The organism is Ensifer sp. LC11, from assembly GCF_001695835.1.
Lineage (GTDB): Bacteria > Pseudomonadota > Alphaproteobacteria > Rhizobiales > Rhizobiaceae > Ensifer.
The window spans coordinates 1-55,101 of sequence record NZ_MBSO01000024.1 but is presented as its reverse complement, the minus strand read 5'-3'; the positions used below and the strand labels follow the sequence as shown (position 1 = coordinate 55,101).

59 protein-coding genes and 2 tRNA genes (1 of these 61 only partly in view) are annotated in these 55,101 nt (G+C 61.3%); 33 read left to right on the top strand and 28 right to left on the bottom strand.

Features of this window, described 5'->3' with window-relative positions; all coding sequences use genetic code 11:
• From BBX50_RS18435 to BBX50_RS18405, 7 genes are all read right to left on the bottom strand, one after another.
• A protein-coding gene (locus BBX50_RS18435; RefSeq protein WP_065776793.1) for an RluA family pseudouridine synthase crosses the window boundary here: on the bottom strand, positions 1-455 show its 5' end (the start). Its footprint begins 538 nt before the window's first position; only the first 455 of its 993 coding nucleotides appear in the window; its start codon is at positions 453-455; its stop codon lies off the left edge, out of view.
• Between the two features lie 214 nt (positions 456-669).
• Positions 670-1,047, bottom strand: coding sequence for a fluoride efflux transporter CrcB (gene crcB, locus BBX50_RS18430; protein WP_065776792.1), 378 nt, complete (start codon positions 1,045-1,047; stop codon positions 670-672).
• Between the two features lie 24 nt (positions 1,048-1,071).
• Complete coding sequence (fghA, locus tag BBX50_RS18425) at positions 1,072-1,905, bottom strand: S-formylglutathione hydrolase (protein ID WP_065776791.1); 834 nt, start codon at positions 1,903-1,905, stop codon at positions 1,072-1,074.
• Positions 1,906-1,929: 24 nt separating this feature from the next.
• Positions 1,930-2,580 carry a DUF1345 domain-containing protein gene (locus tag BBX50_RS18420; protein WP_065776790.1) on the bottom strand — a complete coding sequence of 217 codons (651 nt, stop codon included), beginning with the start codon at positions 2,578-2,580 and terminating at the stop codon, positions 1,930-1,932.
• 43 nt (positions 2,581-2,623) lie between these two features.
• Positions 2,624-3,064, bottom strand: coding sequence for a YaiI/YqxD family protein (locus BBX50_RS18415; RefSeq protein WP_065776814.1), 441 nt, complete (start codon positions 3,062-3,064; stop codon positions 2,624-2,626).
• Between the two features lie 257 nt (positions 3,065-3,321).
• Positions 3,322-4,449 (bottom strand): S-(hydroxymethyl)glutathione dehydrogenase/class III alcohol dehydrogenase, encoded by a 1,128-nt coding sequence (locus tag BBX50_RS18410; protein ID WP_065776789.1) that lies wholly within the window; start codon positions 4,447-4,449, stop codon positions 3,322-3,324.
• Between the two features lie 72 nt (positions 4,450-4,521).
• Positions 4,522-4,920 (bottom strand): helix-turn-helix domain-containing protein, encoded by a 399-nt coding sequence (locus BBX50_RS18405; RefSeq protein WP_065776788.1) that lies wholly within the window; start codon positions 4,918-4,920, stop codon positions 4,522-4,524.
• Positions 4,921-5,166: 246 nt separating this feature from the next.
• Between BBX50_RS18405 and BBX50_RS18400 the strand changes: the two genes are divergently transcribed.
• A complete protein-coding gene (locus tag BBX50_RS18400; RefSeq protein WP_065776787.1) occupies positions 5,167-6,105 on the top strand; it encodes a DMT family transporter in 939 nt (312 codons plus the stop codon).
• Between the two features lie 6 nt (positions 6,106-6,111).
• Here the strand turns inward: BBX50_RS18400 and lipB are convergent, their stop codons facing one another.
• Positions 6,112-6,831, bottom strand: a complete 720-nt coding sequence (gene lipB / locus BBX50_RS18395) for a lipoyl(octanoyl) transferase LipB (protein WP_065776786.1) — start codon at positions 6,829-6,831, stop codon at positions 6,112-6,114.
• Between the two features lie 195 nt (positions 6,832-7,026).
• On the opposite strand from lipB, the gene BBX50_RS18390 reads away from it, so the two are divergent.
• From BBX50_RS18390 to BBX50_RS18380, 3 genes are all read left to right on the top strand, one after another.
• Positions 7,027-7,111 (top strand) — tRNA-Leu (locus BBX50_RS18390).
• Positions 7,112-7,555: 444 nt separating this feature from the next.
• Positions 7,556-7,640: transfer RNA gene (locus tag BBX50_RS18385), tRNA-Leu, on the top strand.
• Positions 7,641-7,968: 328 nt separating this feature from the next.
• Positions 7,969-9,147: a serine hydrolase domain-containing protein gene (locus BBX50_RS18380; RefSeq protein ID WP_065776785.1), complete on the top strand. Its 1,179-nt coding sequence runs from the start codon at positions 7,969-7,971 to the stop codon at positions 9,145-9,147.
• An 82-nt stretch (positions 9,148-9,229) separates the two neighbouring features.
• Here the strand turns inward: BBX50_RS18380 and BBX50_RS18375 are convergent, their stop codons facing one another.
• A complete protein-coding gene (locus BBX50_RS18375; RefSeq protein WP_065776784.1) occupies positions 9,230-9,499 on the bottom strand; it encodes a hypothetical protein in 270 nt (89 codons plus the stop codon).
• Between the two features lie 53 nt (positions 9,500-9,552).
• Positions 9,553-10,062, bottom strand: coding sequence for a peptide deformylase (locus BBX50_RS18370; RefSeq protein WP_065776783.1), 510 nt, complete (start codon positions 10,060-10,062; stop codon positions 9,553-9,555).
• A 319-nt stretch (positions 10,063-10,381) separates the two neighbouring features.
• Between BBX50_RS18370 and mgtE the strand changes: the two genes are divergently transcribed.
• Positions 10,382-11,803 carry a magnesium transporter gene (gene mgtE, locus BBX50_RS18365; RefSeq protein ID WP_065776782.1) on the top strand — a complete coding sequence of 474 codons (1,422 nt, stop codon included), beginning with the start codon at positions 10,382-10,384 and terminating at the stop codon, positions 11,801-11,803.
• Positions 11,804-11,875: 72 nt separating this feature from the next.
• On the top strand, positions 11,876-12,262 hold the full coding sequence (locus BBX50_RS18360) for a MerR family DNA-binding transcriptional regulator (RefSeq protein ID WP_139108459.1): 387 nt from the start codon (positions 11,876-11,878) through the stop codon (positions 12,260-12,262).
• A gap of 80 nt (positions 12,263-12,342) precedes the next feature.
• Here BBX50_RS18360 and BBX50_RS18355 read toward each other — a convergent pair whose 3' ends face one another.
• From BBX50_RS18355 to BBX50_RS18345, 3 genes are all read right to left on the bottom strand, one after another.
• Positions 12,343-12,816, bottom strand: coding sequence for an isoprenylcysteine carboxylmethyltransferase family protein (locus tag BBX50_RS18355; protein WP_065776780.1), 474 nt, complete (start codon positions 12,814-12,816; stop codon positions 12,343-12,345).
• Positions 12,817-12,819: 3 nt separating this feature from the next.
• Positions 12,820-13,722 (bottom strand): DUF1624 domain-containing protein, encoded by a 903-nt coding sequence (locus BBX50_RS18350; protein ID WP_244513196.1) that lies wholly within the window; start codon positions 13,720-13,722, stop codon positions 12,820-12,822.
• A gap of 235 nt (positions 13,723-13,957) precedes the next feature.
• Positions 13,958-14,650, bottom strand: coding sequence for a DUF599 domain-containing protein (locus tag BBX50_RS18345; protein ID WP_065776778.1), 693 nt, complete (start codon positions 14,648-14,650; stop codon positions 13,958-13,960).
• 752 nt (positions 14,651-15,402) lie between these two features.
• On the opposite strand from BBX50_RS18345, the gene BBX50_RS18340 reads away from it, so the two are divergent.
• Together BBX50_RS18340 and BBX50_RS18335 are read left to right on the top strand one after the other, a co-directional pair.
• Entirely contained in the window at positions 15,403-16,803 is a 1,401-nt protein-coding gene (locus BBX50_RS18340; protein WP_065776777.1) for an L-serine ammonia-lyase, read from the top strand.
• A gap of 76 nt (positions 16,804-16,879) precedes the next feature.
• Positions 16,880-17,317, top strand: a complete 438-nt coding sequence (locus BBX50_RS18335) for a DUF1489 family protein (protein WP_065776776.1) — start codon at positions 16,880-16,882, stop codon at positions 17,315-17,317.
• Positions 17,318-17,508: 191 nt separating this feature from the next.
• On the opposite strand, the gene BBX50_RS18330 is transcribed toward BBX50_RS18335, so the two are convergent.
• The 6 genes from BBX50_RS18330 to BBX50_RS30295 all read right to left on the bottom strand — a co-directional run bounded on the left by BBX50_RS18330 (position 17,509) and on the right by BBX50_RS30295 (position 23,257).
• Positions 17,509-17,778 carry a hypothetical protein gene (locus BBX50_RS18330; RefSeq protein ID WP_065776775.1) on the bottom strand — a complete coding sequence of 90 codons (270 nt, stop codon included), beginning with the start codon at positions 17,776-17,778 and terminating at the stop codon, positions 17,509-17,511.
• A gap of 78 nt (positions 17,779-17,856) precedes the next feature.
• On the bottom strand, positions 17,857-19,389 hold the full coding sequence (locus BBX50_RS18325) for an SPOR domain-containing protein (RefSeq protein WP_065776774.1): 1,533 nt from the start codon (positions 19,387-19,389) through the stop codon (positions 17,857-17,859).
• 183 nt (positions 19,390-19,572) lie between these two features.
• Positions 19,573-20,307, bottom strand: coding sequence for a hypothetical protein (locus BBX50_RS18320; RefSeq protein WP_065776773.1), 735 nt, complete (start codon positions 20,305-20,307; stop codon positions 19,573-19,575).
• Positions 20,308-20,596: 289 nt separating this feature from the next.
• Positions 20,597-21,205 (bottom strand): transglutaminase-like cysteine peptidase, encoded by a 609-nt coding sequence (locus BBX50_RS18315; RefSeq protein WP_065776772.1) that lies wholly within the window; start codon positions 21,203-21,205, stop codon positions 20,597-20,599.
• A 704-nt stretch (positions 21,206-21,909) separates the two neighbouring features.
• Positions 21,910-22,518, bottom strand: coding sequence for a PilZ domain-containing protein (locus BBX50_RS18310; protein WP_065776771.1), 609 nt, complete (start codon positions 22,516-22,518; stop codon positions 21,910-21,912).
• Positions 22,519-22,627: 109 nt separating this feature from the next.
• The gene (locus BBX50_RS30295) at positions 22,628-23,257 is read right to left on the bottom strand and encodes a PAS domain-containing protein (protein WP_065776770.1); all 630 of its coding nucleotides are present in this window, start codon (positions 23,255-23,257) and stop codon (positions 22,628-22,630) included.
• A gap of 362 nt (positions 23,258-23,619) precedes the next feature.
• Here BBX50_RS30295 and BBX50_RS18300 point away from each other — a divergent pair, with 362 nt between their 5' ends.
• Both BBX50_RS18300 and BBX50_RS18295 read left to right on the top strand, forming a co-directional pair.
• On the top strand, positions 23,620-24,351 hold the full coding sequence (locus tag BBX50_RS18300; RefSeq protein WP_065776769.1) for a rhomboid family intramembrane serine protease: 732 nt from the start codon (positions 23,620-23,622) through the stop codon (positions 24,349-24,351).
• A 261-nt stretch (positions 24,352-24,612) separates the two neighbouring features.
• On the top strand, positions 24,613-25,041 hold the full coding sequence (locus tag BBX50_RS18295; protein ID WP_065776768.1) for a CBS domain-containing protein: 429 nt from the start codon (positions 24,613-24,615) through the stop codon (positions 25,039-25,041).
• Between the two features lie 189 nt (positions 25,042-25,230).
• Here BBX50_RS18295 and BBX50_RS18290 read toward each other — a convergent pair whose 3' ends face one another.
• From BBX50_RS18290 to folE, 3 genes are all read right to left on the bottom strand, one after another.
• Complete coding sequence (locus tag BBX50_RS18290) at positions 25,231-26,190, bottom strand: patatin-like phospholipase family protein (RefSeq protein WP_065776767.1); 960 nt, start codon at positions 26,188-26,190, stop codon at positions 25,231-25,233.
• 401 nt (positions 26,191-26,591) lie between these two features.
• On the bottom strand, positions 26,592-27,044 hold the full coding sequence (gene hisI, locus BBX50_RS18280; RefSeq protein WP_065776765.1) for a phosphoribosyl-AMP cyclohydrolase: 453 nt from the start codon (positions 27,042-27,044) through the stop codon (positions 26,592-26,594).
• Positions 27,045-27,069: 25 nt separating this feature from the next.
• The gene (gene folE, locus BBX50_RS18275) at positions 27,070-27,687 is read right to left on the bottom strand and encodes a GTP cyclohydrolase I FolE (protein WP_065776764.1); all 618 of its coding nucleotides are present in this window, start codon (positions 27,685-27,687) and stop codon (positions 27,070-27,072) included.
• Between the two features lie 339 nt (positions 27,688-28,026).
• On the opposite strand from folE, the gene BBX50_RS18270 reads away from it, so the two are divergent.
• The 6 genes from BBX50_RS18270 (at position 28,027) to BBX50_RS18245 (ending at position 32,854) form a co-directional block, all read left to right on the top strand.
• Entirely contained in the window at positions 28,027-28,473 is a 447-nt protein-coding gene (locus BBX50_RS18270) for an iron-sulfur cluster assembly scaffold protein (RefSeq protein WP_065776763.1), read from the top strand.
• A 1-nt stretch (position 28,474) separates the two neighbouring features.
• The gene (gene yidD, locus BBX50_RS18265; protein WP_065776762.1) at positions 28,475-28,849 is read left to right on the top strand and encodes a membrane protein insertion efficiency factor YidD; all 375 of its coding nucleotides are present in this window, start codon (positions 28,475-28,477) and stop codon (positions 28,847-28,849) included.
• Complete coding sequence (locus BBX50_RS18260; RefSeq protein WP_065776761.1) at positions 28,846-29,274, top strand: DUF2267 domain-containing protein; 429 nt, start codon at positions 28,846-28,848, stop codon at positions 29,272-29,274. The genes yidD and BBX50_RS18260 overlap by 4 nt, the downstream gene beginning before the upstream one ends.
• A gap of 12 nt (positions 29,275-29,286) precedes the next feature.
• Positions 29,287-29,826, top strand: a complete 540-nt coding sequence (locus BBX50_RS18255; RefSeq protein ID WP_065776760.1) for a DUF1697 domain-containing protein — start codon at positions 29,287-29,289, stop codon at positions 29,824-29,826.
• A gap of 126 nt (positions 29,827-29,952) precedes the next feature.
• Positions 29,953-31,935, top strand: coding sequence for a threonine--tRNA ligase (gene thrS, locus BBX50_RS18250; RefSeq protein WP_065776759.1), 1,983 nt, complete (start codon positions 29,953-29,955; stop codon positions 31,933-31,935).
• 79 nt (positions 31,936-32,014) lie between these two features.
• Entirely contained in the window at positions 32,015-32,854 is an 840-nt protein-coding gene (locus BBX50_RS18245; RefSeq protein ID WP_065776758.1) for a lysophospholipid acyltransferase family protein, read from the top strand.
• 33 nt (positions 32,855-32,887) lie between these two features.
• Here the strand turns inward: BBX50_RS18245 and BBX50_RS18240 are convergent, their stop codons facing one another.
• Entirely contained in the window at positions 32,888-33,892 is a 1,005-nt protein-coding gene (locus tag BBX50_RS18240) for a hypothetical protein (RefSeq protein WP_065776757.1), read from the bottom strand.
• A gap of 100 nt (positions 33,893-33,992) precedes the next feature.
• Here BBX50_RS18240 and BBX50_RS18235 point away from each other — a divergent pair, with 100 nt between their 5' ends.
• Together BBX50_RS18235 and BBX50_RS18230 are read left to right on the top strand one after the other, a co-directional pair.
• Positions 33,993-34,577, top strand: a complete 585-nt coding sequence (locus tag BBX50_RS18235; protein WP_065776756.1) for a nitroreductase — start codon at positions 33,993-33,995, stop codon at positions 34,575-34,577.
• Complete coding sequence (locus tag BBX50_RS18230) at positions 34,577-35,179, top strand: flavin reductase family protein (RefSeq protein ID WP_065776755.1); 603 nt, start codon at positions 34,577-34,579, stop codon at positions 35,177-35,179. The genes BBX50_RS18235 and BBX50_RS18230 overlap by 1 nt, the downstream gene beginning before the upstream one ends.
• A gap of 27 nt (positions 35,180-35,206) precedes the next feature.
• Here the strand turns inward: BBX50_RS18230 and BBX50_RS18225 are convergent, their stop codons facing one another.
• Positions 35,207-35,905, bottom strand: coding sequence for a hypothetical protein (locus tag BBX50_RS18225; RefSeq protein WP_065776754.1), 699 nt, complete (start codon positions 35,903-35,905; stop codon positions 35,207-35,209).
• Positions 35,906-35,979: 74 nt separating this feature from the next.
• Between BBX50_RS18225 and BBX50_RS18220 the strand changes: the two genes are divergently transcribed.
• Positions 35,980-37,116 (top strand): DUF2336 domain-containing protein, encoded by a 1,137-nt coding sequence (locus BBX50_RS18220; protein WP_065776753.1) that lies wholly within the window; start codon positions 35,980-35,982, stop codon positions 37,114-37,116.
• Between the two features lie 101 nt (positions 37,117-37,217).
• Entirely contained in the window at positions 37,218-38,240 is a 1,023-nt protein-coding gene (locus tag BBX50_RS18215; protein WP_065776752.1) for an aldehyde reductase, read from the top strand.
• A 50-nt stretch (positions 38,241-38,290) separates the two neighbouring features.
• Here the strand turns inward: BBX50_RS18215 and BBX50_RS18210 are convergent, their stop codons facing one another.
• Positions 38,291-38,701 carry a hypothetical protein gene (locus tag BBX50_RS18210; RefSeq protein ID WP_065776751.1) on the bottom strand — a complete coding sequence of 137 codons (411 nt, stop codon included), beginning with the start codon at positions 38,699-38,701 and terminating at the stop codon, positions 38,291-38,293.
• Positions 38,702-38,933: 232 nt separating this feature from the next.
• Between BBX50_RS18210 and BBX50_RS18205 the strand changes: the two genes are divergently transcribed.
• Positions 38,934-39,404, top strand: coding sequence for a GNAT family N-acetyltransferase (locus tag BBX50_RS18205; protein ID WP_065776750.1), 471 nt, complete (start codon positions 38,934-38,936; stop codon positions 39,402-39,404).
• Positions 39,405-39,626: 222 nt separating this feature from the next.
• On the opposite strand, the gene parE is transcribed toward BBX50_RS18205, so the two are convergent.
• Positions 39,627-41,690 carry a DNA topoisomerase IV subunit B gene (gene parE, locus BBX50_RS18200; protein ID WP_065776749.1) on the bottom strand — a complete coding sequence of 688 codons (2,064 nt, stop codon included), beginning with the start codon at positions 41,688-41,690 and terminating at the stop codon, positions 39,627-39,629.
• Between the two features lie 246 nt (positions 41,691-41,936).
• Between parE and BBX50_RS18195 the strand changes: the two genes are divergently transcribed.
• The 6 genes from BBX50_RS18195 to BBX50_RS18170 all read left to right on the top strand — a co-directional run bounded on the left by BBX50_RS18195 (position 41,937) and on the right by BBX50_RS18170 (position 48,711).
• Positions 41,937-42,821 carry an alpha/beta hydrolase gene (locus tag BBX50_RS18195; protein ID WP_065776748.1) on the top strand — a complete coding sequence of 295 codons (885 nt, stop codon included), beginning with the start codon at positions 41,937-41,939 and terminating at the stop codon, positions 42,819-42,821.
• 125 nt (positions 42,822-42,946) lie between these two features.
• Positions 42,947-44,389: a UbiA family prenyltransferase gene (locus BBX50_RS18190; RefSeq protein ID WP_065776813.1), complete on the top strand. Its 1,443-nt coding sequence runs from the start codon at positions 42,947-42,949 to the stop codon at positions 44,387-44,389.
• Complete coding sequence (locus BBX50_RS18185) at positions 44,386-45,708, top strand: FAD-binding oxidoreductase (protein WP_065776747.1); 1,323 nt, start codon at positions 44,386-44,388, stop codon at positions 45,706-45,708. The genes BBX50_RS18190 and BBX50_RS18185 overlap by 4 nt, the downstream gene beginning before the upstream one ends.
• 92 nt (positions 45,709-45,800) lie before the next feature.
• On the top strand, positions 45,801-46,241 hold the full coding sequence (locus BBX50_RS18180) for an EamA family transporter (protein WP_065776746.1): 441 nt from the start codon (positions 45,801-45,803) through the stop codon (positions 46,239-46,241).
• On the top strand, positions 46,238-47,248 hold the full coding sequence (locus BBX50_RS18175; RefSeq protein ID WP_065776745.1) for an NAD(P)-dependent oxidoreductase: 1,011 nt from the start codon (positions 46,238-46,240) through the stop codon (positions 47,246-47,248). The genes BBX50_RS18180 and BBX50_RS18175 overlap by 4 nt, the downstream gene beginning before the upstream one ends.
• Positions 47,249-47,259: 11 nt before the next feature.
• On the top strand, positions 47,260-48,711 hold the full coding sequence (locus BBX50_RS18170) for an aspartate aminotransferase family protein (protein WP_201723497.1): 1,452 nt from the start codon (positions 47,260-47,262) through the stop codon (positions 48,709-48,711).
• Positions 48,712-48,748: 37 nt separating this feature from the next.
• On the opposite strand, the gene BBX50_RS18165 is transcribed toward BBX50_RS18170, so the two are convergent.
• Complete coding sequence (locus BBX50_RS18165; RefSeq protein WP_065776743.1) at positions 48,749-49,351, bottom strand: YceI family protein; 603 nt, start codon at positions 49,349-49,351, stop codon at positions 48,749-48,751.
• The gene (locus BBX50_RS18160; RefSeq protein ID WP_065776812.1) at positions 49,348-49,968 is read right to left on the bottom strand and encodes a cytochrome b; all 621 of its coding nucleotides are present in this window, start codon (positions 49,966-49,968) and stop codon (positions 49,348-49,350) included. The genes BBX50_RS18165 and BBX50_RS18160 overlap by 4 nt, the downstream gene beginning before the upstream one ends.
• A 191-nt stretch (positions 49,969-50,159) precedes the next feature.
• Between BBX50_RS18160 and BBX50_RS18155 the strand changes: the two genes are divergently transcribed.
• The 6 genes from BBX50_RS18155 to BBX50_RS18130 all read left to right on the top strand — a co-directional run bounded on the left by BBX50_RS18155 (position 50,160) and on the right by BBX50_RS18130 (position 54,941).
• Entirely contained in the window at positions 50,160-50,639 is a 480-nt protein-coding gene (locus tag BBX50_RS18155; protein ID WP_065776742.1) for a hypothetical protein, read from the top strand.
• 185 nt (positions 50,640-50,824) lie between these two features.
• Complete coding sequence (locus BBX50_RS18150; protein ID WP_065776741.1) at positions 50,825-51,307, top strand: GNAT family N-acetyltransferase; 483 nt, start codon at positions 50,825-50,827, stop codon at positions 51,305-51,307.
• Between the two features lie 27 nt (positions 51,308-51,334).
• Complete coding sequence (locus tag BBX50_RS30520) at positions 51,335-51,601, top strand: hypothetical protein (protein ID WP_065788402.1); 267 nt, start codon at positions 51,335-51,337, stop codon at positions 51,599-51,601.
• Positions 51,602-51,776: 175 nt separating this feature from the next.
• Positions 51,777-52,547, top strand: coding sequence for a triose-phosphate isomerase (gene tpiA, locus BBX50_RS18140; protein WP_065776739.1), 771 nt, complete (start codon positions 51,777-51,779; stop codon positions 52,545-52,547).
• Positions 52,548-52,676: 129 nt separating this feature from the next.
• On the top strand, positions 52,677-53,165 hold the full coding sequence (gene secG, locus BBX50_RS18135; RefSeq protein WP_065776738.1) for a preprotein translocase subunit SecG: 489 nt from the start codon (positions 52,677-52,679) through the stop codon (positions 53,163-53,165).
• Positions 53,166-53,303: 138 nt separating this feature from the next.
• Positions 53,304-54,941 carry a CTP synthase gene (locus tag BBX50_RS18130; protein ID WP_083213735.1) on the top strand — a complete coding sequence of 546 codons (1,638 nt, stop codon included), beginning with the start codon at positions 53,304-53,306 and terminating at the stop codon, positions 54,939-54,941.
• The last annotated feature ends 160 nt before the right edge of the window (positions 54,942-55,101 follow it).

The window sequence follows — 55,101 nt, the reverse complement described above, 5'->3', positions numbered from 1 at the left end:
CCCGACGTGTCACGGTCGAGGCGGTGCACGAGACGGGGCTTTTCGCCACGCTGGTTGGTCCATGCCTCGAGCATCTTGTCGATGTGCCGGTTGACGCCGGAGCCGCCCTGCACGGCAAGCCCGGCCGGCTTGTTCAGCACGATGACCTTCGCGTCCTCATGCAGCACCATGCGCGACAGCAATTCGCCATCGGGCGAATGCCTGAGGTCGCGGCCGGCGATCGGGCCCGACTTCGTCTCCTTCGCATCGACGCCAAGGGGAGGGATGCGCACCGTCTGGCCCGGCTGCAGGCGCGTGTCGGATTTGACGCGGCCGCCATCAACACGGATCTGGCCGGAGCGCAGGAGCTTCTGCAGAGGACCGAAGCCCAGTCCCGGAAAATGCACTTTGAACCATCGGTCGAGGCGCATACCCGCCTCGTCACCATCCACTTGTCTGTGTTCTATGCCTGCCATCTGAGCGAACCTGCTTCCTGTTTCTGCGCCACTGCGTGTCGATCCGGAGCTTGTGCGTTCAAGTGGACGCAAGAGAGTGGCTCCAGGCGCGCTAAGGCTGTCGCAATTCTTCGACCGCTGCACGACGATGCCCTTGAAGCACGGATGGTTGAAGGACGGTGCAGCGGTGCGCCGCATTTCCCTTGAGGATGCGCAGCGCCTTTAGCTGCAGCCTTTAGACTATCGCGCGCATCAGAGCCAGCCCGCTGAGGACCGCAAGGAGCGAAAGCGCGACGCTGGCAACGACATAGATGGCGGAAAGCATGACGTCACCACGCTCCAACAGCGTGATCGCATCCAGCGAAAAGGCGGAAAAGGTGGTGTAACCGCCGAGAACCCCGGTAATCAGGAAGACGCGCAGGTCCGGCGAGGCGCCGAACTTGCGCATGATCACCTCAGCCAGCACGCCGATCAGGAACGAGCCGGAAATGTTGACCCCGAGTGTGCCCCACGGGAAGCCTGCCCCGAAGCGATGGACGGTCCAGAGGCCGACGAGGTAGCGCAGGATCGAACCGATCGCGCCGCCTACGCCGACAAGGAGAATGTGGGTCATCGTTCGCTCCGGGTCAGAATCTGCTCAAGCCAGCCGCTCGGCATGCCACTTGAGGTGATCGTCCATGAAAGTCGAGATGAAATAGTAGGAATGATCGTAGCGCTCGTGCATGCGCAGCGTCAGGTTGATGCCGGTACCCTTGATTGCCTCCTCGAACAGCCATGGGCGCAAGCCGTTTTCGAGGAAGCTATCCGCTTTGCCCTGATCGATCAGGAAGTCGGGGAAGCGCGCACCATCCTTGACGAGTGCGCAGGCATCGTATTGCCGCCAGGAGGCGCGGTCAGCCCCGAGGTATTTCTCAAAGGCACCGGTCGACCAGTCTGCCGTCGACGGCTCGACGATCGGCGCAAACGCCGAGCAGCTCTTGAAACGTTCCGGGTTCTTGAGCGCGATCGTCATTGCACCGTGGCCCCCCATGGAGTGGCCGAAAATGCCCTGGCGGCTCATATCCATGCGGAAGTGCTGGCTGGCGAAGGCGGGCAGTTCTTCGGTGATGTAGCTATACATCTGATAGTGCTCGGCCCAGGGCGTTTCCGTGGCGTCGAGATAGAAGCCGGCGCCCTTGCCCATTTGCCAGTTCGTCAACTCATCGGGCACGTCAGCGCCGCGCGGGCTGGTATCGGGGCAGACGACGATGAGCCCGAGTTCGGCCGCCATGCGCCGGTACTCGCCTTTTTCCATGACGTTGGCGTGCGTGCAGGTGAGGCCGGACAGGTACCAGAGCACCGGCCTTGGCTCCTTGATCGCCTGCGGCGGCACGAAGACGGCGAAGGTCATCTCGCCCTTGCAGGTTTCGGACTCGTGCGAGAAGACGCCCTGCATGCCGCCGAAGGCGGTGTTCTGAGAGAGGACTTTCATGGAATGCTCCTTGGGTAATGATGCTCAGCCGGCAAGTTGCACGGCCGCATTGACGGCGGCGGCGACGAGCACGGTGTTGAAGAAGAATGAGACGATGGCGTGCATCAGGTTGATGCGCCGCATCGCCGTCGTCGTGATGCCGACATCGGAGGTCTGCGCCGTCATGCCGATGACGAAGGAAAAGTAGAGAAAGTCATAACCGCCAGGATCCGGCGTCCCCGGAAAGTCGAGGCCGCGCGCCGGCTCTGATGTCTGCGCATTCGCGGCGGGCACCCAATAGATATGGGCATAGTGCATCGCGGCCATCATATGGATCGTCGCCCAACCGAGCACGACCGAGGCAAAGGCAAGGGCGAGTGCCAGCGCCGATCCCGTCTTCTCGCCGTTGAGGGCGAAGAACAAAGACACGAGCGAAGTCGCCGCCGCCCCTGTTGTCACGAGGAAGATAACGAACTCGGGCTCATCGGTGTTTCTGGCATGGGTTCTCAGGTGCCGGCCGGTCATCATCCGCAGTCGCCGCCAGCACATGATCAGATAGACGCAGAAGAACACGATTGCAGCGCCTTCGAGTGCGAAGGATCGGGCCACGAGCCACAGGACCGGTAAGCTCGCGATTGCGCTGAGAATGGCGGTGTAGAAGGGCCAGTGCCTGAGCTTCGTCGTCGTCGCTGTCATCCAGTTGCCCCTGCGATCTGCAGCGGAAGCGGCTGCCGCCCTGTCACTTTTTGGCCTGACGCGCGAGTCGGTCAAGCGTTTCGAGGAAGGCGGATCGATCGCGCTGTGTGAAGGCCGCGTTGTAGCCCTTGCTTTCACCGGTTTCACGCAGGTGCTGTCCCAGGTCACGCATGGCAGAGGCCATACCGATATTGGCCTTATCGAAGATGCGGCCGGAAGGACCGGTAACCAACGCGCCGGCGGCAACACACCGCACGGCAAGCGGCACGTCGGCGGTGACGACGATATCGCCCTCCTGCGCGCGCTCGGCGATCCAGTTGTCAGCCGCATCGAAGCCGGCCGAAACGACGACATTGTGCACCATCGGATCGCGTGAGGGGCGCAGGCCCGAATTGGCGACGAAGGTCACCTCGATCCCGTGGCGCTCGGCCACTTTCAGGATTTCCGCTTTTACGGGGCAGGCGTCGGCATCGACATAGATCATCTTGAATCTGTTTCTCAACGGGGCCGAAAAGGCGCCGGAAATCAATCGACTCCGACGCCTTCCTGAATCGGCTTGCAAAGCAATTCCAGGAAAAGTGTGAAACGGTTTTCCGTCCGGAATTGCGTTACTCAACTTGCTAAGCAATTCCAGGAAAAGTGTGAAACGGTTTTCCGCCCGGAATTGCGTCCTTTAACGTGCGAAGCAATTCCAGGAAAAGTGTGAAACGGTTTTCCGTCCGGAATCGCGTCAATGCAAACTTAGTAAAGCACCACCGAGCGGATGCTTTCGCCCGAATGCATCAGCTCGAAGCCCTTGTTGATGTCTTCGAGCGCCATGGTGTGGGTGATCATCGGATCGATCTCGATCTTGCCCTCCATGTACCAGTCGACGATCTTCGGCACGTCGGTGCGGCCGCGCGCGCCGCCAAACGCGGTGCCCATCCAGCTGCGGCCGGTGACCAGCTGGAACGGTCGGGTGGAGATCTCCTGGCCGGCGCCGGCAACGCCGATGACCACCGACTTGCCCCAGCCGCGATGCGAGGCTTCGAGCGCCTGGCGCATCACCTTGGTGTTGCCGGTGCAGTCGAAGGTGTAGTCGGCACCGCCGATCTGGTCGGCGCCACGTTTCGTCATGTTGACGAGGTAGGGCACGATGTCGTCGCCGACCTCCTTGGGGTTGACGAAGTGGGTCATGCCGAAGCGCTCGCCCCAGGCCTTCTTGTCGTTGTTGAGGTCGACGCCGATGATCATGTCGGCACCGGCAAGCCGCAGGCCCTGGATGGCGTTGAGGCCGATGCCGCCGAGACCGAAGACGATGGCGGTCGCGCCCATCTCCACCTGCGCCGTGTTGATGACGGCGCCAATGCCGGTGGTGACGCCGCAGCCGATGTAGCAGATCTTGTCGAACGGCGCGTCCGGGTTGACCTTGGCGACGGCGATTTCCGGCAGCACCGTGTAGTTGGCGAAGGTCGAGCAGCCCATGTAGTGGTGGATCTTGTCCTTGCCGATCGAGAAGCGCGAGGTGCCGTCCGGCATCAGCCCTTGCCCTTGCGTCGAGCGGATCGCGGTGCAGAGATTGGTCTTGCGCGACAGGCACGACGGACAGGAGCGGCACTCGGGTGTATAGAGCGGAATGACGTGATCGCCCTTCTTCACCGAGGTCACGCCCGGGCCGACGTCGACGACGATGCCGGCACCCTCATGGCCGAGGATCGCCGGGAACAGGCCTTCCGGGTCGGCACCCGACAGCGTGAAGTCGTCGGTGTGGCAGATGCCGGTGGCCTTGACCTCGATCAGCACTTCGCCGGCCTTTGGACCTTCGAGCTGAACCGTCATGACCTCGAGCGGCTTGCCTGCCTGAACGGCAACGGCGGCGCGTACATCCATCTAATTTCTCCTTGGACTAAAATGATTGCGAGCCGCCCGGGTGATGGCGGCCCGTGTGGAATCGGCAAAAGGCTAACGGATCTTCTGTTGAACGCGATTGAGCTCCATCTCAAGAGCGGCAATCGCCTTGCCGGTCTGTTCGTGCAGCTTCTTGACCAGCGCCAGCTGTTCGCGAAGGCCGTCTGTGTCGTCATCGCATGCGTCCGCGTCGGGCGCGCGGCCAAGGCCGGCAATCAGCCAGGCCGGGGTGACGCCCAGCACGCCAGCCAGCATGAAAAGCCTGCTCGTTCGGGGCTCGGCGCGGTCGCGCTCCCAGGAAGACACCGTCTCGGCGCGAACCCCGAGCTGGTCGGCAAGATCCTTGGCGCTGAGATTGGCGGCGTCGCGCGCCCTCCAGATGCGTCCTCCCAGCGTGTCACCGTCGCTGGTGTCGCGCAGGCGGGCAATCATCGTTTCGGTGGACAAGCGCATGGATATCTCCTTTGCCACGGTTACGTTCAAAGGTCCCGGGCCTCGGCGGCAGAACGCCAACCTTGAGGTCCGGGGCGGAAGATTGTCCTGAGCTTATAGGCATTTGGGCCGTGAGGGACCACCCTGAAGCGCCAAAAACACCGTCAATTGCGGCTAAGGCGCGGATAGTTCCTTCCCCGTCGCATCTTCGGCCGTTGAAAACTAAGGCGTAGGCTCTAATGTGCGGCGGCCAGAGGAGCCTGCCCCATGACCGACGCCCCGACCGCGACCGCCCAACCAGCCGATACGGTGATGCAGGGCGTCGCCATCATGCTCTTTGCCATGGTCATCCTGCCGGGCATGGATGTGATCGCGAAATACATGGCTGTCTATGAAGGCATGTCGCCGGGGCAGGTGACCTTCTACCGCTTCTTCTTTCAGCTGGTGGCGACTTTGCCGATGCTACTTGGCGCCGGCGGTTTGCGGGCGCTGAGACCGAAACGCCCCTGGGCCAACCTGCTGCGCGGTGTACTGCTGGCGACCGCAGCATTGTTCTTCTTCATTTCCGTGAAGTACATGCCGCTGGCCGACACCTTCGCCATCTATTTCGTCGAGCCCTTCATCCTGACCTGTCTTTCGGCCGTATTTCTCAAGGAGAGGGTCGGATGGCGTCGCTGGCTCGCCATTGTCGTCGGCTTCGGCGGAGCGATGATCGTCATCCAGCCGAGCTTCGCGGCATTTGGTGTGACGGCGCTTTTGCCGGTTGCCTGCGCCTTCGTCTTTGCCTGTTACCTGCTCCTCAACCGAGCGGTCGGTACTGGCGATTCGCCGCTGACGATGCAGACGATCGCGGGCGTCGGCGGGACGCTGATGATGGCGCTGGTGATCCTGATCGGCAACGGCATGGGCCTTGCCGATTTCGTGCCGTCCCTGCCGCAATCGGCGCTCGGTTGGACCTTGGTGATCGTGCTCGGCGCGCTCTCGGGTTATGGCCACCTTTTGGTCGTCAAGGCCTTTCGGGCCGCACCCGTCTCGCTATTGGCGCCGTTTCATTATTTCGAGATCGTCACGGCGACAGCGCTCGGCTACCTGATATTCGGAGACTTCCCGTCGCTCTCCAAGTGGCTGGGCATCGCCATCATCGTCGGCTCTGGCCTCTTCATCATCTGGCGCGAGCGGGTTGCCGGGCGACGGGCTGCAAACTGAACCGGGTCAGATCACGTCGTTTCTTGTCGGGCCGAACACCGTCTCGAAGGCTTCGCGCAGGCGGATGTCGACGTCCGGCATCATGACCGGCAGGCCGAGATCCACGAGGCTCGTGACCCCGTAGCCGCGAATGCCGCACGGCACGATGCCGCCGAAGTGATCGAGGTCCGGATCGACGTTCAAGGCGAAGCCATGGAAGCTTACCCACTTGCGCAGGCGGATACCGATGGCGGCAATCTTGTCTTCGGCCATGGAACCATCGGGCAGGGTGGGCCTTTCCGGGCGGCGAACCCAGACGCCGACCCGATCTTCCCGTCGCTCGCCACGAACGTTCATTGAACCGAGCGTGGAAATGACGACGCTCTCCAGGGCCGCGACGAAGGCGCGTACGTCCTGTTTGCGGCGCTTGAGATCAAGCATCACATAGACGACCCGCTGGCCGGGCCCATGGTAAGTGTATTCGCCGCCCCGTCCCGTGGCGAAGACCGGAAAGCGATCTGGCATCACCAGGTCGGCGGCATCGGCGCTGGTCCCGGCCGTATAAAGCGGCGGATGCTCGACCAGCCAGACGAGCTCGTCTGCCGTTCCGGCGGCGATCGCGGCGGCTTCCTGCTCCATCAGCTCGACGGCCTGTGGATAATCGACCAGATGAGACGCAATCCGCCAGCGAACCGGCGGTGATTCCGCGGGGGCGAACATGTCCTGGCTCAGATTTTCACGCTGCATTCGCTCGGCATTCCTGTTCTTTGAGAGCTTGTAAATGGGACGGCGTGAGACAAGAGTCCAGCGTTTCCAAGGCTTCCTGAGCGGGCTGTTGAAATAGTTTCATTTCCCGTCAAATTTCTGTCGTCATCCCCTTGTGCCCCCAAAGGGCTTTTGCTACATGCAGCCCCGTCGACGCAAGTCGGCATCTACCACGATGCGGTCGTGGCGGAATTGGTAGACGCGCAGCGTTGAGGTCGCTGTGGGGCAACCCGTGGAAGTTCGAGTCTTCTCGACCGCACCAAAAAACCCGGCTTCGGCCGGGTTTTTTGTTTTTTATCCTGAGCTTAGCGGAAACGGCGTTTTACCTGGGGTCGCGTCTTTGGCAGATCCGTTCGCTGCACCTCGTCAATCAACAGCAAGCGTCGACAGACGGGCAGGGCCGCATTTTTCTCTATGTGAATGTCCTGGGAATATCGCGATCTCGTCTCGGCGGGAACCTGCCGTGGCGCGGTGCTCGACAAGGTTCGCGCGAGCTCGCGCGCGAAGGGTAACGGGTAGCCCGGCCTTCTCGGGTCACAACGCGAACGCCACTGACATGCTGCCGCGACAGACGAAAACCGGTCTCCGGCAGGAGACATCAGGCTCTTCCACCGTGATCATCTGAATTGTGCACAGCCGTCTCTTGTGCACCCCGGACGGTTTTGCTACACGCAGCCCGCCGGCGCAAGTTGGCACCTACCACGATGCGGTCGTGGCGGAATTGGTAGACGCGCAGCGTTGAGGTCGCTGTGGGGCAACCCGTGGAAGTTCGAGTCTTCTCGACCGCACCAAATACCCGGCTTCTGCCGGGTTTTTTGTTTTATCTCCTGGTACTTAGTTAGCGTATCCTGGCCGGGTCCGGAATTCTTGATGCCCTTCCTCGCCCCATGGCATATTCCGTGCGCTCCTTCTGACGTGACCGTGCCTCACTCGCCTCCGAACTGGAATCGACGAAGATCGCCGTTTTCACCGCGCCGACGAAAATGATTTGGAACGTCGTTCGGTGGTAATATCCTTGCCGCGGTCCCAAGGGCGCGGCGGCAGCGATCTGCGCAGCGCGGCCGCGGCAGGGTAACGGTCACGAAGAAACAAGCTTGGCTTGTTGTTCGGGAGGCTCCAGTGGTCGGCGATCTCAAGGCTGCAGCTGATACAATCCTGAACGCCGTCGTCGACACTGTGGATGGAGTGCCCGGTGTTGTGGCGATTGCCACGGATAGACGTGGTGATTTTTACCAGGGAGCGGCTGGCAAGCGCGCATTGGGCGGTTCCGTGGACATGACCGTCGATAGTGTCTTTGCGATCTTCTCGATGACCAAGGCTGTCACTGCTACCGCCTGTCTCCAACTGGTCGAGGAGGCAAAACTCGACCTGGATGCCCCAGCCAGGCAATACGCGCCGGAAATTGGCAAGCTGCAGGTGATCGAGGGGTTTGATGCCTCAGGGAACCCGAAGCTGCGCGCGCCCAAACGGGACGTCACCACCCGCATGCTGCTGCTGCATACGGCTGGTCTTGGATACGACTTCTTCAACGAGACCTATGCCCGATTGGCCGACAAACATGGGCAGCCGAGCGTGATCACGGCATCCTACGCGTCCATCCAGACCCCCTTGTTGTTCGACCCCGGCGACGACTGGGAATATGGAAGCAATCTGGACTGGGCCGGACAGGTCGTTGAGGGCATCACCGGCAAGCGGCTTGGAGCGGTAATGGCAGAGCGCATATTCCAACCGCTCGGCATGGAGGACACAGCCTTCGCAATGACACCGTCCATGGCCGCACGCATGGTCACCCTGCACCAGAGGGACGAAGCGGGACAGCTGCGGGCGCTACCTGATTTTCGGCTCCCCTCAGACCCCGAGGTTCAAATGGGCGGGCACGGCCTCTATTCGACGGCTATCGACTACGCCAAGTTTATCCGCATGTGGCTCAACGATGGGATGGCTGCGGGCGGACGCGTTCTGAAAGCCGACACCGTCGAGATGGCCGAAAAGAATGGCCTCGGCGAGCGGAAGATCAAAAGGCTTCCGGGCGTGATACCAAGCCTCTCGCACGACGCGGAGTTTTTCCCCGGCATGCCGAAGTCCTGGGGGCTTAGCTTCATGATCAACGATGAGGTTGCGCCGACGGGCCGACCGGCGGGTGCGCTGGCATGGGCGGGGCTTGCGAACCTCTACTACTGGATTGACCGCCAAAACGGCCTCGGCGGCCTGTGGGCGACGCAGATATTTCCTTTCGCCGACCCCGCTTCGGTCGGGGGATACCTGGATTTTGAAACGGCGGTTTACGCTTCGCGGTAGGGCTAGCCGGCGCGATACATGCCGTTGCGTGTATCACGCCGATCTCGGTGTGCCGTCCGCGCGCCCTTGTGGCAGCCGGGCGTCAGTTGTTGCCGGCCGGTCCGCTCTGGTCCGTGCGGCGCCGGACAAGCTTGTAGGTGCGATCGGGCTGAACCTCGTAGGTTTCGTAGACCATCTGGCCCTCATGCATGAACCGGTTCTGGACCATGGTGCCAGGGGCGGCGACGGTCTTTCGATTGCTCGCGTTCTCACCGTAAGTGAGGCTTTCGGGCAGAGGCTCCAGGTTCTGCTGGGCGCTGTTGCAGCCGGCGAGTGCCAGCAGGCCGACGACGGCAAGAGTTTTTGCTTTCATTGTTCGATCCTTGGTGAATTGCGAATAATCCGATGCCGCGGGCAGGGCGGGTTTCACCCTAGCCGCGTATCCCGTGCCAGCTTCTCGAATTTCTTGACCGCTCGGTCACGCTTCAGGCGCGACAGGCGCTGCGTCCAAAAAATCCCGTCGAGCTGGTCGATTTCGTGCTGCAGGCAGATGGCCATAAAGCCGTCAGCCTGCTCTTCGATCGTCTCGCCGAGAAGGGTCTGATAGCGGATGCGAACGGCGTTTGGTCGCTCGACCTCCTCCAGGATGCCCGGCATCGAGACGCTGCCTTCGGTATGTTTCGTCATCTGATCGCCGTGCCATACCACCTCCGGATTGACGAAGGTCCTTGCACCGCTTTCCCGGTCGAGCTCGATCACTGTCACGCGTTGCAAGATGCCGATATGCGGCGCGGTAATGCCGACGCCGGGTGCGGCCCGCATCGTGTCGAGAAGGTCCGTCGCCAGCGCCTCGAGCGCCGGGTCGAAACTGGTGATCGCTTCCGCCTTCCTGCTCAGCAAAGGATTGGGAAAGCGGACAATGGGACGAATGGCCATCAGGACTTCCTTGGCTGCGCCGACAGGGCGTCGCGCATCCGTTATCGTCGCAGAAGTGCTAGCCGATCGCTCGATCGATGTCGACAGGGTTAAGAGGCGGTCGATTTTTCATGTATTTGCAACAGCTTGAATTAATCTGTTGCGCAGTGCGCGCAGGCGCATCTGTGCTGTGGACCTCGGCTGGGCTTTGCGCTAGCAGGACTGTGAGCCCACCGATACGGCGCATGGCCGCGCAAGGGGGCAAACACACGTCAGCAACGCATTCTTTCCGGTTCACAAGGTGGAGAGCTGGGAAGCAACAATCGTTTTGAGGGCGCCCATGAGCAACATTGGGGACGACGACCGCGGTTCTGAAGACGTCAGGACCTTTGACGGTTCGGACATCTATGCCGACGACGGTTCGGTTCGCTCCGATTTTCTCATGCATGTCGGCGCAGCGATCGCGGACCGTGATACGATCTATCTGCGCCAGCACGTCGCGGGCCTGCATTCCTCCGAAATGGGGGACCTGCTTGAGGCAATCCAGCCCGACCAGCGCCTGGCGCTGGTCTCGCTGCTTGGCAAGGAATTCGACCTTTCGGCGCTGACCGAAGTCGATGAGGCAATCCGCCTCGACATCGTCGAACACCTGCCGAACGAACAGATCGCTGAAGCCATCGGCGAGATGGATTCGGACGACGCGGTCTACATTCTCGAGGATCTCGACCAGGAAGACCAGGACGAGATTCTGGCCAAGCTGCCGTTTACCGAACGGGTTCGCCTTCGCCGCTCGCTCGATTATCCCGAGAGCACGGCCGGTCGGCGCATGCAGACCGAGTTCGTGGCGGTGCCGCCGTTCTGGACCGTCGGCCAGACGATCGACTACATGCGCGAAGACGAAGACCTGCCCGAGAGCTTCTCGCAGATCTTTGTCATCGACCCCACCTTCAAGCTGCTCGGTGCAATCGACCTCGACCGCATTCTGCGGACCAAACGCTCCATCAAGGTCGATGCGATCATGCACGACACGAGCCATGCCATTCCTGCCGAGATGGACCAGGAAGAGGCAGCCCAGCTGTTCGAGCAGTACGACCTTCTCTCTGCGGCCGTCGTCGATGACAACGGCAGGCTCGTCGGTGTCCTCACCATCGATGACGTCGTCGACGTCATCCAGGAAGAGGCCGAGGAAGACTTGCTGCGCTTGAGCGGCGTCGGCGACGAAGAGCTGTCGGACTCGGTGACGGAGGCGTCACGCTCGCGTGTGCCCTGGCTGTTCATTAATTCCATGACGGCGTGTATGTCCGCCTCGGTCATCGGTCTGTTCGATGCGACGATCCAGCAGATCGTGGCGCTGGCGATCCTGATGCCGATCGTCGCCGGCATGGGCGGCAATGCCGGTTCGCAGACGATGACCGTCACCGTGCGGGCGCTTGCAACCCGTGGCCTCGACATCCACAACGCACCCCGCATCATCCGACGCGAAGCCGGGGTGGGGCTCCTGAACGGCATGATCTTCGGCACTCTGATCGGCCTGCTCGCCGGGCTGTGGTTTCAGGACCCGAACATCGGCGGCATCATCGCCACGGCCATGCTGATCAACATGATGGCCGCTGCACTCGGCGGCATCCTCGTGCCGCTGTGCCTCGACCGCTTCGGCGCCGACCCGGCCGTCTCTTCCGCCGTCTTCGTGACCGCCATCACCGATATCACCGGTTTCTTCAGTTTTCTCGGCATCGCCACCTGGTGGTTCCACGTTACATAACGCGGGCGCGTTGTTTGACTTTTACGTCAAGGTCAACGATAGTGGATGTGCAGGAAATCATGGAATGGCAGCGTGAATAAATACTATAGCATCACCGAATTGACGCGGGAATTCGGCATTTCCACCCGGACGCTGCGGTTCTATGAGGATGAAGGCCTCATCCATCCCGAACGTCGCGGCAGGACGCGCCTATTTCGGCCGGCCGACAGGCGGCTGATCCAGGAGATTCTGCGTGGCCGACGCATCGGCTTTACGATTGCAGAGATCCGCGAGATTATTCAGGTCTACAAGGATCCGCCCGGTGAACTCGGCCAGCTGCAGCTGCTGATGTCGCGTGTCGAGGAAAAGCGCGAGGAGCTTCGCCAGAAGCGCAAGGATATCGAAGATACGCTGACGGAACTCGACAATGTCGAGGAGGCATGCCTGACGCGACTCGCGGAGATCGGTGTCGGCACCTGACGGGCCGCGTCCTTACCGGTGGAAGTTTCGAAGGGTAGCGCTCGCGCTGCCCTTTTTGCTGCGTGTTTCCCGGCCAGCGCTCAGATCCAGCGGCTCGTATGCCGACAGTAGCGCTCGAACTCGAAGCCGAAGCGCGACAGCAAATGCCGCTCCTCGTTGCGAATGGCGAAAAGCGTTGTCAGCATCACCGCCGCGACTGCCATGATGAAGAACCAGGGATTGAGGGTGGCAAGGCCAAAGCCGATCATCATCAAGGTGTAGCCGAGATAGATCGGATTGCGGGTGAAGCGGAACGGCCCGTAGGTGACAAGGCAGGTTGCCGATCGATGGGGCATGACGGCGGTATGCCGATCGAGCAACGTCTTGAGTGCCCAGAGGTCCAGCCAGATGGCGACAATGATCAGGATGCCGCCGCTGATCCAGGAGAACCAGCCATGGCCGTGTGCGACTGGAATGGGGGAGTGTCGCGCCAGTAGCAGCGCCGCAAGCGTGGCTGCCCCGTAAAGAAGGGCAGGCCATGGGAAGTTCAGCGGCTTGGCACGATAGGCATTCATGTCCTAGTCCCCTGATTGCACGTTCATTGTGCATTGTCGCGCGATTCGCGCAATGCGTTCATCGGAGCTGACGTTGATCTCTCCCCTGTTCAGGCTGTCGAACAGGTTCTGTTCCACCAGAAGGTCGAGCGTGCAGCCGCAAAAAGTCTCGCACGGCACGGCCGGATTTCCCTGGTTGCAGGCCGCCACGCAATTGTTGCGATAGGCCTCTTTGGGATCCGGTAGTGTCGGCGGTGAGATCAACGAGAAGAGATAGACCAGTCCGATGAGCAAGGGCTGGTGAATGAGGTATATGGCCAGACTGTGACGGCCCCCGAAGGCGAGCGGGTTCGTCCACAGCTTGCCTTTGCCATCGTTAGCCGGCCGGCGCGAAAGTGCCGCTGCAAGGCGTGCGTGGAAGAGCTTTGCGGTGCCGAGGCCAAGGAGGAACGGTCCGAGCCATGGCAAGAGCGGCACATAGTCATTGGATCGCGGCAGCGTCTCGGACAATCCGATCCACCAGAGCCAGGGCGCGTCAAAGATCGGCGAGCGGAGATAGAAAGGTGCGGCGATGGCAGCCGCGGCTGCAGCGAAGGAAACGACCGCAGGAAGCTGCAGGAAAATAAGGCCGATCAGGCTTGCGGCGGCAATCGCATGCAGAATGCCGAAAAAGATGAAGGTGTCCGGGAAGGCGAAGTAGGTAGCAAGGGTGATCAGTGCTGCCGCGCCGGCAATCTTGGCGAAACGGCGCAGGAAGGCGTCGAGCCGGATCTTTGGCCATTGTCCAAGGACGAGACTGTAGCCGGCAAGAAACAGAAAGCTGCTGGCAATCAGCCGGGCGAAAATCTTCCAGCCGCCGGTGCCGGCGGTTCCTGCCGCGACGTAGCCGAAGAACTCGAGATCCCAGACGAAGTGATAGAGGGCCATCGCCAGGAGGGCCACGCCGCGTGCCACATCAATGAAGGCGAGCCTTCCCCGCGATTGTGGCGGCGGGGTCTGTGTTGCCGGGGAGGTCACGTTGATATCGGACATGGGCGTTCGCCATCCTGTTGGCGTGAGGAAGAGTGACAGGCCTGGCTTGCGCCAGGCGCGCGTCGTTTGTTGATCGTTGAGATGACTAGGCGCGGTCCGTTGGCGTTCAGCGGATCAGCCGCGCGGCCCGTCAGGGCGTGGCGTCCTGCAGCAGCGCTGCACGTGCTTCCGAGAAGAATTGCCGACGGGTGAGCACGAAGATGACGAAGATGGTGAGCCCGACGAAGACATAGGGGCTGATGAACCAGCCGAGATAGCCGATCGACAGGAAAATCGCCCTGAGACCGGCGTTGAAATGCTTGGCCGCCAGCACATTCATCCGGATCGCTCGCTCGGCAGCTCTTTCGGCGGCTTGTCGATCCCGTTGCATGTCGGCGGTCATTGGAATGCCGCCCATCAGGATCGAGCAATAGTTGAACAGCCGGTAGGACCAGCCGAACTTGAAGAACGAATAGCCGAACAGGCAGGTGAGGCCGCCGACCTTCAGCTCGAAGGCGGTTCGCCCGCCGTGGAAGACATAGGGCATGTCCGCAAAGATCATCTGGACCTGCTCGGTTGCGCCCAGCAGCGCGAAGCAGCCGCCAAGCGCGAAGATCGTCGTCGAGGCGAAAAAGGCGGTGCCGGCCTGCAGGCCGGCAATGATCTGCGTGTCGATCATTTTCAGGTCGCGGTTGAGCGAATTGCGGATCCAACGGCCGCGGTGCTCGTTCATCAGGCGGGTGAGACTCACACGCTTGAAGCCGCGCGTGCCGTCGGTCGCCCAGCTGAAGCCGGCCCAAAGCAGGATAAACACGACGAGCGCTATGTAATCTTCGAAGGTCATACACGTGTTTTTGGCATGGCTTTTGGAAATTGCAAGGTGGTCGCGGGGGCGCCAGAATCGACGGCGCGTCAACTACTGTGATGAAATTGCGGCGGAATTTCTCCTTGCCCCGTCGCGCGGTTTGCAGGGTTTTCACCAGCTTCGTCATCGCTCTGTGATGCGTTCGACACCTTTCCGCCACATTCCCCCATTGCGCATTTACGCTTTCTTCAATATGCATGACCTCAGACGCGGGCGCCCAATGTGCTGCCCGCGGCCGTTGAGAGTGTTTTCGGAGACATCATGGACAATACAATTCAGAAGTCTTGCTGGGGCGTGACTGCACGCGCCGTAGCTGGTTTCGCTGGCGTTCTTGTTCTTGCTTATCTTTTCGGCGGCCTTTGATATTTGATATCTAGAAAAGTCCACTGATTGACGGCGCGGCTTCCCAAGAGCCGCGCCGTTTTGATTCCGGGCAACCGGCAGCGGCACACCGCAGCCCGGTCGGCCCGGGCGGTAATGTCGCATGGATGCGATCGAATGTCGGTGGACCGCCTGACCGCAGGCTATGGGATCGCTTAGGCTTCGTTCCTATATCTGCTCTGCGGATTTCCTTAAATCGGGACCGATCTGAGGATAAGATCATCCAGCAGATATGAGGATGTCACGCTGGTTCGCACAGGCGGCGAAGCGTGATATCGAGGCAATCATTCATGCGGCGTTCGGGCGATCATGCCAGTCCGCTGCGGGTCAGTCTCCGGGGCAGGCAGCTTATGTTTCTTTCCGTTTTCGACGTGTTCAAGATCGGTATCGGGCCTTCGAGCTCGCATACGATGGGGCCGATGTCGGCTGCCAACCGCTTTCTCGAACTCATTCTTTCCAGCGATTGGCCGCGCCCGTCCCACGCCGCAGTCGCGGCGATCAAGGTCAGCCTTCACGGTTCGCTGGCCCATACCGGCATCGGGCATGGAACGGGTAGGGCGGTGATCCTTGGCCTCGTCGGCGAACGGCCGGATCTTGTCGATCCCGATCGAATGGACGCCTTGATTGACGAGGTCGAACGGACTGGGCGGATCACGCCGCCGGGGCATCCTTCCTACGAGTTTCAGCCGAAGACGGACCTGATCTTCGACAAGAAGGTGCCTTTGCCCGGACATGCCAACGGCATGTCCTTCTCGGCCTTCGATCGCGATGGCCGGTTGCTGGTGAAGCGGATCTACTATTCGATCGGTGGCGGCTTCGTCGTGACCGACACGGAACTCGAGGCCATGCGCGCTTCGAAGAACAAGCCGGCCGGCGTCAAGGTGCCTTTCCCGTTCTCCTCGGCCCAGGAAATGCTTGATATGGCAGCCCGCTCGGGCCTCACGATCGCCCAGATGAAGCGGGCGAACGAAGAGGCGACCATGTCACCGGACGAGCTGAACGCCGGCCTCGATCGCATCTGGGGTGCTATGAGCAATTGCATCGATCGCGGCCTCAGCCAGGAGGGCATCATGCCCGGCGGCCTGAAGGTTCGTCGCCGTGCGCGTTCCATCCACGATAAGCTGCAGGAAGAGTGGCGCTCCAACAAGACCAATCCGTTGCTCGCCAATGACTGGCTGAGCGTCTACGCCATGGCGGTCAACGAAGAAAATGCCGCCGGCGGCCGCGTCGTCACCTCGCCGACCAACGGTGCGGCGGGCGTGGTTCCCGCGACCATTCGCTATTATATGCATTTCCATGACGACGCCGACCAGGAGGGCATCCGCGACTATCTGCTGACGGCCGCGGCAATCGGGGGCATCATCAAGCACAATGCTTCGATTTCCGGTGCCGAGGTCGGCTGTCAGGGCGAGGTCGGCTCTGCGTCGGCCATGGCTGCAGCCGGCCTGGCCGCCGTGATGGGCGGCACGCCCGAGCAGATCGAAAATGCTGCCGAGATCGCCCTTGAGCATCACCTCGGCATGACCTGCGATCCCGTCGCCGGCCTGGTGCAGGTGCCCTGTATCGAGCGTAATGCGCTTGGTGCGGTCAAGGCGGTGACGGCAGCATCGCTGGCGCTGAAAGGCGACGGCAAACACTTCGTGCCGCTCGACGCCTGTATCGAGACGATGCGCCAGACGGGCGTCGACATGAACGAGAAGTACAAGGAAACCTCGACCGGCGGTCTTGCGGTCAACGTCGTTGAATGTTGAGGCCGCGGCAGGATTTGTGGATGAACGGCGTCTCTCCGCTTGACCGCAATGGGCAGACGGGTGTTCAAAAACAGCTATGTCTCTTCATCTCATAAAACTCTGCGTCGGAGCAGAATCGGTCGAGGACCTGCGCGAATGGGTTTCGCGCAAGGCGATGGCGGCCATGGCCGCTGGGCTCGAGCCCCATTCGTTCCACACGACGCGCATGGTTCCGAAGCGCGTCGAAGAGCTCCTGGAGGGCGGTTCGCTCTATTGGGTGATCAAGGGGACCGTTCAGGCGCGTCAGCCGTTGATCGGTATCGAGACCTTCACCGACGGCGAGGGCATCGGTCGCTGCAATCTGCTGCTCGGTCCGGAAGTGATCGAAACGGAACTGCAGCCACGCCGCGCGTTTCAGGGCTGGCGCTATCTCAGCACCAAGGATGCCCCGCGCGACTTGGCGTCGCTATCCGGTGGAGGTGCCGAGATGCCGCTCGAGCTGCGCCGCGAGCTGGCCGAGCTCGGACTTCTTTAGAGCAACGCGTTTTCACGTCGCATAACTGGAAGCGGAAAGCCGTCCTGCAATCAAGCTGCTAGAGCGTCCCTTGTGCGTTCACAGGAACGCGCCGGCGTCGCCGCGCTTGCGGGGCGGTGCATGCCCTGTCCGTCTGGCGGCAATGCGGCAAGCAAAAGGCGGCCGATGCCGCCTTTTAATGAACAGAGATATCAGCTGATCCGCATCTTCAGAGGATGGCGCCGACCCGGTGCCGTTACATGAAGATGGATGCCGGCCCGTGGTTGGGTCGAGCGCCAGGCGCGGGCGCCGTGGGTCAGCAGCATGCCGACAAGATCACGCGTCTTCGCCTTTGATCGGTTGAGCCCGAGATCGGCTATGCGCATAGCCGCTTCGTGCAGGGGGTGCAGGTTGATGCGCGACGGCTTGCCCCGTCGCCCCGGCAGCGGGGTGACACCCGGAACGTTCTCGTTCATCGCCATAATTAACCTCGTTACGCTGTACAAATCCGAGGAAGGCGGCCGGAAAACAAACACATCCGGCTGCCAAATTTTCTAAGCCTACTGCTGGCTGGCCCAGCAGGAGATGCCTTTCTTCTTCAATGCCTTGCAGGCGTTGACTGCTGAATTCTGGTCGTCGAAGCCGCCGAAGCGTGCGCGGTAAACCTGGCCGAAGGCGACAGTGAAAGGTTTCGCGTTGCGAAGCGCCTTGCCGCCCTTGTCCTTGGCATTGCCGAGAAGGGTCATTGCCTGATCCTTGTCCGGCGTCGCGCCGATCTGGATCACCCAGCCCTGCGGCTGAGGCGGCATGGGGTCAGCCTTTGCTACTTCGGCCGGCTCAGCCTTTGCAACGGCTTCGGCCTTCTTCGGAACGGAGTTGGTGACCTGGGTATCGACCATGCCGGCCTCGACGGGCTGGCGCAGCTTCAGGCTCTGCGCGTCGAGCGTATTAGGAACGATCTTCGGAGAGAGGACAGGGTTGTCCGACGCGCGCTTGTTGCCGGCATAGGCCATCTGCACGCTGCTCGCGCTTTCGCCGTTATAGCGGAAATCCGGAACCGGGCCGGTGTTGGGCAGGTCGTGACCGCTGACAGCGGCCGCAACGACAGGCGTTTCCGCAACCGGTGCCGTTGCCGCAACCTGGGTCTCTTCCACCGGAACCGGGGTCGGCTTCGTTTCGGCAATCAGGTTGCCGTCGCCGCGGCGGGAGGCCGCCGGCATGTACTTCGCCACAAGCCGGCGCATCTGCGCGTCGCGGCTGGCGCCGGAGGTGCCGCCCATAACGACCGCAACGATGCTGCGTCCGTCGATCTGGGCCGATGTTACCAGGTTGAACCCCGATGCGCGGGTGTAGCCGGTCTTGATGCCATCGACGCCGCGGACATTGCCGAGCAGACGGTTGTGGTTGCCGATCGTCTGTTTGCCGAAGCGGAAGCTGCGGGTGGAGAAATAGTCGTAATATTGCGGAAAGTGCTGCCGCAGTGCCAGCCCAAGGCGTGCCTGGTCGCGTGCCGTTGTGCGCTGCTCCGGATTCGGCAGGCCATTGGCATTGCGGTAGGTCGTGCGCGTCATGCCGAGTGCGCGCGCCTTGTTGGTCATCATGCGGGCGAAACGCTGTTCGGAGCCGCCAAGAAATTCACCGAGCGCCGTCGACGCATCGTTGGCCGAGCGGGTAACCAGCGAGAGGATTGCCTGTTCGACGGTGATGGACTGGCCGGCACGCACGCCGAGTTTCGACGGCGGTTCAGCGGACGCATTCTTTGAGAAAGGGATGGACGTGGACGTCGTGATCCGACCGGCCTCGAGCGCTTCGAAGGTCAGATAGAGCGTCATCATTTTCGTCAGAGACGCCGGGTAACGCAGTTCGTCGGCATCCTCGCCGTAGAGAATCTTGCCCGTCTTGGCATCGACGACGATGCCGGAATATTTCGGATTGGCGTATTTCGAGGCCGCGAAGGCGGGCGCTGCAAAGGCGGCCGATGCAATGGCGCCTGCAAGGACGACCCGTCCTACCATCTTTGAAAGAGCACCGAACGGGCGCTTCGCGAGATCAAAAAAACCGGATTGGGACACTACGCTACTCTTTATTCTCATGTCATGGGGTTGTCCGGACGCCGCCTCCGGGAACGACCGTTCTCGAGACAGTATCGGCATAGCGTTACCAATCGGTTTATGATGAATGATTGGTTTCCGGAAAAGGACGCATTGGTACAAAAACAATTCCGGTGTAGCGCAATAGCGCGACGGCGCTGGCTGGACCATATCAGTTGGACAAAATCAGGGCACGAGCCGGCTTTTGATAAAAGCTGCCATGGCGTCGTCGATCTCTTGCCACTGCGGCAGCAATTTGTTTGAGAAGCGATAGAGCACGGCAAGATCCGTGCCCGCGTGGATGTCGCGCTGGCAGTCGGCGCTGGTCGAAAGGGTTTGCGCGTCAGATTTGAGGCACCGCACCACATAGGGTGGCCGGCCGTCTCGGTCCGCCGTGTAAAAGACTTCGCCCGCATAACTGGACGTTGCTTTAGTCGTGTGCTCCTTCAATCCGCTTGGCCCGGGAATTGGAGCTCCGTCGAAGACCTGGGTGTAAATCGGCTCCAGTCGCCCGGACATGTCTCGCGACATCGTGCTCTGGGAGATCTGCAGGAAGATCAGGTTTTGCGGGGCGTCGACATCGTTGAAGAGTTTGCGATTGTCGTCGTTGTAGCCCTCGAGGGCAGGCCAGGTCAGGTAGACATCGACGCGTTCGACAATCGAGGTGGCGCGTTGCGCCTCGAAGCGGATCATATTGGCTGGCAGCCGCATATGGTCCTGACCGATGAAGATGTCGAAAACTTCGGTGCTGGCCGTGTGGCCGGCAAAAGCGAGGTTTTCTCCGAACCAGCGGCCCGCAAGTGCGATGGCGGCCGATAATCCGGCAAGCAGGACGACGATTGCCGTTACCCGGTAGACGAAACGGGGAGACAGCAGCGGCCGGAGCTCTGGTTCGTCAATGCCGTTTGGAGTGTTGTTCATCGTTGCGCCGTTCCGTCGCTTTGGTCGAGCCCAAATCCGTGGTTCGCGGTTTGGCTCGCCGGCAGACCGAAGTGTGGCGGACGCCGCTTGCCCGACGCTGGTCGAGGACGGTTAATTTTTGGTAAATGCGAACGCGGCGCGAGCCGATGGTGCAGGGATGCTGAATAAAAAACGGCCGGCTCCGAGGGACAACGGAACCGGCCGAGATCCGGCCTGGACGGGGATAGTGACTGACCGGAGCGTTTTGGTGGAAGGTCGCCTCGATTGGCGCCCCGCCTGTCTTGCTGGCTTACTGCGTCCGAACGCTACCGACGGCGACGGTGCGGCCGTCCTGGAGCTTGACCCAGCGACCGGAATGTTCGGTCGATTGCCGCTTGAGGTAGGTGTATTCGGTGTCCGACCACAGCAGCACCTTGTTGCGCATGTTGTCGAGTATGAAATCACCGCGGTCGGTGCGCACCGTCAGGACGGCATGGCCGTCGCCGTTCGGCTGCAGCACGACGGTGATCAGGAGGTCCGACGCAGAGAAACCGCTCTCGATCAGCTTGCGACGCTTCAGGAGAACATAGTCTTCGCAATCGCCGACCGTGTCCGGATAGGACCACTTCTCTTCAACGCCATGAATTTCCATGTCAGTGAGCGGGGCGATCGCCTGGTTGACGTCGTAGTTGATCTCAAGAATCTTTTGCCAGCCCTCTCGCGTCAGTACCATCGGGCCGCGATCCTTGCCGTTGGAAGCGCATTCCGACGCATAGATCTTGCAGAACTCGTAATGGCCAATCGGCGGGTTGGTCGCGCCAGTCACCACCATATTGGCTGAAAGCGCTTGGGCCGTTTCGATCAGGCCGCCGGTGAAAAGGACCGCGACCGCGATCATCTTGGTGATTGTCTTGAGCATGATTGTCTCCCCGTTGTGGTTTGACAATCGCACAGACGTTTTTATCGCTCGCGAACTCGCGAACTAAAAACAAGTACAAATGAAAGTCGTATAAGAATAAAATAAGAATAGATTTTTATTTGTATTTAAATCGAATTTTACTCAAATTTTATCGATTTCCAACGATGGTGGTGCAGCGTTCGTATTTTGTTAGGCATGCAAGTCATTGTATCAAAACGAGGTTGTGTCTACGTCTGCGGCAGGAGCGGGAAGCGGGCAAGGTGAAACGGTGACTTGGGTCCGATTTTTATGGCGTCGCCTCCGGCATTTGTGCCGGTTTTCGACTTCATATATTCGTTGGAGCCTTGAAACTGCTCGAAAAAATATTTTCGCAGTCGGAGCGGCGCGCAGAGCTTCGTGCTCGAAATGTCTCGATATGACGCAACCGCCCTGGCGCGCGTTTCGCGGATGGCCGTTAGGCGAATGGTATTGCCTTGGATTGGCCCGGCGCGCGGGTTCGTCTCGCGGACCGTAGCAAAGCCACATTGCGCGGATGCATCTATGGGAATGTCCAGGGGGTGTCGCTTCTGCGCTGGCGCAGAGGTGCCGCATGAAAGCGGCGAGGCGGGTCAGCCTGTTCGGTGCACTGCGGTGCTAGCCCGGTGTCGGCCTTGCCTCATCAGTCTTGTGTATTAGGTCGCGAAGGCTGGCGTGCGCCGGCGCCTTTAGAGAAATTCGGTCAGTGCCTCGCGGGACTGGATGCCCGAGAACTCGATGGCGCAGCCTTCCTGGAAGTGACGGACGATCCGGCCCTTCATGTTGCCCAACAGGATCGCAGTTCCGATCGGCGGACGGTTCTCGATGTCGATGGCAGCGCCTGACAGCGAAAGGTCGATGATGCGGCACGGGAACTTTTCGCCGGTGTCGAGCGTCAGCTCTGTCGCGGTCTTGCGCGGTGCAAGTCGGTCGTGACGTCTGTCTTCGGGCAGGCCGAGTTCGTGCTTGTTGGCGATCCAGGTCAGCTGTGCCGCCAGCTTTTCGCGCTTGCGTTCGGTCGCGTTGAGCTGGATGACGAAGGCGCCCTCGGCAATGCGTGAAACAGTGCCCTCGAGGCGCCCGACGTGATCGACATAGGCGATGATCCGCTCGCCGGCCCGCGGGCGAGCGGGCGAGGAAAGCAGGACGTCGCCGGGCGACATGTCGATCGCGGTGCAGTCATACTCGTCGTAATTGGCAAGCATCAGGCGGCCAGCAAGGTTCACCGAAACGCGCTGGAACGCACCTTCGTGGTGCGGTTTCGGGGCGGTATTCTGTGCGTGCTGGAACGAGAACATGATGACTCTGGATCGACATAGCTTGGCAGGCGAAGCTTAGCCTCCTGAAGTTAATAGATGGTTCGTCCTCCGGTTGGTCCAAGACGTCATCCTGGGACAGCGCAGGCGATCAGCTGCGGCGCCCGCCTTCCAGAATGCGAAGATGCCCGACTTGGCGGAACTCGGCCAAAGGTCCGCTGTCGGCGCGTGTTCTTGCGCCGGTCCCGGCCGGCGTTTGAGCCTGTTCGTCGCGAAACACAGCGGTTCGGTCCGGGTCGAGGATTTTCATGCCGGTGGCGTCAAGACATTCCACCGAGGTGGCATGCAACCAGTACGGGCGGGCCAGGGGCGAAATGGCGCCAAGAACGCGGTCGCTGCTGCCTTCGTTCGAGGCGAGCGGCAGCAACAGCGTTTCGACGTCGACCTCACGTTGATCGGCGGTGCGTCCCTTGGCTGAAAGCATGACCGGTACCCGGTGGGTCATGACGAGATTGGTGATGCGTTGTGTCCTGGCCGCCTGGGTCCCGAACCAGAGCATGCCGAACTGCCGGCCACGCAACTCTTGACCGAAGAGCGCGCAGACATGCGTTCCCGCCAGGCGAAACGAGATGCCGGCATTGCGGTCCCGTTCGAGGATAAACAGGTTCGGCAACAGCGTTCGGATATCCGAGGGCTCGAGTTCGTCGCGGCGGGGGAGCTCACGCTTGCCGCGAATGGTGTTCCAGTATCGGAAAAGCTCTGTCGTCGTATTGCTGCGCATCGTTTGTTCATTCCATTCCTGCGGCCGGTCTGTCCCGGTTCGGCACATGTTTGGCCGTGCGTGGCGGCCCTGACATCGACGGAGCGAAAACCGTGCCAGCGCGAAATTAAGGTTAACAAACGGTTTCAGTTGCGGCGCGCGGCTGCGGCTGGCAGGGAAGGACATCACTTCTCGAAGCGTTGTCTTCGGCACTTGAACTGGAGCTCGACTGTGAGCTTGGCGACCGTTCAGTTTTTGCTGGACGGTCTTTTTTTGTTTGCTTATGGCTGGTCGCCCCAGTCTGGTCCCAATCTGGCGATGCGATGGCGTCGCCTCGATTGCGCGGAATCGGGCGGGCGCACCGATGGAAGAGAGCAGCAACTATGGAACGAGATCAGACGGCCATGCCACCGGAAGCGGAGCGCGATGCCGCCGCCAACCCGGCGCGTGAACCCGCCTTCAATCTGCCGGCGGGGCTGACCTTCATTCTGCTGCTCCTCATCGCGATCCACGTCCTGCGGACCTATGTCCTGCCGCCCTCCATCGATCAGGAAATCATCTTCAATTTTGCCTTTCTGCCGGCGCGCTACGATCACCCCTTGGTTGACCAGGGGCTCGCCTGGCTCTGGAGCCCTGTTACTTATTCGTTCCTGCATGGAAGCTGGGAGCATCTGATCTTCAATATCTTCTGGATGGTTGCGTTCGGTGCGCCTGTGGTGCGGCGGATCGGAATGGGCAGACTGGCGGTGTTCTGGTGCCTTTCTGCGGCGGCTGCGGTTGCGCTCCACACGGCCTTTCATTGGGGGGAGATGATCGTGGTCGTCGGCGCGTCCGGCGTGGTGTCCGGTTTCATGGGCGCGGCCGCGCGGTTCGTCTTCTCGCCGAGCGGGCGTATCAGCCGGCAATTTGCCCACCTCAATCGGCGACTGACGGTGGGAGAGGCCCTCGCAAACCGCTCCGTTGTGGTCTTCGCTGGAATTTGGTTTCTGACCAACTTCCTGATCGGCCTCGGCATGTTCACCCCCGGTGGCGCCGGCAGCGTCGCCTGGGAGGCGCATATCGGCGGTTTCCTCTTTGGCTTCCTGCTCTTTAGCCTCTTCGATCCGCGCGACTGAGGTTGCGAAAGATCAGCTGACGACCATTGTGAGCGCTTGATTTCCCTCAGACGCTGGCGCACCATTTGTCACGGTCGCCAATTGTCGAAAGACGGGCGGCCCGTGTAGGCCGGGTATCGAAACGCCGTCCGCGTCTGAGGAACACGCGGTGAGGCGTTCGCAAGCGGCCAGGGTACAGGTTCCATCGCCCGACCGTACCACACGAGAGACGGCTGGAACTTTCCCTGCCGACCCGGTGTTGTCGCAACGGGAGATGTGCGCATGTCAGTAAAAGCCATACTCGATGAAAAGGGCCGAAACGTCGTAACGGTTGGCCCTCAGATGACAGTCCAGCAGGCCGCTATCCTCTTGCGTGACAATCATATCGGTGCGGTCATTATCGTTGACACCGACGATCAGATCGCAGGCATCCTCACCGAGCGCGACATCGTCGCGGCGATTGCCAAGCTGGGGGCGACCTGTCTCGAAAGACCGGTTGCGGCTGTCATGTGGCAGAATGTCTATTGCTGCACCGAGGAAATGTCCGTCCAGAGCCTGATGGAAATGATGAGCAAGCTCAGGGCGCGTCATCTGCCGGTCGAAAGAAACGGTCAACTCGCTGGCATCGTCTCGATTGGTGACGTGATCAAGCATCACATCCGCGCCATCGAACAGGAGACCGAACAGATAAAGGCCTATATCGCTGGCTGATGGGGTCGGGCGGCAGAGTGCCGCCCGCCTGCCTATCGCTCGCGGCCGCAGAGCGCTCCCATGCTCATGGATGGGGCAGTCGCGATGATGCGGCGGGCGCCCGCTTCACCGTCGCAAGGGCGCCCGGCAGATTGGCCGAAAGGCGCGAGAGGGCGCAACGGCTTCGCAAGTCGAGCGACGGCGGACGTGTCAGCGAACGAGCACGTCCTGCATGCGGCGGATCTCCACAAGCCTGGTCCTTGCCTCATGGTAGCCGCGGTCGATGGCTTCGCCGGCGCGATGAAATTCCGAAAGGCCGATGTCGTTGAGCTTCGGATGCAAGGCCAGATCCGGCGGGTCGCCGGCAAGCCGGGCGCGGGAAATGCGGTCCTGGATGATGTTGAAGGCCTGGACCATCACGCTCGTCATTCCAAGGCGCGAATGGTGCGTCGCCTCCTTTGCGGGCGCTTCCAGGGATTCCGCGCCGGCGCTGTGTTTGACCACGGCGGAGCGACCGTAAAGATCGTAGTTGAGGTTGACGGCGACAACGAGCTGCTGCTCATGGGCGCGGCAGACGGAGACCGGTACCGGATTGACGAGCGCCCCGTCGATGAGCGTGCGTCCATTCGCCTTGATCGGCTCGAAAATACCCGGCAGCGCGTAAGACGCGCGGATCGCCGTGATCAGCGATCCCTTTTCAAGCCACACCTCGTGGCCGCTATGCACTTCCGTCGCAACGGCGATGAACGGCCTGTCGAGGCTCTCGATGCTGAGACCTTCCAGGTGCTCCTGCATGCGTTTGGTCAGTCTGAGGCCGCCGAAGAGCCCGGCGCCGCCTATGGCAAAATCGAGCAATCCGGCAATGCGGCGAACGGTGAGGGAGCGGGCAAATGCCTCGAGCTCGTCAAGCTTGCCGGCAAGGTAACAGCCGCCGACCAGCGCACCGATCGAGGTTCCCGCGATCATGCCGACTTCGATGCCCTCTTCGTCGAGGGCGCGCAACACGCCGATATGGGCCCAGCCGCGCGCAGCGCCGCCCCCGAGAGCGATTGCGATTTTCGGTTTTTGCGGGGGTGCCACCGGTTCTGGTGGCCTTGTCGAAATCGATGTTCCGTCCGGTCCGGACAAGTCTGTGATCTGGTTGCTACGCGTAAAAGTCCAGTTCAACATCCGGCACCTCCAACACCGCCGAATACTCCGCAGCACAACACGTCGATGAGAATGCGCGAGGGTCGCTGTGGTAATTCATCGTTGATTTAACTTGCCAGGAGCGGATTCGATCCTGGAGATATGCAACTTAATGCGCGCGTCCCGGGGAGGCTCCGCCAAGCCGGCGCTGGTGCCGGCCTCGTCATGCTTCATCGCTGAAAGACTGGCACCGTTGTTAGGTATATCACCGATCTCCCCGCGGATTGCGGCACGACCGATAAACATTGGATACAGTTTGCAATACAGTTCGGAACGAGATCGTTCCCCTTTAGTGCGCTATATCCTTGCCCAAGGATTAGGCGCCCGGTTGGTTTCCAAAGAATGAATATAGCATGCGGTCGCGCCAAAAAGAGCCGCGATGCTTAATTTTTATCATAGACCTCTGTTGGATCGAAGTGCCTGTGGCCATCGGTGATCGTGGTCACGGCGCTGCCGTCCTTGATGTCGACCGTTCGGTAAAAGCAGGAACGACGTCCGGTGTGGCAGGTGGCGTCGTGGCCGGCGACGGAAACCTTCAGCCAGATCGCATCTTGGTCGCAGTCGGTGCGGATTTCCTTGACCGTCTGCAGGTTGCCCGAGCTTTCGCCCTTCTTCCACAGGCTCTTGCGCGAACGGCTGTAGTAGTGGGCAACGCCGGTCTCGATCGTCAGCGCCAGAGCTTCGGCGTTCATGTGGGCGACCATCAGCAGCTCGCCATCCCTGATGTCAGTGACGACGGCAGTGATCAGCCCTTTTTCATCAAAACGTGGGGTAAAGGCCGGACCGTTCTCCAGTTCGGCCTTGTTGGAGGAGGGAGCGTCGAAGGTGAGCGTCATGGAAAGGCTCCGTCTTGTCGGAGCCTTACTTGAAGCCCCTGAGCATGGTCATGAACCGGGCCTGCTCGGCCGGCTCCGTCTGGAACGTACCCGTAAATGTGGTGGTCAGCGTTGTCGAGCCTTGCTTCTGCACGCCGCGCATCGCCATGCACATATGCTCGGCCTCGATCATCACAGCGACACCGCGCGGGGCGAGCGATTCATCGATTGCCCTGGCGATCTGTGCCGTCATCGATTCCTGCGTCTGCAGACGGCGGCCGTAGATGTCGACCACACGGGCGATCTTGGAAAGGCCGAGCACGCGACCGTTCGGCAGATAGGCGACATGGGCCTTGCCAATGATCGGCACCATATGGTGTTCGCAATGCGAATAGAACGGGATGTCCTTGACGAGCACCATGTCGTCGTAGCCCGCGACCTCTTCGAAGGTGCGGCCGAGTACATCTTCGGCGGCGAGATCGTAGCCGCTGAAAAGCTCGCGATAGGACTTGACCACGCGCGCCGGCGTGTCCTTCAGGCCTTCGCGTTCCGGGTCTTCGCCGGCCCAGCGCAAGAGAACGCGCACGGCTTCTTCCGCTTCCTTCTGGGTCGGGCGGCCGCTCGCGTCGTCGAGCACGGGAAAATTCTTCACTATGGCGTCCATAATGGCCTCTTTGAGCAATACGGGATTGCTTGACGTTTTATCTTTCGGACAACTCGCCACTGGCCATTCGCCTAACCCTGCAGGCTTGGGTTCCGTCGGCGGGCTCCGGGGCTTTCGGGTCCTGGCTTAACAGTGCACTGGACCTTCCGGCACGGTTTCCCAAACAACAGGCGACATTACTCCCTTGCGGAACTGTCACCCCAACACGACATAGCATATAGTATGGTGCCACAGAGATGAAAGAGGCGGAGCGTATCGCGTCGTGCTTTTTTCCTGCCTACCGGAGAAAATCATGCGTCGATCACCCAAAACCGCGAAAAATCAGCCGGATCGCGTCAAATGATGGATGACATCTATAACAGCCGCATACTCGAATTCGCGGGCAATATTCCGCGCATCGGCTCACTTGCCGACGCTGACGCCGAGGCGACCGCGCATTCGAAGCTGTGCGGTTCCAAGGTTCACATCTGGCTGAAGATGGACGGCGACCTGGTCGCGGATTTCGCTCATGACGTCAAGGCCTGTGCGCTCGGTCAGGCGTCGTCATCGATCATGGCGCGCCATGTCATCGGTGCCGGTGCGGAGGAAATCCGCCAAGCGCGTGCGGATATGCTTGCCATGTTGAAGGCGGACGGCGAGGGCCCGTCCGGCCGTTTCGAGGACATGCGCTTTCTGCGCCCGGTGAAGGACTACAAGGCGCGGCACGCCTCGACGATGCTGACATTTGACGCCGTGGTCGACGCCATCGAGCAGATCGAAGCCCGGCGATTGGTCGCGGCCGTCTAAGATGTGCGGCGAACCGAATTGCCGACATGTGCCAGACAATGGAGCAAGGCCACCGATTCGTGGACGAAACTGGTCCGGGCCCTTCCGCAAGACGCCGGGACGCTTGATCGGCCTTGTGCTGATCCGCGCCTATCAGCTGACGCTCTCGAGTTTCATCGGCAACACGTGCCGCCACCTGCCGACCTGTTCGGAATACGGCTACGAGGCGATCGCCCGTCATGGCTTCTGGGCCGGGGGCTGGATGACGCTGTTTCGCGTGGCGCGCTGCGGACCGGGCGGGACGCATGGTTTCGATCCGGTGCCGGAGCGGCTGGAGTCTCGCCTCAAATGGTATGCGCCGTGGCGCTACTGGCGGCCACGGCCGAAGGTTGGATGATCGCTATGCCCATGCCGATGGAGTACCGCCAGGCCTCGGTCGATTTCGACCGCTTCATCCTTGACGCGTGCGAGCTCGCCGGGCTGCAAACGACGAACCAGGCCTACACGATGGTACAGGCTGTGTTGCGGACGTTCCGCCGGAGACTGGACATCGAGGACGCCATCCTGTTCGCTGACGTCTTGCCGCCCGTCGTCAGGGCGATCTTCGTTGCCGAATGGGACGTCGAAGAACCGAGAAGCCCGTTTTCGGGCCGCGTCGCCATGACCCGCGAGGTACAGTCGCTTCGACCCGATCACAATATTTCGCCGGACAGCGCCATTGCGGATGTGGCCGCAGCCTTGCGTCGCAACATCGACGAGGCGAAGCTTGACCGTGTTCTTGCCCGGCTGCCCCCAGGTGCCGCAGACTTCTGGCGCGCCTGAGCGGGAGGAAAGATGAGCAGCTACGTCGCCTTGCTCTACAGCATCGTTCTTGGCGCCGGGCGTCGGGTCGTCATGGCCGATCTCAGAGAAATGGCGGAAGGGCTCGGCTACCGTTCACCGCGAACCCTGGTCGCGACCGGCAATCTTGTGTTCGAGGCCGGACAAACGTCCATCCCAGACCTCGAATCGCCGCTTGAGAAAGCCTTTTCCGAGACATTTGGCCGGCACGTCGACATTATTGTCCGGTCCGGCGGCGGCTGGCTGAAGCTTGCGGCCTCCAATCCCTTCCGCGACGAGGGCGAAGAGGACGCGACGCGGGTGCATGTGCGGGTGATGCGCGATCCGTTGACGGAAGCAGCACTCGCGGGCCTTCAGCGATATTGCGTCGCCGGCGAACGCCTGGCGATCGTCGATGGCGATCTCTGGGTGCATTTTGCCGGCAAGGCCAGCGAATCGAAGCTGCTGGGCGCGATGACGACCAAGCGGCTCGGCATCGGGACGTTCCGCAACTGGAACACCGTCAAGGGTTTGGCGGAGATGCTACGGCCCTAGTTCCCCGGCGGCCGTCACCTTTACTCGCTTTCGAAAACGCTTTATCAGGCCAGCTTCCCTTCACCGGCGCTGCCGGACAACCACCATACCACCCGCATTCGTTGGCGGGACTGGATAGGAGATCACATGTCGAATCCTGTTTCCCTTACATTTCCTGATGGCTCGGTCCGCGAATATCCCGCGGGGACGACCGGCCGCGACGTGGCAGAAGCGATTTCGAAGTCGCTCGCCAAAAAGGCGGTTGCGATTGCGCTCGACGACGAGCTGCGCGACCTGTCCGATCCGATCGCCAATGGCCGGATCGAGATCGTCGTGCGTGACGACAAGCGCGCACTCGAACTCATTCGCCACGATGCCGCGCACGTTATGGCTGAGGCCGTGCAGGAACTGTGGCCGGGAACGCAGGTGACCATCGGCCCGGTCATCGACAACGGCTTCTATTACGACTTCGCCCGCAACGAACCTTTCACGCCCGATGATCTGCCGCTCATCGAAAAGCGGATGAAGGAGATCATTGCGCGCAACAAGCCTTTCACCAAGGACGTCTGGTCGCGCGACAAGGCCCGAAAGGTCTTTGCCGACAAGGGCGAGGCCTACAAGGTCGAGCTCGTCGATGCGATCCCTGAGGGGCAGGATCTCAAGATCTACTATCAGGGCGACTGGTTCGACCTTTGCCGCGGCCCGCACATGGCCTCGACCGGCCAGATCGGCACGGCCTTCAAGCTGATGAAGGTGGCCGGCGCCTATTGGCGCGGCGACAGCAACAATGCGATGCTGACCCGCATCTACGGCACCGCCTGGCACACCCAGGAAGAGCTCGACCAGTACCTGCACGTACTGGCCGAGGCTGAAAAGCGCGACCACCGCCGTCTCGGCCGCGAAATGGACCTGTTCCATTTCCAGGAGGAGGGCCCCGGCGTCGTCTTCTGGCACGGCAAGGGCTGGCGCATGTTCCAGACGCTGGTTGCCTACATGCGCCGCCGGCTCGCAAACACCTACCAGGAAGTCAACGCGCCGCAGGTGCTCGACAAGTCGCTCTGGGAAACCTCGGGCCACTGGGGCTGGTATCGCGACAACATGTTCAAGGTGACGGTCGCCGGTGACGAAACCGACGACGAGCGTGTCTTCGCGCTGAAGCCGATGAACTGCCCGGGCCATATCCAGATCTTCAAGCACGGTCTGAAGTCCTATCGCGAGCTGCCGGTTCGCCTGGCCGAATTCGGCAACGTTCACCGCTACGAGCCTTCGGGCGCGCTGCACGGCCTGATGCGCGTGCGCGGTTTTACCCAGGACGATGCGCATGTCTTCTGCACCGACGAGCAGATGGCGGCGGAGTGCCTGCGCATCAACGACCTCATCCTCTCGGTTTATGAGGACTTCGGCTTCAAGGAAGTGGTGGTCAAGCTCTCCACCCGTCCGGACAAGCGCGTCGGCTCCGACGAACTCTGGGATCGCGCCGAGAGCGTGATGACGGACGTTCTGAAGACGATCGAGGAACAGTCGGAAGGTCGCATCAAGACCGGCATCCTGCCGGGCGAGGGCGCTTTCTATGGTCCGAAGTTCGAGTACACGCTGAAGGACGCGATCGGCCGTGAATGGCAGTGCGGCACCACCCAGGTCGACTTCAACCTGCCGGAACGGTTCGGTGCGTTCTACATCGACAAGGAATCCGAAAAGCGCCAGCCGGTCATGATCCACCGGGCCATCTGTGGCTCGATGGAGCGTTTCCTCGGCATCCTGATCGAGAACTTCGCCGGCCATATGCCGCTCTGGGTTTCGCCGCTGCAGGTGGTCGTCGCGACGATCACCTCGGAAGCCGACGACTACGGTCGTGAGGTCGCCGAGCTCTTGCGCGACGCCGGGCTCGCCGTCGAGACCGACTTCCGCAACGAGAAGATCAACTACAAGGTCCGCGAGCATTCGGTGACCAAGGTTCCGGTCATCGTCGTTTGCGGCAAGCGCGAAGCCGAGGAGCGCTCGGTCAACATCCGTCGTCTCGGCTCCCAGGCCCAGACGGCGATGTCGCTCGACGAGGCGATCGCTTCGCTGTCCTTGGAGGCCATGGCACCGGACCTCAAGCGCAAGTTGGAAAAGAAAGCCCGGGGTTGATCCCCCGGGTACTTGCTTTGTCAGCAAACTGTCATATTAGCGGAATATCCGGATAAGATAGTATCCATCGGAGATTTCCGTGCAGTTCAAAGAGCTGTCCTACGCCAATGAAAACGACCGGCGCCTGAAGCGCTGGTTCATTCGCTCCGTAGAAGGCCTGTCGGGCCGCAACCGCTATGCAAAGCTCTACACGCGTTGGCGGTCCGACATCGTCGGCAAGAGCGACCGTGTTTTCGGCGAGATGCTGCAGCTCATCGATGTGAAGCTGCGCGTTCAGGGCGAATGGCCGCCTAAGCATTTGCCAGACACGCCGATCGTCATTGTCGCCAACCACCCCTTCGGCATAGGTGATGGTATCGCAGTGCTCGCCCTTGCCGAGCAGCTCGATCGACCGTTTCGTGTCATCATCAACAACGAGCTCTTGAAGGTGCCGGAAATGGCGCCGTACTCCCTGCCGGTCTCGTTCGAGGAGACGAAGGAGGCGTTGGCGGTCAACATGGCGACACGCCACGAGGCGCTGCGCCTGCTGAAGGAAGGTGTAACAATCATCATTTTCCCTTCGGGCGGGGTGGCCACCGCGCCCAAGGGATTTGGCCGCGCAGAGGATTTGCCCTGGAAGATCTTTCCGGCGAAACTGATCCGGGCGGCGCAAGCGAGCGTCATCCCGATTTACTTCGAGGGTCAGAACGGCCGCATCTTCCATCTTGCGAGCAAGATTTCACTGACGCTGAGGCTGTCGCTCCTGATCCGCGAGTTCCGCCGCCTGTCGGGTACAACGATTGCGGCGCGCGTCGGCCATGTCCTGACCCCGGAAGACCTCGGCACCTGCGGCGATCGCAAGGATTTGCTGGCCCGCATCTATGAAGCGGTCTTCTCCATGGCGCCGCCGCGCCGGCGGTTCCTGCGGCGGGCCGGCTGACGTTGCGCCAAGGGACTGCCGTTAGGTAAGCTATCAGTCCTGGGCGTCGGAGATGGCGCCCTGGTTCGGATTGGCATCATTGCCGCCGCTGCTGAGCAGCACTTCCACATCCGCGTTGACGCCGGCCTTCACCGTGAAGTCACGCTCGTAGATCTTGTCCTTGTAGCGCGCCACGGCGGAATAGCTGCCTTCGAGCAGCACCAGCGTCGGGAAAGCGCCGTTCTCCTCGTCCACGGTGTCGCCGGCGGAGGTCAGAATCGTCCAGGCGGTGTTGGCAATGGCTTCACCGCCCGGCTCTGAAACCAGCTTGAGCGTGAGCTTGGCTGCGCGGTGCTGGATGGTCGCTTCCGTCAGCTTGCCGGCTTCGACCTGGATGTCGGCGGCGGTCGATGCGTTTCCATAGCTCGAGGTCACGTGATAGGTGCCGGCGCCGAGCCGAACCACCGTGTTCGGCTTCACATCCGCCACGATCAGCGCCCGTTCGCCGTCACTCTTGGTATCTGCGGAATAGACGGAGAAACTGAGGTCTGCCGGCGGAATGCGCACGTCGCTGCCCGAGACGGCATTGAGTTTGATGCCGCCGGCATCAAGCACCAGGACCTGCTTGTCGAGCGCGCCTTGTTCGGGCACGCGGATCTTGCGCGTGGCGGAGGCGCGTCCGAAGGAGACATTGACGAAATAGTCGCCGGGCACGAGGTTGAAGGCGGTCGAGCCGCCTTCTGACGTTGCCAGCAGCGGCAGTTTCCCATCACTTCCTGGGATCGGGCTGAACACGCGCCACGTCAGGCCGGCCTCGACCGGACCGCCTTTTTCTGCAAGCAACGCCTCAAGTTTGATATCCTTCAGAGTGCCGTCGGCGATCGGATCGCTCGTCATCGGGCTGAAGCCCGTCAGCTTCGGCATCTTGCGTGGACCGGCGATCGAGGGAAAGCTCTCGAATGCCTCTGTTGCATCTTCAGCGAGCGCGCTTCCCGCGGCCGCTCCGGCGACAAGGATCGCAAGGCCGGTACCGAGGAAAATACGAGAGCATGGATGCATGAGAACAGTTGACTTCCTGACTGAGTGACTCCACTTGGGACGCCGGTATGGCATTTTCGTGGCTGCCTGTGGGGCGGCAAATTAGTGGAATTCATCTGACATGAAAACCGAAATTAAGCTTGTCGACTATCTGACGTCCCGCCGCTCCATTCCCGCCTTCCAGATGGGAGAACCCGGCCCCAGCAAGGGCGAGGTCGAAGAAATGTTGAAGCTTGCCTCTCGCGTGCCCGATCACGGTAAGCTCGCACCCTGGCGCTTCATCGTCTACCGCGGCGAGGAGAGGGTGCGCATCAGCGCCGAACTGAAGGCGATGGCGCTTCAGATGAAGCCGGATCTGTCCGATGAGATGATCAAGGTCGAGGAAACCCGACTTTCACGCGCACCCGTCGTTGTTGCTGTCGTCAGCACGGCAGCCCCGCATTTCAAGATCCCGGAATGGGAGCAGGTGATGTCGGCCGGTGCCGTCTGCCTCAATCTGCTGATGGCCGCCAACGCACTCGGCTACGCCTCCAACTGGCTGACCGAATGGTACGCCTTCGACGAGCGCGCCTATCCGTTGCTGGGGGTCAATCCGGGTGAAAAGGTTGCCGGTTTCATTCACATCGGTACTGCGATGGTGCCGCCGACGGAACGGCCGCGCCCGGAGCTCGCCGAAATCGTCACCTGGGTGGGCGAGGGCGCGTGATGTTCTACGATACGGCCTCGAACCGTCACGGCTTGCCGCATGACCCTTTCAAGGCCATCGTTTCGCCGCGGCCGATCGGCTGGATCGGCACGCGGGCGGCCGATGGTTCGAACAACCTTGCGCCCTATTCCTTCTTCAACGCCATCGGCGACAAGCCGAAGCTCGTGATGTTTTCTTCGAGCGGCTACAAGGATTCGGTCCGCAACATCGAGGCGACCGGCGTTTTCACTGCGAGCTTCGCCAGTCGTAATCTCGCGGACGCGGTGAACAGGACATCGATCTCAGCGCCGCACGGCGACAGTGAATTCGAGATCGCTGGCCTCACCGCCGTTGAGGGTTCCCTGGTGGCGGCGCCCTTCGTCGGCGAGGCCTATGCCGCACTTGAATGCCGGATGACTGAGATGTTCCAGCCCAAGAGCTTGGACGGTGCGCTGTCGGATAACTATGTCGTCATCGGTCAGGTCGTCGGCATCCACATCCGCGAGGAAGCGATCCGCGACGGCCGTTTCGACATGTCGACGGTCAGGCCGCTCGCCCGTCTCGGTTATATGGACTATTGCGATGGCGGCGACGTCTTCGAGATGATCCGCCCGACGCGTTGAGGTTTGTGACGCGCGCCCTCGGCAGTCTCATGTGCCACAGGCGATGAGCGCCTGTTCGATGGAGCGGCAAACAACCGAAGCAAAGCCGTTATCCCTGCTTGTCGGCACGGCCCACTTCGTCGCGGCCTCGTCGCAATCGGCCGGCAGCATCTCATAGGCGGGGACGCTGGCCTCATGCGCCCTTAGTGCCACATATGCGCGCCCGGCGAGGATCGGCGCTGCCAGGCGCTGATGGGAGGCGCCTGTCGGCTCCTTGCAGCCCAAGGCATCCGCCAGCGCGGTGCCGTTGAAGATCAGGGCTTCCAGGCGCGCCGACGATCCAGCCAGTGCATGGGGCGACAGCAGGCCTTCGGGTGCGCCGCCGTATTCTGCATAGAGCCTGATACGATTGGCAGTCACGCCCTTGGTCGCTTCGGCAACCTGCAGCATGACGTCAAGCCGCTGGATGTCTGCGCGGCCGCGGCATCCGGAGAGGACGACGCCGTCGGTCCCGCTGCCGAGCACCCGGTTCAGTTCGTCTTCGCTCAGCCGCTCGACCGGGTCGACGCGCGCAAGCACCGTGAAAGCGCGCCCTTGCCAGTTGGCAAGGCCACGAAGCGTCTCGGTGTCGCAACCGACATCCAGGATGATGCCGGCCATCGCATGAATGGCGGCGAGATCGGGGGGGAGTGCTGTGCCATCGGCAATCAGCAGCGGCTTTATGGTTTGGAGGCGGTTAACAGACATGGTGAACCAATCTTAAACCTTTGCCCGCTAGGGTTCGAACATTGGTGGCTTTGGCGTGGTCTAGTGGGGCATAGGTGATCATACAAGCATTTCTTCGCTGGGCGGAAACGGCGAGAACGGGTGAGCGCACACGCGCTGCAAGCGCCTTGGGCCGTGCCTATGTCGATGCGCAGTTGAATGGCCTTGATCGTCGCGCCGCCGAGATGGCAATGACATTTCTGTTGGATGACCCGTCCCCGAAAGTTCGACAGGCGCTTGCCGAAGCGGTTTGTGGTTGCTCGTCCGTCCCGCGCACCATCATCCTCGGCCTGGCGGAAGACCAGCCTGAGATCGCCTATCTCATCATTTCGCGTTCGCCTGTCCTTACCGACGAAGATCTGGTCGATCTCGCGGCGCGGGGAACGTTTGAGACCCGTGCGCTGATCGCCGCACGCAGTTTCGTGTCCCGCGCGGTATCGGCGGCGATTGCCGAGATCGGCGGCGAAGACGAGATCCTGATCCTGCTGGAAAACGCCGGCGCTCAACCGTCGCGCCGCTCGCTGAAACGCATTGCCGAGCGCCTGGGCCGTTCCGCGGTGGTCCGCGACCTTCTGCTTGCGCGACCGGATTTGCCAAGCGATGCCCGTCACGTGCTCGTTGAGGAGGTTGGCGCTGCCCTTGCTGCCTTCGGCCTCGTGCAGATGACGATTGGAGAAACACGGGTCCAGCGCGTGACGCGCGAAGCTTGCGACATCGCCACCGTCGGCATGGCCGGTGCTGTGGCCGTCGAGGAACTGCCAGGCCTGGTGACCTACCTGCGCGAGACGGGCCGGTTGACGCCGGCCTTCCTGCTACACGCACTGGTGGCGGGGCGGGCGGAGTTTTTCTCGGCGGCGATCGTTGATCTCTCTGGCGTCAGTGAGAAGCGTGTGCGCTCCATCCTGTCCGGTGGGCGCGTCCACTCGATCAGGGCCCTGTTTGAAAGTGCAGGCCTTGGTCGCGACGTCAGCGAAACCTTTGCCGCAGCGGTTTTGCTGTGGCGTCAGGATGGTGCTGGCGCAAGCGACGGTCCCACCTCGGTCTCGGCAGAACTGCTGGCGCGACTGCGGCGTGAACGATCGGCCTCAGCGGCCAACGCCGCGATGATCGATCTGCTCGAACGCCTGGCATTTGCCGAAGAGCGTCAATCCGCCCGCGACTATGCGGAACTTGCCGCGCGTCAGGCCGCGTGATCACAATCGCCGGCGAATCCGTTCAACTGTTCAGCTGTTTGGTTTCAAGCGGCTGATGGCAAGCCTCAACGTAAGGCCTGCGGTCAACGAGGAACTGGCGCATGAACGAGAAAAGGGCGGTCACCGTTGCCGTGACCGGCATAGGTGGATTTGTCGGACGCCACGTCGCACTCGCCCTGTTGCGCGAGGGCTATGACGTACATGGGACGGTTCGCACCTTGGCGCGCGCGCAGGAGATCGAGCGATCGATCCGTGCCGCTGGCGGGACCGCAGACGCGAGACTGACATTCGCCGAAGCTGACCTGCTGGCGGAGGAAGGTTGGTCAGAGGCGTTCGCCGGCGTTTCTTATGTCGTACACACCGCGTCGCCCTTTCCGGCGCGTTTGCCGGCGAACGAGATGGAACTGATCGCGCCTGCGCGTGACGGCGCACTGCGCGTTCTCAGGGCCGCGCGTTCGGCAGGGGTCCGCCGCGTCGTCCTCACGTCATCGATCGCGGCGGTCATCTACGGGCACGGAAAGGCGCCCTATGCGGAGGGCGATTGGACCGACCCGCAATCGCCGTTTGCGACGCCCTATTATCGCTCGAAGACCTTCGCCGAACGCTCCGCCTGGGACTATGCGCGCGAAAGCGGTCTTGAATTGACGGTCGTCAATCCGGGTATGGTGCTCGGACCGCTTCTTGGCCGCGACGTCGGCACCTCGGTCGCTGTGGTGCGCAATCTTCTAAGGGGAAGTTATCCAGCCTTGCCGAAGTTCGCCGTGCCAGTCGTCGACGTCCGTGACGTTGCTGCCGCCCATGTGCGTGCAATGACCACGGCTGGCGCTGCGGGAGAGCGCTTTCTGGTTGCCGGGGAGGTGTGTTCTCTTGCGGATATCGCAGCGATACTCCGGCGCCGGTTTCCCGAGCGCGCTTCCAAATTGCCGAAGCTCATTCTGCCAAACTGGCTGGCGACCCTCGTTGCCCCCTTTGATCCCGGCTTGCGCCTCATCGTGCGGGAACTCGGGCGCGACCAGCGCATTTCCAGCGCGAAGGCACGGCGCATGCTGGGATGGCAGCCGCGAAGCGCGGCCGAGGCCGTCAGCGCCAGCGCCGACAGTCTGATCCTTGCCGGCCTTGTCTGAGCGGAGCGGGCCTGCCCACGCACTGCGCGTTGACATGAACGCACGGCGCTCTAATCGGTGAAGCGGCGGGCGACCCAGGAGTAGCCGTCCTCGATGTAATGCACGGGTGCGGTCACGATGGTTTTGAGTTTCTCGCGATCGGGGATCGCGCCCGACAGGAAGGCCATTGTTCGTTTTGGCAGGTTCGGTTCCGGTTGTGGTTCTGTCGCCTGGAGCGGCGTCTGGCTTTGCTGGGAGCCGGCCGGAGGTGGGGTGAGCTCGGCAAGGCTCGGATCGGAGCTTTCACAAACGGCAACGACAACGGGATAATTCGCGTTCGAGAACTTCGGCAACTGCCCGTGCGAGGCGGTGTCGCACTGCGCGACCGACGGCCAGCTGCCGTTGACGGTCGAGATATATTGGCATTGGCTTACATCGTGGTCGCAACCGAGAATGGTCATGACAATCATTGCCGTTTTCATGGTGATCCTGTGGTCGATCGGTGAGGTGGCGGTGTCATCAACCTATGCCTGTGATTCTTTCGAAAATAGGGCGAGGTGACCGATGAGGTGGAACATTTCGTGCCGTTGGCGTGAATGGTGATGTGACAGCGCGGTGTTGCGCGAGCGTTGCGTCATTTGACGTATTGGTTGGTTTTTCCAAGAACAGTAGTCTCCAGCACGCAGAAACCCGAAACCGAGAAGGACGACACGATTGCCTGCCGTAACCATAGCCCTGGAACCACCGCGCCAATCGGCGGTCGTGCGACTGCTGGAACTCTCCGATGCCTATGCCGCCTCGCTCTACCCCGCCGAAAGCAACCACATGGTTGACCTGTCGAGCCTGGAGCAGCCGGCGGTCTCCTTCTTCGTGGCCCGGCGCGATGGCGATGTCGTCGGCTGTTGCGCCCTGGTGGAGGCCGGCGACGGAACGGCGGAGATCAAGCGCATGTTCGTCGATCCTGAGGCGAGGGGGCTGAGGGTCGGAAAGCTGCTGCTTGAGGCGTTGGAGGCACAGGCCGAACAAGTCGGATTTCAGGCCATTCGCCTCGAAACCGGGATCCATCAACCGGAAGCGATCAACCTCTACAAAACGGCCGGATATGTCGAGCGACCGCCGTTCGGCGACTACCGGCCGGATCCGCTCAGCCTGTTCATGGAGAAGCCGGTTCGCCGAGCGGCTTGAACACGGCTCGCCGGACGGATCAATCGAGCGGAAAGCGAAACGGCGGCATTTGCCGCCGTTCTCGATCTCAAGGTCTTGCAGCAGGTGGCAAGGGAACGCTGCGCATCTCTTCTCAACCGGACCTAGAGCATCCCGCTCTCAAGTGGATCCACGTGAGGCGGAAAGATGCTCTAGAATCAAAGTGCTAGAGCGTCCTTGGCGTTCATATGAACGCACGGCGCTCTAGATGTCCAGGTTGTCGGCAAACACGGCGCGTTCCTGAATGAAGCGGAAGCGGGCGTCGGCCTTCGTTCCCATCAGATTGTCGACCGCCTCGCGCGTGCCCTCGAAATCGACGTCGTCGACCTCGACCTTGAGCAGCGTGCGGAATTTCGGGTCCATCGTCGTTTCCTTGAGCTGCGCCGGCAACATCTCGCCAAGGCCCTTGAAGCGGCCGATCTCGACCTTGCCGCGCCCGGCAAATTCGGTGCGCATCAGCTCTTCGCGGTGCGCATCGTCGCGGGCATAGAGTGTCTTTGCGCCCTGGCTGATGCGATAGAGTGGCGGTACAGCGAGAAAGAGGTGACCGCCGCGGATCAGCTCGGGCATTTCCTGATAGAAGAAGGTGATCAGCAGCGAGGCGATGTGAGCACCGTCGACGTCGGCGTCGGTCATGACGACGATACGTTCGTAGCGCAGATCCTCTTCGCGGTACTTGCTGCGCGTGCCGCAGCCAAGCGCCTGGATGAGGTCGGCGATCTGCTGGTTGGCGCCGAGCTTTTCGCGGCCGGCGCTCGCCACATTGAGGATCTTGCCGCGCAGCGGCAGGATCGCCTGGTTGGCGCGGTTGCGCGCCTGCTTGGCTGAACCGCCTGCCGAGTCCCCTTCGACGATGAAGAGTTCAGCGCCTTCGGCAGTGTTCTGCGAGCAATCGGCAAGCTTGCCCGGCAGGCGCAGCTTGCGCACGGCCGTCTTGCGGTTGACTTCCTTTTCCTTGCGCCGGCGCACACGCTCCTCGGCGCGTTCGACCACCCAGTCGAGCAGCTTGGCGGCCTCGGCCGGATTGTCGGCAAGATAGTGGTCGAAGGGGTCGCGCAAGGCGTTTTCGACGATGCGCTGCGCCTCGACGGTCGCAAGCTTGTCCTTGGTCTGGCCGACGAATTCCGGTTCGCGGATGAAGACCGACAGCATGCCGGCCGCCGAAATCATCACGTCATCGGTGGTGATGATCGCTGCGCGCTTGTTCTGCGTCAGCTCGGCATAGTTCTTCAGGCCCTTGGTCAGCGCGATGCGGAAGCCCGCCTCATGCGTACCGCCCTCGGGCGTCGGAATGGTGTTGCAGTAGGAGTGAACCTGCTGGTCGCCGCCATACCAGGTGACCGCCCATTCGAGCGAGCCGTGGCCATTCGCCTTCTCCGACTTGCCGGCAAAGATCTCGCGGGTGACCGTGAACTCCTTGCCGAGCGTTGCCGCAAGATAGTCCTTGAGGCCACCGGGGAAGTGGAAGACGGCCTTGTCCGGGATCTCCGAACCTTCCTGCAGCAGTGACGGGTCGCAGGACCAGCGGATCTCGACGCCGCCGAAGAGATAGGCCTTCGAGCGCGCCATGCGGAAGAGCCGTCCGGGCTCGAAACGTGCGTGCGGCCCGAAAATGTCGGGGTCCGGATGGAAGCGAACACGCGTGCCGCGGCGGTTGTGCACGTCGCCGAGTTCTTCGAGCCCGCCTTGCGGAATGCCGCGGGAGAAGCGCTGGCGATAGAGCTTGCGGTTGCGGGCGACCTCGACTTCAAGCGCATCGGACAGTGCGTTGACGACAGAGACGCCGACGCCGTGCAGACCGCCCGAGGTTTCATAGGCCTTGCCGTCGAACTTGCCGCCGGCATGCAGAATGGTCATGACGACTTCGAGCGTCGATTTCCCGGGGAACTTCGGATGGTTCTCGACCGGGATGCCGCGGCCGTTATCGGTCACCGTCAGGAAGCCGTCGGCATCGAGATTGACCTCGATGAAGTTTGCGTGGCCGGCGACCGCTTCGTCCATCGAGTTGTCGATGACTTCGGCGAAGAGGTGATGCAGCGCCTTCTCGTCGGTACCGCCGATATACATGCCCGGACGACGGCGAACCGGCTCCAGTCCCTCGAGCACCTCGATCGCCGAAGCATCGTAGTCGCTGCCATCACTCCCCTTCGGGGCCGGGCGCGGCTCTTCGCGTGCGACCGGTGTCGCAGGCACGACCGGCGCGGCGCTCGGCTGAGCAGGCTTGGGTTGCTGGGGCATAGAGGAGAAGAGGTCGCTGTTGTCGTCCATGGGATCGTTCGGATCGTTCCTGTCGTTTGGGAATGCCTGAGGCCATAGCAAGACCTCGGCTCTGCCGCCATCCCCCGGCGGTCGAATCACCTGTATTCTGCCAGACTCTCACTGAATGCGCGAACAAAACGAGAATTCTGACATTGGCCGCAGGCGAAAATCCGCCCAAGTGACCCTATTGTAGGGCGAGTGTTGCGTTGGCGCCGGGGCGATGGCAAGGCTTGTGGCGAAAGAGGGAGCCCGTCATTGGCCGTGTCCACAGTTGTTTTTCCATTTCGCCGGTCTTTGCTGGCGCTCGCCTTGGTCACAGCCGCCTCGTGCGCACAGGCGCAGACGCTGAAGCCCTTCAAGGATGAGCTTTTCTCTTACGCCAAGGTGCTGAGCGAGGATGACGGCGGCGACGACCTGACCGTCGATTATCAGGAGCTGCGCGACATCAACGAGCGCGACGAAATTCCGGAGCGTCGCGTCAAGCGCTCCTATGTTTCGCTTGGCGTAAAAAGCGAGCAGGTCAACGAGACGCTCGACATTGGCGGGCGTCCACTCGACGTGACCCGCGTCGGTCCGGATCGCGGCGCTGCCTTCACGGTCATCTTCATCCATGGCCGCGGCGGCGATCGTCGGCTTGGCGCCAACGACTTCTCCTTTGGCGGGAATTTCAACCGGCTGAAGAACCTCGCCGTCGCCAATGGCGGCGTCTACTATGCGCCGAGCGTCCGGTCCTTCGACACGTCAGGCGCGGCTGACATTGCGGGCCTGGTCAGGCACGCGTCCGAGCGTTCCGGCGGCCGCCCGGTGGTGCTGGCCTGTGCCTCGATGGGAAGTTTCATCTGTTGGGGTGTGTCACGCGATGGATCGGCGGTGGCAGCGCTTGGCGGCATGATGGTGATGGGCGGCGTCAGTGACCCTGATTTCACGAAGAGCGCCGCCTACAAGGCGAAGCTGCCCATGTTCTTCAGCCATGGCAGCCGCGACAGCGTCTATCCGGCCGAGAGCCAGAAGGCGCTCTACAGCTTGCTCAAGTCAAAAGGGTACCCGACGCGCTTCGTGCAGTTTGAAACCGGCTCGCACGGGACTCCGGTGCGCATGACCGACTGGCGCGATGCGCTGAACTGGATCGGCAGCCGCTGACTGCCACTGTTCGCTCGGCATTTGTTAACCAGCACGGCAATTTCCGGGCGGGATCTTGTCCCGTGTTTCCACTCTGGAAAGTTGAAGCCGTGATCATGCCGGCAACTATGGCTGGGATGGATTTCATGGACGCGCGCACCGAGACACGGCACATACCGCTGTGTGTGGATCTGGACGGCACTTTGCTGGCGGCCGACACCCTGTGGGAAGGGGCTGCGATCCTTCTTCTGCGCAATCCCTTGATGCTGTTTCCCATGCTGTTCTGGCTGGTAAAAGGCAAAGCGCGGCTGAAGCACGAAGTGGCCTTGCGGTCCGGTCGCAAGGCTGAGGACTGGCCCTATCGCCAAGCGGTCATCGACCGTCTGGCGCAGGAGAAGAGGGCCGGTCGCGAGCTCGTTCTGGTTACCGGAGCGGCGCCATCCGTTGCCAAGGACATCGCCGATCATGTCGGCCTCTTCTCCTCTGTCATGCATTCGACCGATGAACTCAATCTCACAAGCAGCCGCAAGCGCGCAGCGCTTGTCGAGCGCTTCGGCGACGGCGCCTTCGATTACATGGGCAATAGTCGCGACGACATCGCCGTCTTCGAGGCCGCCCGTCGCGCGATCGTGGTCTCGCCGGATGCCGCAGCGGAGAAATGGCGCCGAAACCACGATGCCGAACGCCTGGACACCGGCAAGGTGAGCATTCTGGCGCCGCTGAAATCCATCCGTGTGCATCAATGGGCGAAAAACGTTCTCATCGGCGTACCGATGATCCTCAACCACGAGGTGCTGCATGTCGACGCGATCGTCAGCGTCGTCATCGCTTTCTTTGCCTTCAGCTTTCTTGCTTCGGCAGTCTACGTCGTCAACGATCTCTCTGATCTTGCCAATGATCGCCACCACGCCAAGAAGCGCCACAGGCCGCTCGCCAGCGGTCAGATGTCGGTGCCGACGGCACTGGTTCTTGCCGGTTGCCTGGTGCTGGCATCGCTGGCCCTGACACTCCTGCTGCCCTGGAAATTTGCCGGCGTGCTGGCGTTCTATGCCTGTGCGACGACGGCCTACACCTTCGTGCTGAAGCGCAAGCTGCTGGTCGATGTGTTCACGCTCGCCGGTCTCTACACCACGCGCATCGTCGCGGGGGCAGCGGCAACCGGCACGGAGCTCTCCTTCTGGCTGGTGTCCTTTGCCATCTTCTTCTTCCTGAGCCTCGCGCTGGTGAAGCGCTATGTCGAGCTGCACGAGTTCGAAGACAAGGATGGCGGCAATGTTCCCGGCCGCGGTTACCTTGCCGTCGACTTCGAGATGGTGGGGCAGGCTGGCGTCGCTTCCGCCTTCACATCCGCCCTGGTTCTTGCGCTTTACGTGCACAGCAAGGAACTCCAGGAGATGTACACAACCCCTTGGGCGTTGTGGCCGCTTTGCCCGCTGGTGCTTTATATGTTGCTGCGCATCTGGATGCTCGCGCGTCGCGGCATGCTGCATGAAGACCCGGTTGTCTTCATCATGCGCGATTGGCGCAGCCAATTGACCATGCTGGTGGGCGCGTTGCTCATCCTCTTTGGAGCCATCGGGCCGCAATGACACTGCAAGACCATGAAAGCTGGGGCCGCCTCGACAACCGCGCGAGGCCGGCGATTTCGCCTGACGATTACGAAGACCGGCTCGGCAGCCTGGAGCCGGAAGGGTATTTGCCCTTCGGCAACGGCCGCAGCTACGGCGACAGCTGCCACAATGATCAGGGCACACTGATCGAGAGCCGTCGGCATGGCCGCATCGTCGCCTTCGATCCAGGTACCGGGATGATGACCTGTGAAGCCGGCGTGACGCTGCGCGAGGTGCTGGAGCGCGCTATCGAGCACCGTTTCTTTCTGCCCGTAACCCCGGGCACGGCCTTCGTAACCGTCGGCGGCGCGCTTGCCAATGACGTGCACGGCAAGAACCATCACGCGCGCGGCACCTTCGGCAATCATGTGACCGGCTTTACCCTGTTGCGTTCGACGGGAGAAAGGTTGACCTGTTCGCCGGCTGAAAATCCGGATCTCTACGCCGCGACCATCGGCGGGATGGGGTTGACCGGGCTGATCCTGACCGTGGATTTGCGGTTGATGAAGGTGCCGTCGCCGCATGTGCAGCAGCACGCGCTTCGGTTCGAAAACCTCGACCAGTATTTCGCGCTGGTCGACCGCGTCGACGCCGAGCACGAGTACTCCGTCGCCTGGATCGATCAGCTTTCAACCGGATCTCGTATGGGCAGAGGCGTGCTTCTGGCCGGCGACCATGCCGACGGCTCCTGCGAATTGCCCGATATTCCCAAGGGACTGAAGTTTGGAGTGCCGTTTGCGCCGCCTTTCAATATTTTGAACCGGGCAACGCTGAAAGGCTTCAACGAGTATTATTTCCGCAAGGTGAAGCCAGGCGAGACCGTGACGACGGTTCTCTGGACCTCCTATTTCTACCCGCTCGATGCCATCGGCGCTTGGAACAGGCTCTATGGTCCGCGCGGGCTCTACCAGCACCAGAGTGTCTATCCAGCGGAACGGGCACCGGAGATCACCGCCAAGTTGATGGAAACCGCCCGACATGCCGGCCATGCCTCTTTCCTGACGATATTGAAGCGGTTCGGCGACATCGGCTCACGGGGGATTCTGTCCTTCCCGCGTCCCGGTTTTACTTTGACCCTGGACTTTGCGAATCAAGGTGAACGGACAGTAAAGCTGCTCGATGCACTTGATCGCCTCGTGATCGAGGCCGGCGGTGCGGTCAATCCGTACAAGGATGCGCGCATGAGCCCGCAAGTCTTTGAAAAATCGTTCTCTTCCTGGAGAAGGCTGGAGGCGTTTCGCGATCCGGCACTCGTTTCAAACTTCTGGAAGCGTACGGCTCTGGCTTTGCCAGAATGAGAATGCAGACAATTTTATTCAATTAAATGCGCAAACTTCACGGAATATCCGTCTCTTGCCCGTAAGTAGATTTCGGGACTGGGAGTAAAACAATGAAATATATTCCGTTCATTCTCTTCACCGTGCTCACCAACGCCGCCGCTCAGCTGATGCTGAAACAAGGCATGATGACGCTGGGGCCGATTTCGATGACCGCCGAGACGGCAATCGTCCGCCTATTTCAGATCGTCTTCAATCCTTGGGTTTTTGCCGGCCTCGCGACCTTCGTCATTTCGATGGCGTCGCATCTCTACGTGCTGTCGAAGGTCGAGCTTTCCTTTGCCTATCCGTTCCTGAGCCTCGCTTACGTCGCCGTCGCGGTCTTTGCCTATTTCGTCTTTCGCGAAGACCTCAATGCCTGGCGCATCGCCGGCATCGCGCTGATCTGCGCGGGAACCGTACTTATCGCCCAATCGGGCATCTCATCCCATGCCGACGACAAGCCGGCCGATGCCGCCGGGGTGAGCACCGCAGAATTCGGGAGCAAGTCATGAAACACATTATCTTTGGTGGCGACGGCTTCGTAGGCCGTCACCTGGCTGAGCTGCTCGTCAAGGACGGCGAGGAGGTGGTGATCGCCGATATCGTCAAGTCCGACCTGCCGCATTACGGCCGCGTGCGTTTCGTCCGCTGCGATGTCACCGACCTGGAGGCTGTGCAGAAGGTTGGCATCGGTCCCGACGACATGGTCTACAACATGGCGGCCAAGATGCTGTCGCCTCTGCAGATCCGTTCGAAGCGCTGGGAATTCTTCTGGCCCGTCAATTACTACGGTGCCGAAAACATCATGAAGGCCATGGAGGCCGCTGGCGCATCGCGTCTGGTGCAGTTCACCACCGACATGATCTACGGCCACACGGTTCAGTCGCCGCAGACCGAAGACCATCCGGCAAAGCCTCTTGGCGAATACGGCAAGTCGAAATGGGCTACCGAACAGCTGGCGGTGCAATGGCGCAAGCAGGGCATGAACATTTCGATCTTCCGTCCGCGCCTGATCATCGGCCCTGGCCGCCTCGGTATTCTCGAAAAGCTGTTCAAGCTGATCGACCTGAACCTGCCGGTACCGATGATCGGCTCGGGCAAGGTGCCCTACCAGTTCATCTCGGTCTTCGATTGCGCCGAAGCCGCGCGGCTTGCCTGGAAGGGCGGCGTGCCGAACCAGGCCTACAATCTCGGTTCCGACAATCCGCCCTCGGTGCGCGAACTGCTCGGCAACCTGATCAAGCATGCGGGGTCGAACTCGTTCCTGCTGCCGACACCTGCTTTTGCGGTCAAGCAGACGCTGGCCTTCTTTGACCTGATCAACAAGCCGATCATGGATCCGGAACAATATCTGATCGCCGACGAGATGTGCGTGCGTGAGACCGGCAAGCTGAAGCGCGAACTCGGCTGGCGTGCGCAATACAACGACGGCGACATGCTGATCGCCGCCTATGACGAATATCGAGCCAAGAAGACGAGCGCTGCGGCCACCGATGCCGTCGCCGTGCCGGCCGAATGAGGGGAGACACCATGCTGGATAGACCGAACCGTATCGCCGTTGCCGCCCCTTCGCTCGACGGCGGCGTTGCCAGGCCCGAACTGATCACCGTCGAACAGGCCAAGGCCATGTCGATCGGCGACATCACCACGGCGTTCAAGGACCACCTGAACCCCGGCCAACTGCACTTCATGAAGCTTCTCGGCTTCCACAAGGTGAAGATCGAGAGCGCCGAGGGCATGTTCTATACCGATCAGAACGGCCGCCAGATCCTCGATTTCTTCGGTGGCTTCGGCTCGCTCGCCTTTGGCCACAACCATCCGCGCATCCTCGAAGCGCGCCGGACTTTCCAGGACGAAAAACGTCACGAGATCGCGATTGCCTTCATGTCGCAGTATGCGGCGGCGCTCGCGAAGAACATTGCGGCCTGCTCGCCTGGCGACCTCGACATGGTCTTCCTCGGTTCGTCCGGCTCGGAAGCAATGGAGGCTGCGGTCAAGCTCGCCGAGCGCGCCGCCGGCCCGAAGCGGCCGAAGGTCGTCTATGCCGAGAACTCCTTCCACGGCAAGACCAAGGGCGTGCTCGCGATCACCGACGGCCAGCTCTACCGCGCCGATTTCAAGATCACCGACAACACGGTACGCGTGCCTTTTGCCGATATCGATGCGGTCGAAAAGGCCTTCAAATCCGATCCGGAAATCGGCGTCATTGTGCTCGAAACGATCCAGGGTGGCGGCGGCATCATCCAGGCGCCGGCCGAATACTGGCAGAAGCTGCGCGCGCTCTGCGACAAGTACGGCGTGCTCTGGGTCGCCGACGAAGTGCAGTGCGGTTATGGCCGCTCCGGCCGCTTCTACGCTTTCGAACACTACGGCGTCGTGCCTGACGTGACCGCGCTTGCCAAGTCATTGGGTGCCGGCAAGGCCGCGGTTGGTGCGATGATCGCCCGTCGCGAGGTCTACATGAAGGCCTATGGCACGCCGAAGACGGCGATGATCCATGCCATGGCCACCTTCGGCGGCATGGGTGAGGCCTGCGTGACGGCGATCGAAGGCATCAACGTGCTTTACGACGAGCATCTGATCGACCGCGCCGCCGACAGTGGCAGCTACCTGCTCGAGCGTCTCGAGGCGTTGAAGGCGAAGTACCCGAAGATCATCAAGGACGTGCGCGGCAAGGGTCTTATGGTCGGCCTGGAGTTCCAGGATTTCAGCCAGACCTTGCCAATGGTGTTGCGCCCCGTCGTCTCGATGCTCGACGACAAGCTCAAGGGCTCGCTCTCGGGCTTCATCGGCGCGCTGCTCCTGCGCGACTACGACGTGCTGGTGGCCTTCACCGAATACAATCGCAATGTCATCCGGCTCGAGCCGCCGTTGATCTGCGAGCGCGCCCATGTCGACCAGTTCATCGCAGCGCTTGACGACCTGCTCGGCCGTGGCATCGTGCGCATCGTCAAGGACTTCGTCGGCAGCCAGATCGGCTAGGCGACGGGCACATCGATCTAACAAAGGGCAGGGGCGTTCAACGCCTCTGCCCTTTGATGTTCATGTCGAACTCGACAACGTTGGAATAGATCGGCGTGCCGACATCCATGCCGTAGGGTGAACGGTGGATGTTGCCGCGGATGTTGAAGGCGATCGAGCCGCGGTTCCAGTCAAGGAGCGTCACCGAGAAGCGTTCTTTTCGTGACTTGCCGCGCGCAGTGAGCGTTCCCTCTACTGCGGCCGTGTCGGGCCCGGTCTGTTTAACCGCCGTTGAGCGGAAGGTTACGGTGCTGAAGTTCGCGGTGTCGAACACCGCGCTCGACTTCAGGAAGTCTTCGATCCGCTTCTCTCCCGTCTTCACGCTCTCCGGATAGAGCGTGAACTCGACCGTCGAGTGGCCAACATCATTTCGGTCAATGCGGAAGCTGCCGGAAAACTTGCCGAAGGCGCCGACGATACCTCCGCCGCCGCCCGCCTGGGCCACGGTAAAATGGATGCGGGACGCGGACGTGATACCGTAGTTGCCTGCCGCATCGGCGAGTTCCGGTGCGGTTGCCGCCGCGGATGCGGGAATGCCGCCCATCGCCACCAGCAGAGTAAATGCGATTGCCGTCGGTCGTGATTGCAGGCGCAGTGTCATGGTTTCTTCCTTCCAGCGATCATCGGATCAGAGCCAGCCGCTTGGGAGGAAGCGCCTTGGCGCGAGCCGGTGTGAAACATGCGGACGAGAATCTCGTCATGGCGCACGATGTGGTGGTACAGGGCGGCCAATATGTGAAGCGCGACAAAGGCGAGGAGCAGATAGGCAAGCGCCATGTGCACCAACGTCCAGAGGCCTTCCGCCGATGCCGATTTCGCCATCGGCAGATGCGGTATGATGAACCAGTTGAAATAGAAACTCGGGATGTTCAGCGTCGAGGTAGACGCCACCGCCCAACCGGCCAAGGGAACTGCAAGTGCCAATGCAAGGAGCAGGGCGTGGGTTGCACCGGCGGCGCGCCGCTCCATCCCGCTCAAGCTTTCCGGCGCTCGAGGGGCGATTTCAATCAGGTGCCAGATGGTGCGGATCACCGCCAAACCGAGAACGGTGAACCCGAGTGATTTGTGCCACTGATAAAGCGAAAACTGCAGCGCGGGATCGACCGGAAGCCTGCGCATGATGTAGCCGAGGGCGAGCAGGGCGAGGATGAGCGCCGCAATCGTCCAGTGAAGGGTGATGGTGATCCATCCAAATCCGGCTTTGTCGTTTCGCAGCATGTTCGACCCCGTGGTCGTTCGCTCGGCCGGTACTGGCTTGGCTTCTGCGATGAGACCCATGAGCTCGTGCTTTTATTCGCGGATAATACCGTAAAATTGCTCTGTGATCTTGTTGATGTCGGCAAGCTGTGGTCCATTTGCTGATGGTGGGGACACGGAGGGGTTGTTCCCGGGGCATTGGACTGGCGTACATGACGAAGAAGAGAGCGACACCGATGAGCCCGCACGAGCGGCAGGCTTATGATCATGCCCGCAACGGCATCAGACTTGGGACCGAAGCCAAGTATACCGAGGCGGTCGAAGCCTGGCGTCTGGCGTCCGACATTGCCGATGCGCACCTTGCCTTCACGGACATGTATTACTGGATCAAGAGCGGCTATGGCGCGGCACTTTGCGACGCCGGTCGCTATCGGGAGAGCATCGCCGTCTCAATGCTCTCCCGAGAATTGACCCTTGAGCGGCGCCAGCCGCTTTCGTCGCTTTCGATCGCCCGCTCTTTTCTGGCGCTCGCAGAAGGCGAGGCCGCAGCGCCCCACCTGCGCGACGTGCACAACTTGATCGGAGACGCGATCTTCGAGCAGTTCGATCAGGATCTTGAGGCGGACGTTCATGCGGCGATCGCTGGGCTGGAAAATGGCGGCACGCAGCCGACGGTCGATCGATCCAAGTGAAATCGAGTTTCTAGGCGAGAGCCCGCGGCATTGATCTGGCGGCGTTCGCGCTCTGCGAGCGCCAGGCGTTTTCTCGCCATGATTTCATCTTACGTGCGAACCACCCCTTTTGCGGGTGATTCGCGGTGGGCCGTTCTGGTGTCTGCCGCTTTTTTTAACATTTTGATTTTTCTGAGGTGTTTGCCATGAGTGAAACCATATTGCCGTCTGCCGAAGTGACTTTCCGTCGAATCTCTTCACTGACTGTGGGGGATGTCTGCGAGCTGAGCGAAACGCTGAGCGAAGAGCAAAGCAACATGGTTGCAAGCAACGGCGATTCGATTGCCGAAGCGCATTTTTCCGACAGAGCCTGGTTCCGGGCCATATATGCCGACGACACACTTGTCGGCTTCATCATGCTGCACGAGGGCGCCGACTGGGACGACGGCATCGACTGCCCCGGCGTGTTCCTCTGGCGCTTCATGATCGCCCGCCCGTTCCAGGGCAAGGGCTTTGGCAAGCAGGCGATTGCGCTTGTCGTGCGTGATCTGAAGGCGCGTGGTCTTCACGAACTCTACACAAGCTATGGACAGGGCCCCGGCAATCCCGAGGGGTTCTATCGCGGCCTCGGCTTTGAACGGACGGGAGAGCACTATGATGACGAGCTCGAAGCCGTGCTGAGGTTCTAAAAAAGCGCAAATATGGACGCCTGACCCATGTCTGCCGACATGACCTTCATGAGTAGGAACATGCGTAACGATCTGCACGAGGCCAACCGCCTCTCCTGGAACGCGGCGACGGTCGCGCACAACAGCCACAAGGGTGGTCAGGCTGCCTTCTTCCGCGCGGGCGGTTCCACGTTCTACCCGGAAGAACTCGACTTGCTCGGTGAGATCGCTGGACTCGAGGTCGGCTTCGAACGCTGCGCGACCTGGGCGGCCGGCGTATGGTGCCGCCTGAAAGCGTTCCGAGCCTGCCATTGATGTATGCGATTGCCGCGGTGAGGCCGGAGCTGAACCTCTAAATGCCGGTCTCTGCGACCGAGCGGCGGGGCAGGGCAGCTTGCCTCGCGGCAATGGAATAATCGCCCGCGGTGCTTTTATTTGCCGGCCGCATTTGCTAGGCCGCTTCGGGAGAAAAGCATCCGGAGGAAATTGCATGACGCCCGATATCCGCCCGCTCGTCGCCGGCAACTGGAAGATGAACGGAACCCGCGCCTCGCTCGATCAGATCAAGGCGATGGCCGAAGGGGTCAAGGGCGAACTCTCCGCCAAGGTCGAAACGCTGATCTGCCCGCCGGCAACCCTGCTCTATGTGGCAACAGCGCTCTGCGACGACAGCCCGCTGCTGATCGGCGCGCAGGATTGCCACGAGAAGCAGTCGGGCGCCCACACGGGCGATGTTTCGGCCGAAATGATTGCGGATTGCTTCGGCACCCATGTCATCGTCGGCCACTCCGAGCGCCGTACCGACCACGCCGAAAGCGACGCGCTGGTTCGCGCGAAGACGGATGCGGCGCATGCTGCCGATCTCGTGGCGATCGTCTGCATCGGCGAGACCGGCGACGAGCGCAAGGCCGGCAAGACGCTTGATGTGCTGAAGCGCCAGCTTGCCGAAAGCCTGCCGGATGCCGCCACGGCTGAAAACACGGTGATTGCTTACGAGCCCGTCTGGGCGATTGGCACGGGCCTGACGCCGACGGCGGCAGACGTTGAGGAGGCGCATGCCTTCATGCGCAAGGAACTGGTTGCGCGTTTCAGCAATGCCGGAGCCAAGATGCGCATCCTCTACGGCGGCTCGGTCAAGCCCTCCAATGCCAGGGAACTGATGGGTGTCGCCAATGTTGATGGCGCATTGATCGGTGGCGCAAGCTTGAAAGCTGAGGACTTCCTCGCCATCTACCGGGCTTATGAAGAATTGACGGCCTGATCGCCCGGGCTGCCGGGCAGGGGCTTGGAATAGCGCACGGCTTGGTATAAAGAGGCGCAAAATTGCGCCCGGCTAGGCCGAGTTTGCGCATGTTTGATTCGTTTGCCCAAAGGGCAGGACTGGAAGCTGATGCAGACCGTACTACTCGTCATCTATCTCATGGTCGTCGTCGCCCTGATCGGCGTCGTTCTCATTCAGCGCTCCGAAGGCGGTGGCCTTGGCATCGGCGGCGGCTCGGGCTTCATGTCCGCCCGCGGAACGGCCAACGCGCTGACCCGCACGACCGCAATTCTTGCGGCACTGTTCTTCGTCCTGGCGCTCGCCATGGGTATCCTCGCGCGCTACCAGCCGCAGGCAACGGACATTCTCGACCGTATCCCGGGCACCAGCTCAAACGGCGGCGGCGTTCTCGATTCGCTCGGCGGCGGTACTCCGGCCCCGGCGGGTGGCGCCACGCAACAGCAGCCGGCAACCGGCAACGGTGCCGCGACCGACAACGGCGTTCCTTCGACGGCGCCGGCGACTTCAGGCGAAGCTCCGGCCGGCGGCGCTGCCACGCAGACGCCTGCCGCTGGCGCCAACAGCAATACGGGATCGCAAGTTCCCAGCGGCCAATAAGGTCGCAATTCCAAAGAACCCGCCGGCGGATGTTTCATCCGCCGGTTTTGTTTTGTGTGAAATCTGCCTCCACCCCAAGACGAAAAGTTCTGGAACATGAATTTTTCGGTGGCGGAATCATTTGTTAAAAGGTATCCGGTGACTCCCATGGCGCGATATGTATTCATCACTGGCGGCGTGGTTTCCTCCCTCGGAAAAGGCATCGCTGCAGCGGCTCTCGGAGCACTGCTGCAGGCGCGTGGCTACCGGGTGAGACTGCGCAAGCTCGACCCCTACCTCAACGTTGATCCGGGCACCATGAGCCCGACCCAGCACGGCGAGGTTTTCGTAACCGACGATGGCGCGGAGACCGATCTCGATCTCGGCCACTATGAACGCTTCACGGGGCGTTCGGCGACGAAGACCGACAACATCACGACTGGCCGGATCTACAAGAACATCATCGACAAGGAACGCCGGGGCGACTATCTCGGCGCAACCGTTCAGGTGATCCCGCACGTTACCAACGAGATCAAGAACTTCGTTACCGAAGGCAACGATGACTATGATTTCGTGCTGTGCGAAATCGGCGGCACCGTCGGCGACATAGAAGCGATGCCGTTCATGGAAGCGATCCGCCAGCTCGGCAACGACCTGCCGCGCGGCACCGCCGTCTACGTCCATCTGACGCTGATGCCCTATATTCCGGCGGCCGGCGAATTGAAGACCAAGCCGACGCAGCATTCGGTCAAGGAGCTGCAGGCGCTCGGTATCCATCCCGACATCCTGCTCGTTCGCGCCGATCGCGAAATCCCGGAAGCCGAGCGGCGCAAGCTCTCGCTGTTCTGCAACGTTCGCCAGTCGGCGGTTATCCAGGCACTCGACGTTGCCTCGATCTACGACGTGCCGATCGCCTATCACAAGGAAGGCCTCGACAACGAAGTGCTCGCCGCGTTCGGCATCGAGCCGGCACCGAAGCCGCGCATGGATGCCTGGGAGCGCGTTGCCGATCGCATCCGCACCCCGGAAGGCGAAGTCACCATTGCGATCGTTGGCAAGTACACCGGTCTGAAAGACGCCTACAAGTCGCTGATCGAGGCGCTTTACCACGGCGGCATCGCCAACCGGGTGAAGGTCAAGCTCGAGTGGATCGAATCGGAAGTCTTCGAAAAGGAAGATGCCGCACCCTACCTTGAAAAGGTGCATGGCATTCTCGTTCCAGGCGGTTTCGGCGAGCGTGGTTCCGAAGGCAAGATCAATGCGGCGCGTTTTGCCCGTGAGCGCAAGGTGCCGTATTTCGGCATCTGCTTCGGCATGCAGATGGCGGTCGTCGAGGCTGCCCGCAATCTCGCCGGCATCGAGAAGGCATCCTCGACCGAATTCGGCCCGACCAAGGAGCCGGTGGTCGGCCTGATGACCGAGTGGGTGAAGGGCAACGAACTCGAGAAGCGATCGGCCTCCGGCGATCTCGGCGGCACGATGCGTCTCGGCGCCTATCGCGCCGCGCTCAAGGGCGACACCAAGATTGCCGACATCTACGGTTCGACCGAGATTTCCGAGCGCCACCGTCATCGCTATGAAGTCAATGTTGACTACAAGGATCGGCTTGAGGCCTGCGGCCTCGTGTTCTCCGGCATGTCGCCGGACGGCATTCTGCCGGAGACCGTCGAATATCCGGATCATCCGTGGTTCATCGGCGTTCAGTACCACCCGGAACTGAAGTCGCGGCCGCTCGACCCGCATCCGCTGTTTGCAAGCTTTGTCGAAGCTGCACTCGAACAGTCGCGTCTGGTCTGAGCCGAGACGGAGTGAAACGAGAAAGGCCGGTCGCAAGACCGGCCTTCAGACCGCTGACAAACCCGTCGATTTTTCGGCGGGTTTTGTTTTGTGGATTTGGTGCTGACGTTGGGGCGGGTTTCCGGGTGGCAAAAGTGGCGGCCTGCGCTCACGCCGGTCT

Coding starts and splice junctions, on each gene's coding strand:
- crcB (WP_065776792.1), bottom strand. CDS start 1,047: ATGACCCACATTCTCCTTGTCGGCGTAGGCGGCGCGATCGGTTCGATC.
- fghA (WP_065776791.1), bottom strand. CDS start 1,905: ATGAAAGTCCTCTCTCAGAACACCGCCTTCGGCGGCATGCAGGGCGTC.
- BBX50_RS18420 (WP_065776790.1), bottom strand. CDS start 2,580: ATGACAGCGACGACGACGAAGCTCAGGCACTGGCCCTTCTACACCGCC.
- BBX50_RS18415 (WP_065776814.1), bottom strand. CDS start 3,064: ATGATCTATGTCGATGCCGACGCCTGCCCCGTAAAAGCGGAAATCCTG.
- BBX50_RS18410 (WP_065776789.1), bottom strand. CDS start 4,449: ATGGATGTACGCGCCGCCGTTGCCGTTCAGGCAGGCAAGCCGCTCGAG.
- BBX50_RS18405 (WP_065776788.1), bottom strand. CDS start 4,920: ATGCGCTTGTCCACCGAAACGATGATTGCCCGCCTGCGCGACACCAGC.
- BBX50_RS18400 (WP_065776787.1), top strand. CDS start 5,167: ATGACCGACGCCCCGACCGCGACCGCCCAACCAGCCGATACGGTGATG.
- lipB (WP_065776786.1), bottom strand. CDS start 6,831: ATGCAGCGTGAAAATCTGAGCCAGGACATGTTCGCCCCCGCGGAATCA.
- BBX50_RS18375 (WP_065776784.1), bottom strand. CDS start 9,499: ATGAAAGCAAAAACTCTTGCCGTCGTCGGCCTGCTGGCACTCGCCGGC.
- BBX50_RS18370 (WP_065776783.1), bottom strand. CDS start 10,062: ATGGCCATTCGTCCCATTGTCCGCTTTCCCAATCCTTTGCTGAGCAGG.
- mgtE (WP_065776782.1), top strand. CDS start 10,382: ATGAGCAACATTGGGGACGACGACCGCGGTTCTGAAGACGTCAGGACC.
- BBX50_RS18355 (WP_065776780.1), bottom strand. CDS start 12,816: ATGAATGCCTATCGTGCCAAGCCGCTGAACTTCCCATGGCCTGCCCTT.
- BBX50_RS18350 (WP_244513196.1), bottom strand. CDS start 13,722: ATGGCCCTCTATCACTTCGTCTGGGATCTCGAGTTCTTCGGCTACGTC.
- BBX50_RS18345 (WP_065776778.1), bottom strand. CDS start 14,650: ATGACCTTCGAAGATTACATAGCGCTCGTCGTGTTTATCCTGCTTTGG.
- BBX50_RS18340 (WP_065776777.1), top strand. CDS start 15,403: ATGTTTCTTTCCGTTTTCGACGTGTTCAAGATCGGTATCGGGCCTTCG.
- BBX50_RS18335 (WP_065776776.1), top strand. CDS start 16,880: ATGTCTCTTCATCTCATAAAACTCTGCGTCGGAGCAGAATCGGTCGAG.
- BBX50_RS18330 (WP_065776775.1), bottom strand. CDS start 17,778: ATGGCGATGAACGAGAACGTTCCGGGTGTCACCCCGCTGCCGGGGCGA.
- BBX50_RS18325 (WP_065776774.1), bottom strand. CDS start 19,389: ATGAGAATAAAGAGTAGCGTAGTGTCCCAATCCGGTTTTTTTGATCTC.
- BBX50_RS18320 (WP_065776773.1), bottom strand. CDS start 20,307: ATGAACAACACTCCAAACGGCATTGACGAACCAGAGCTCCGGCCGCTG.
- BBX50_RS18315 (WP_065776772.1), bottom strand. CDS start 21,205: ATGCTCAAGACAATCACCAAGATGATCGCGGTCGCGGTCCTTTTCACC.
- BBX50_RS18310 (WP_065776771.1), bottom strand. CDS start 22,518: ATGTTCTCGTTCCAGCACGCACAGAATACCGCCCCGAAACCGCACCAC.
- BBX50_RS30295 (WP_065776770.1), bottom strand. CDS start 23,257: ATGCGCAGCAATACGACGACAGAGCTTTTCCGATACTGGAACACCATT.
- BBX50_RS18300 (WP_065776769.1), top strand. CDS start 23,620: ATGGAACGAGATCAGACGGCCATGCCACCGGAAGCGGAGCGCGATGCC.
- BBX50_RS18295 (WP_065776768.1), top strand. CDS start 24,613: ATGTCAGTAAAAGCCATACTCGATGAAAAGGGCCGAAACGTCGTAACG.
- BBX50_RS18290 (WP_065776767.1), bottom strand. CDS start 26,190: ATGTTGAACTGGACTTTTACGCGTAGCAACCAGATCACAGACTTGTCC.
- hisI (WP_065776765.1), bottom strand. CDS start 27,044: ATGACGCTCACCTTCGACGCTCCCTCCTCCAACAAGGCCGAACTGGAG.
- folE (WP_065776764.1), bottom strand. CDS start 27,687: ATGGACGCCATAGTGAAGAATTTTCCCGTGCTCGACGACGCGAGCGGC.
- BBX50_RS18270 (WP_065776763.1), top strand. CDS start 28,027: ATGATGGATGACATCTATAACAGCCGCATACTCGAATTCGCGGGCAAT.
- yidD (WP_065776762.1), top strand. CDS start 28,475: ATGTGCGGCGAACCGAATTGCCGACATGTGCCAGACAATGGAGCAAGG.
- BBX50_RS18260 (WP_065776761.1), top strand. CDS start 28,846: ATGATCGCTATGCCCATGCCGATGGAGTACCGCCAGGCCTCGGTCGAT.
- BBX50_RS18255 (WP_065776760.1), top strand. CDS start 29,287: ATGAGCAGCTACGTCGCCTTGCTCTACAGCATCGTTCTTGGCGCCGGG.
- thrS (WP_065776759.1), top strand. CDS start 29,953: ATGTCGAATCCTGTTTCCCTTACATTTCCTGATGGCTCGGTCCGCGAA.
- BBX50_RS18240 (WP_065776757.1), bottom strand. CDS start 33,892: ATGCATCCATGCTCTCGTATTTTCCTCGGTACCGGCCTTGCGATCCTT.
- BBX50_RS18235 (WP_065776756.1), top strand. CDS start 33,993: ATGAAAACCGAAATTAAGCTTGTCGACTATCTGACGTCCCGCCGCTCC.
- BBX50_RS18230 (WP_065776755.1), top strand. CDS start 34,577: ATGTTCTACGATACGGCCTCGAACCGTCACGGCTTGCCGCATGACCCT.
- BBX50_RS18225 (WP_065776754.1), bottom strand. CDS start 35,905: ATGTCTGTTAACCGCCTCCAAACCATAAAGCCGCTGCTGATTGCCGAT.
- BBX50_RS18215 (WP_065776752.1), top strand. CDS start 37,218: ATGAACGAGAAAAGGGCGGTCACCGTTGCCGTGACCGGCATAGGTGGA.
- BBX50_RS18210 (WP_065776751.1), bottom strand. CDS start 38,701: ATGAAAACGGCAATGATTGTCATGACCATTCTCGGTTGCGACCACGAT.
- parE (WP_065776749.1), bottom strand. CDS start 41,690: ATGGACGACAACAGCGACCTCTTCTCCTCTATGCCCCAGCAACCCAAG.
- BBX50_RS18190 (WP_065776813.1), top strand. CDS start 42,947: ATGGACGCGCGCACCGAGACACGGCACATACCGCTGTGTGTGGATCTG.
- BBX50_RS18185 (WP_065776747.1), top strand. CDS start 44,386: ATGACACTGCAAGACCATGAAAGCTGGGGCCGCCTCGACAACCGCGCG.
- BBX50_RS18180 (WP_065776746.1), top strand. CDS start 45,801: ATGAAATATATTCCGTTCATTCTCTTCACCGTGCTCACCAACGCCGCC.
- BBX50_RS18175 (WP_065776745.1), top strand. CDS start 46,238: ATGAAACACATTATCTTTGGTGGCGACGGCTTCGTAGGCCGTCACCTG.
- BBX50_RS18170 (WP_201723497.1), top strand. CDS start 47,260: ATGCTGGATAGACCGAACCGTATCGCCGTTGCCGCCCCTTCGCTCGAC.
- BBX50_RS18165 (WP_065776743.1), bottom strand. CDS start 49,351: ATGACACTGCGCCTGCAATCACGACCGACGGCAATCGCATTTACTCTG.
- BBX50_RS18160 (WP_065776812.1), bottom strand. CDS start 49,968: ATGCTGCGAAACGACAAAGCCGGATTTGGATGGATCACCATCACCCTT.
- BBX50_RS18155 (WP_065776742.1), top strand. CDS start 50,160: ATGACGAAGAAGAGAGCGACACCGATGAGCCCGCACGAGCGGCAGGCT.
- BBX50_RS18150 (WP_065776741.1), top strand. CDS start 50,825: ATGAGTGAAACCATATTGCCGTCTGCCGAAGTGACTTTCCGTCGAATC.
- BBX50_RS30520 (WP_065788402.1), top strand. CDS start 51,335: ATGTCTGCCGACATGACCTTCATGAGTAGGAACATGCGTAACGATCTG.
- tpiA (WP_065776739.1), top strand. CDS start 51,777: ATGACGCCCGATATCCGCCCGCTCGTCGCCGGCAACTGGAAGATGAAC.
- secG (WP_065776738.1), top strand. CDS start 52,677: ATGCAGACCGTACTACTCGTCATCTATCTCATGGTCGTCGTCGCCCTG.